General features: G+C 38.9%; 44 protein-coding genes and 1 tRNA gene (2 of these 45 running past the window's edge). 25 read left to right on the forward strand and 20 right to left on the reverse strand.

Annotation, left to right across the window (positions count from 1 at the left end):
* The 4 genes from BUA60_RS18425 to BUA60_RS18440 form a co-directional block, all read right to left on the reverse strand.
* Positions 1 to 1,084, reverse strand: the 5' portion of a protein-coding gene (locus BUA60_RS18425) for a RagB/SusD family nutrient uptake outer membrane protein (protein WP_072864294.1). Its footprint begins 350 nt before the window's first position; only the first 1,084 of its 1,434 coding nucleotides appear in the window; it begins with the start codon at positions 1,082 to 1,084; its stop codon lies beyond the left edge, outside the window.
* Positions 1,085 to 1,103: 19 nt separating this feature from the next.
* Positions 1,104 to 4,328, reverse strand: coding sequence for a SusC/RagA family TonB-linked outer membrane protein (locus tag BUA60_RS18430; RefSeq protein ID WP_178347030.1), 3,225 nt, complete (start codon positions 4,326 to 4,328; stop codon positions 1,104 to 1,106).
* Positions 4,329 to 4,365: 37 nt separating this feature from the next.
* Positions 4,366 to 5,817, reverse strand: a complete 1,452-nt coding sequence (locus BUA60_RS18435; protein WP_072864297.1) for an L-fucose/L-arabinose isomerase family protein — start codon at positions 5,815 to 5,817, stop codon at positions 4,366 to 4,368.
* Positions 5,818 to 5,880: 63 nt separating this feature from the next.
* Positions 5,881 to 7,116 (reverse strand): MFS transporter, encoded by a 1,236-nt coding sequence (locus BUA60_RS18440; RefSeq protein ID WP_072864298.1) that lies wholly within the window; start codon positions 7,114 to 7,116, stop codon positions 5,881 to 5,883.
* A 107-nt stretch (positions 7,117 to 7,223) separates the two neighbouring features.
* Between BUA60_RS18440 and BUA60_RS18445 the strand changes: the two genes are divergently transcribed.
* Positions 7,224 to 7,988: a GntR family transcriptional regulator gene (locus BUA60_RS18445; protein ID WP_072864300.1), complete on the forward strand. Its 765-nt coding sequence runs from the start codon at positions 7,224 to 7,226 to the stop codon at positions 7,986 to 7,988.
* A 536-nt stretch (positions 7,989 to 8,524) separates the two neighbouring features.
* On the opposite strand, the gene BUA60_RS18450 is transcribed toward BUA60_RS18445, so the two are convergent.
* Positions 8,525 to 8,601, reverse strand: a tRNA-Arg gene (locus BUA60_RS18450).
* Between the two features lie 334 nt (positions 8,602 to 8,935).
* Between BUA60_RS18450 and BUA60_RS18455 the strand changes: the two genes are divergently transcribed.
* The 13 genes from BUA60_RS18455 (at position 8,936) to BUA60_RS18515 (ending at position 22,706) form a co-directional block, all read left to right on the forward strand.
* Positions 8,936 to 12,886 carry a hybrid sensor histidine kinase/response regulator transcription factor gene (locus BUA60_RS18455; RefSeq protein ID WP_072864302.1) on the forward strand — a complete coding sequence of 1,317 codons (3,951 nt, stop codon included), beginning with the start codon at positions 8,936 to 8,938 and terminating at the stop codon, positions 12,884 to 12,886.
* A 141-nt stretch (positions 12,887 to 13,027) separates the two neighbouring features.
* The gene (locus tag BUA60_RS18460) at positions 13,028 to 14,377 is read left to right on the forward strand and encodes an OmpA family protein (protein WP_072864304.1); all 1,350 of its coding nucleotides are present in this window, start codon (positions 13,028 to 13,030) and stop codon (positions 14,375 to 14,377) included.
* A 21-nt stretch (positions 14,378 to 14,398) separates the two neighbouring features.
* On the forward strand, positions 14,399 to 14,746 hold the full coding sequence (locus tag BUA60_RS18465; protein ID WP_072864306.1) for a hypothetical protein: 348 nt from the start codon (positions 14,399 to 14,401) through the stop codon (positions 14,744 to 14,746).
* 17 nt (positions 14,747 to 14,763) lie between these two features.
* Positions 14,764 to 15,108, forward strand: coding sequence for a DUF4870 domain-containing protein (locus BUA60_RS18470; protein WP_072864308.1), 345 nt, complete (start codon positions 14,764 to 14,766; stop codon positions 15,106 to 15,108).
* Positions 15,109 to 15,117: 9 nt separating this feature from the next.
* Complete coding sequence (locus BUA60_RS18475) at positions 15,118 to 15,984, forward strand: hypothetical protein (protein ID WP_143153231.1); 867 nt, start codon at positions 15,118 to 15,120, stop codon at positions 15,982 to 15,984.
* Between the two features lie 13 nt (positions 15,985 to 15,997).
* Positions 15,998 to 18,064: a hypothetical protein gene (locus BUA60_RS18480; RefSeq protein ID WP_143153232.1), complete on the forward strand. Its 2,067-nt coding sequence runs from the start codon at positions 15,998 to 16,000 to the stop codon at positions 18,062 to 18,064.
* A gap of 130 nt (positions 18,065 to 18,194) precedes the next feature.
* Positions 18,195 to 18,587: a hypothetical protein gene (locus BUA60_RS18485; protein WP_143153233.1), complete on the forward strand. Its 393-nt coding sequence runs from the start codon at positions 18,195 to 18,197 to the stop codon at positions 18,585 to 18,587.
* Positions 18,588 to 18,599: 12 nt separating this feature from the next.
* Positions 18,600 to 19,205 (forward strand): hypothetical protein, encoded by a 606-nt coding sequence (locus BUA60_RS18490; RefSeq protein ID WP_143153234.1) that lies wholly within the window; start codon positions 18,600 to 18,602, stop codon positions 19,203 to 19,205.
* Positions 19,206 to 19,229: 24 nt separating this feature from the next.
* Positions 19,230 to 19,757 (forward strand): hypothetical protein, encoded by a 528-nt coding sequence (locus BUA60_RS18495; protein ID WP_072864316.1) that lies wholly within the window; start codon positions 19,230 to 19,232, stop codon positions 19,755 to 19,757.
* Between the two features lie 130 nt (positions 19,758 to 19,887).
* Complete coding sequence (locus BUA60_RS18500; protein WP_072864318.1) at positions 19,888 to 20,514, forward strand: hypothetical protein; 627 nt, start codon at positions 19,888 to 19,890, stop codon at positions 20,512 to 20,514.
* A 20-nt stretch (positions 20,515 to 20,534) separates the two neighbouring features.
* Positions 20,535 to 21,020: a DUF3592 domain-containing protein gene (locus BUA60_RS18505; protein WP_072864319.1), complete on the forward strand. Its 486-nt coding sequence runs from the start codon at positions 20,535 to 20,537 to the stop codon at positions 21,018 to 21,020.
* 12 nt (positions 21,021 to 21,032) lie between these two features.
* The gene (locus BUA60_RS18510) at positions 21,033 to 21,755 is read left to right on the forward strand and encodes a hypothetical protein (protein WP_072864321.1); all 723 of its coding nucleotides are present in this window, start codon (positions 21,033 to 21,035) and stop codon (positions 21,753 to 21,755) included.
* Positions 21,756 to 21,767: 12 nt separating this feature from the next.
* Positions 21,768 to 22,706: a hypothetical protein gene (locus BUA60_RS18515; protein WP_072864323.1), complete on the forward strand. Its 939-nt coding sequence runs from the start codon at positions 21,768 to 21,770 to the stop codon at positions 22,704 to 22,706.
* Between the two features lie 71 nt (positions 22,707 to 22,777).
* Here BUA60_RS18515 and BUA60_RS18520 read toward each other — a convergent pair whose 3' ends face one another.
* The 4 genes from BUA60_RS18520 to BUA60_RS18535 form a co-directional block, all read right to left on the reverse strand.
* Complete coding sequence (locus tag BUA60_RS18520) at positions 22,778 to 23,980, reverse strand: sensor histidine kinase (RefSeq protein ID WP_072864325.1); 1,203 nt, start codon at positions 23,978 to 23,980, stop codon at positions 22,778 to 22,780.
* 28 nt (positions 23,981 to 24,008) lie between these two features.
* Positions 24,009 to 25,781 (reverse strand): alpha-amylase family protein, encoded by a 1,773-nt coding sequence (locus tag BUA60_RS18525; protein WP_245802586.1) that lies wholly within the window; start codon positions 25,779 to 25,781, stop codon positions 24,009 to 24,011.
* 39 nt (positions 25,782 to 25,820) lie between these two features.
* Positions 25,821 to 26,747, reverse strand: a complete 927-nt coding sequence (locus tag BUA60_RS18530; protein ID WP_072864329.1) for a carbohydrate kinase family protein — start codon at positions 26,745 to 26,747, stop codon at positions 25,821 to 25,823.
* A 106-nt stretch (positions 26,748 to 26,853) separates the two neighbouring features.
* Entirely contained in the window at positions 26,854 to 28,146 is a 1,293-nt protein-coding gene (locus BUA60_RS18535) for an MFS transporter (protein WP_218587953.1), read from the reverse strand.
* 690 nt (positions 28,147 to 28,836) lie between these two features.
* Here BUA60_RS18535 and BUA60_RS18540 point away from each other — a divergent pair.
* Positions 28,837 to 29,886, forward strand: coding sequence for a LacI family DNA-binding transcriptional regulator (locus BUA60_RS18540; RefSeq protein WP_072864333.1), 1,050 nt, complete (start codon positions 28,837 to 28,839; stop codon positions 29,884 to 29,886).
* A 61-nt stretch (positions 29,887 to 29,947) separates the two neighbouring features.
* Here the strand turns inward: BUA60_RS18540 and BUA60_RS18545 are convergent, their stop codons facing one another.
* Genes BUA60_RS18545 through BUA60_RS18555 form a run of 3 tightly spaced genes read right to left on the reverse strand, consistent with a single transcriptional unit; the run spans position 29,948 to position 33,922 of the window.
* A complete protein-coding gene (locus tag BUA60_RS18545) occupies positions 29,948 to 30,679 on the reverse strand; it encodes an HAD family hydrolase (RefSeq protein ID WP_072864334.1) in 732 nt (243 codons plus the stop codon).
* A gap of 24 nt (positions 30,680 to 30,703) precedes the next feature.
* On the reverse strand, positions 30,704 to 31,549 hold the full coding sequence (locus BUA60_RS18550; protein WP_072864336.1) for a DUF4249 domain-containing protein: 846 nt from the start codon (positions 31,547 to 31,549) through the stop codon (positions 30,704 to 30,706).
* Between the two features lie 6 nt (positions 31,550 to 31,555).
* A complete protein-coding gene (locus tag BUA60_RS18555) occupies positions 31,556 to 33,922 on the reverse strand; it encodes a TonB-dependent receptor (RefSeq protein WP_072864338.1) in 2,367 nt (788 codons plus the stop codon).
* Positions 33,923 to 34,785: 863 nt separating this feature from the next.
* Between BUA60_RS18555 and BUA60_RS18560 the strand changes: the two genes are divergently transcribed.
* The 5 genes from BUA60_RS18560 to BUA60_RS18580 all read left to right on the forward strand — a co-directional run bounded on the left by BUA60_RS18560 (position 34,786) and on the right by BUA60_RS18580 (position 37,904).
* A complete protein-coding gene (locus BUA60_RS18560) occupies positions 34,786 to 35,325 on the forward strand; it encodes an RNA polymerase sigma factor (protein WP_072864340.1) in 540 nt (179 codons plus the stop codon).
* Positions 35,325 to 35,870 (forward strand): hypothetical protein, encoded by a 546-nt coding sequence (locus BUA60_RS18565; protein ID WP_072864342.1) that lies wholly within the window; start codon positions 35,325 to 35,327, stop codon positions 35,868 to 35,870. Before BUA60_RS18560 ends, BUA60_RS18565 begins: the two co-directional genes overlap by 1 nt.
* Positions 35,845 to 36,942, forward strand: coding sequence for a hypothetical protein (locus BUA60_RS18570; protein WP_178347031.1), 1,098 nt, complete (start codon positions 35,845 to 35,847; stop codon positions 36,940 to 36,942). Before BUA60_RS18565 ends, BUA60_RS18570 begins: the two co-directional genes overlap by 26 nt.
* 76 nt (positions 36,943 to 37,018) lie before the next feature.
* Positions 37,019 to 37,687, forward strand: a complete 669-nt coding sequence (locus tag BUA60_RS18575) for a hypothetical protein (RefSeq protein ID WP_143153236.1) — start codon at positions 37,019 to 37,021, stop codon at positions 37,685 to 37,687.
* A 1-nt stretch (position 37,688) separates the two neighbouring features.
* Positions 37,689 to 37,904: a hypothetical protein gene (locus BUA60_RS18580; RefSeq protein ID WP_072864348.1), complete on the forward strand. Its 216-nt coding sequence runs from the start codon at positions 37,689 to 37,691 to the stop codon at positions 37,902 to 37,904.
* Between the two features lie 48 nt (positions 37,905 to 37,952).
* On the opposite strand, the gene BUA60_RS18585 is transcribed toward BUA60_RS18580, so the two are convergent.
* Positions 37,953 to 38,849, reverse strand: coding sequence for a DUF808 domain-containing protein (locus BUA60_RS18585; protein WP_072864350.1), 897 nt, complete (start codon positions 38,847 to 38,849; stop codon positions 37,953 to 37,955).
* Positions 38,850 to 39,172: 323 nt separating this feature from the next.
* Between BUA60_RS18585 and BUA60_RS18595 the strand changes: the two genes are divergently transcribed.
* From BUA60_RS18595 to BUA60_RS18605, 3 genes are all read left to right on the forward strand, one after another.
* Positions 39,173 to 44,161 carry a translocation/assembly module TamB domain-containing protein gene (locus tag BUA60_RS18595; RefSeq protein ID WP_072864354.1) on the forward strand — a complete coding sequence of 1,663 codons (4,989 nt, stop codon included), beginning with the start codon at positions 39,173 to 39,175 and terminating at the stop codon, positions 44,159 to 44,161.
* Between the two features lie 4 nt (positions 44,162 to 44,165).
* Complete coding sequence (gene tamL, locus BUA60_RS18600) at positions 44,166 to 46,481, forward strand: translocation and assembly module lipoprotein TamL (protein WP_072864356.1); 2,316 nt, start codon at positions 44,166 to 44,168, stop codon at positions 46,479 to 46,481.
* A gap of 181 nt (positions 46,482 to 46,662) precedes the next feature.
* Entirely contained in the window at positions 46,663 to 46,848 is a 186-nt protein-coding gene (locus tag BUA60_RS18605) for a CsbD family protein (RefSeq protein ID WP_031443147.1), read from the forward strand.
* 286 nt (positions 46,849 to 47,134) lie between these two features.
* On the opposite strand, the gene BUA60_RS18610 is transcribed toward BUA60_RS18605, so the two are convergent.
* Both BUA60_RS18610 and BUA60_RS22900 read right to left on the reverse strand, forming a co-directional pair.
* A complete protein-coding gene (locus BUA60_RS18610; RefSeq protein WP_072864358.1) occupies positions 47,135 to 48,157 on the reverse strand; it encodes an AI-2E family transporter in 1,023 nt (340 codons plus the stop codon).
* Positions 48,158 to 48,439: 282 nt separating this feature from the next.
* On the reverse strand, positions 48,440 to 48,607 hold the full coding sequence (locus tag BUA60_RS22900; RefSeq protein WP_139827138.1) for a lmo0937 family membrane protein: 168 nt from the start codon (positions 48,605 to 48,607) through the stop codon (positions 48,440 to 48,442).
* Between the two features lie 504 nt (positions 48,608 to 49,111).
* On the opposite strand from BUA60_RS22900, the gene BUA60_RS18615 reads away from it, so the two are divergent.
* Positions 49,112 to 50,023 (forward strand): YihY/virulence factor BrkB family protein, encoded by a 912-nt coding sequence (locus tag BUA60_RS18615; protein ID WP_072864360.1) that lies wholly within the window; start codon positions 49,112 to 49,114, stop codon positions 50,021 to 50,023.
* Between the two features lie 77 nt (positions 50,024 to 50,100).
* Here the strand turns inward: BUA60_RS18615 and BUA60_RS18620 are convergent, their stop codons facing one another.
* From BUA60_RS18620 to BUA60_RS18635, 5 genes are all read right to left on the reverse strand, one after another.
* A complete protein-coding gene (locus BUA60_RS18620) occupies positions 50,101 to 50,556 on the reverse strand; it encodes an ester cyclase (RefSeq protein ID WP_084532685.1) in 456 nt (151 codons plus the stop codon).
* A 223-nt stretch (positions 50,557 to 50,779) separates the two neighbouring features.
* The gene (locus BUA60_RS18625) at positions 50,780 to 51,970 is read right to left on the reverse strand and encodes an amidohydrolase family protein (RefSeq protein WP_072864362.1); all 1,191 of its coding nucleotides are present in this window, start codon (positions 51,968 to 51,970) and stop codon (positions 50,780 to 50,782) included.
* 12 nt (positions 51,971 to 51,982) lie between these two features.
* Complete coding sequence (locus BUA60_RS23410; protein ID WP_262483047.1) at positions 51,983 to 52,117, reverse strand: hypothetical protein; 135 nt, start codon at positions 52,115 to 52,117, stop codon at positions 51,983 to 51,985.
* Positions 52,118 to 52,794: 677 nt separating this feature from the next.
* Positions 52,795 to 53,583: an SDR family oxidoreductase gene (locus BUA60_RS18630; RefSeq protein ID WP_072864364.1), complete on the reverse strand. Its 789-nt coding sequence runs from the start codon at positions 53,581 to 53,583 to the stop codon at positions 52,795 to 52,797.
* A 13-nt stretch (positions 53,584 to 53,596) separates the two neighbouring features.
* A complete protein-coding gene (locus BUA60_RS18635; RefSeq protein WP_072864366.1) occupies positions 53,597 to 54,721 on the reverse strand; it encodes an adenylate/guanylate cyclase domain-containing protein in 1,125 nt (374 codons plus the stop codon).
* An 819-nt stretch (positions 54,722 to 55,540) separates the two neighbouring features.
* On the opposite strand from BUA60_RS18635, the gene BUA60_RS18640 reads away from it, so the two are divergent.
* Positions 55,541 to 57,671, forward strand: the 5' portion of a protein-coding gene (locus BUA60_RS18640) for a ligand-binding sensor domain-containing protein (protein WP_072864368.1). It continues 941 nt past the right edge of the window; only the first 2,131 of its 3,072 coding nucleotides appear in the window; it begins with the start codon at positions 55,541 to 55,543; its stop codon lies beyond the right edge, outside the window.

A 57,671-nucleotide genomic window follows, 5' to 3' on the forward strand; every position in this document is an offset into this window, starting at 1 on the left:
ATCGTAAAGGAGTGAAGTTTACACCTCCATCTCCCTGTAGACCATTTGTAAAATCAACAAATTTTAGGCCATATTGAAGTTGTTCATAGGTACCATCCAACAAAAGAAGCGAATCTCTAATTGACAGTTCCCTTCTTAAATCTCCATTTTCATAACTGCCCCGTACATCCAAAGTAGGGACAATGCGCCCTGAGCCGTTCATATTATTAGGAAAAATAGCCGCATTAAAACTAGGTGGAGTAAACAGGCTCGAAAAACCGTTACCCTCACCAATATTTCCAGAAATATACTTTATCTCAAAAATTGATTCTGGCAATTCATCATTATTATTGGTAAACATAGTGCCATAATCATCTTGAAGAATATATTCCTGTGAATCAATAACTGATTTTAATGTTGTTAAAGCTTCAGGATAATTTTTCTGAGTGAGATAAACCTTACCTAATAGTGCTTTTGCGGCACTAGACGAGGCCCTTGATTTACTCATTTCTACACCTTGGAGCAATGAGATGGCCTGTTCTAAATCAGAAATTATAAAACTATAGATTTCTGATACTGGCCGTCTTGTCATATCAAACGTGGCAATTTCATCAGGACTATTGAACACCCCTTCAATCAACGGTAAATCTCCAAATAGTCTTACAAGGTTGAAATAATTATAGGCACGTAGAAAGTATGATTCACCTTGATATTGTCTTTTTACCCCCTCGCTCAGTTCTGCATCAGCAATCCTGTTCAAAACAGTATTACTACGTACAATCGTTTTAAAACTCAAGTTCCATACGGTGTTTACTTCAGTATTTGCAGCGCTAAGCCTCATTTCATCACACTCAAATTCAGAAGCCGTTGGAGAGGTCCATTGAATATATGCATTGTCAGTAGTAAGTTCCGTTAGCCGCAATAATGAGGCATTATATATATTTTGGAGTTCGGAGTAGTTACCGATCATGGCCGTCTCAAAATCTGCCTCGGTTTTGTAGAATGATGCTTCGTTGGTCAAATATTCAGGTTCTAATTCGAGAAAATCAGAGCAAGAGCTTAAAGCAATAAGCAGCGATAATAAAATGATTCTGTATATTTTCATGATTTCTATTTTTGAAGGATTAGAAAGAAAGTTTGAGTCCGATAGTGATAGTTCGAGCCAACGGATAAGTGAAGTAATCTATTCCGGAACTTGCAATATCACTTCCAGATGTACTGGACTCGGGATCATATCCCGGATAATCAGTAAAGGTATAAAGGTTAGCAACGTCCGCATATAAAGACAATGCACTAATGCCTAGATCTTTAACGGTGTCTGATGGAAAATTATAAGTCAGATTAACATTTTTGATACGGGTAAAAGAAGAATCGAACAAAAAATGTGAACTAGTACCGAACCCATTAGCATAGTTGCTTCTAATAGCCCTAGGTTGAAACCCTTCACCAGGCTGAGATTCAGAAACCCATCTACCCAATGATATATCAGCTATTTGGTTTTGTACACCGGCACTATTAAGAATTGCAGTACCCGCTTGAAAATACGTAGAGGCTCCCTCTGAACCTACCAATGAGATGCCAAGACTAAGATTTTTGTATGAAAATCTATTGTCAAAACCCCAAGTAAAATCAGGAAAAGGACTTCCTACAATTTTACGATCATCGTTGTCTATCACCCCGTCCTCGTTGACATCTTCAAAAATAAGGTCGCCTGCCTGTGTTCTAGGGTGCTGAACCGCTGCACCTGCTACTTCCGCTGCATTGGCAAAAACGCCTATAGCATTTAACATATAAAAACTTGAGATCGATTCTCCTACCTCGGTTATCTGAAAAGCATTATTTGAGATTCTCCCAGTTTCCGTTGCCAACTTGAGAACCTTATTCTGGTTAGTACTTAAGGTAGCGTTGCTGTTCCAAGTAAAATCGCCGGCCTGAATATTTATAGTTCTCAATCCGAACTCCAAACCTCTATTCTCTATATCTCCAATGTTTTGTGTTGCACTTTGAAAGCCGGTTGCTGATGGTAATTGCACGGCAAGAAGAAGGTCTGTCTTTAAATCTCTATAAGCATCTACAGTTAGTGAGATCCGGTCGTCGAATAAGCCCAGGTCAAGACCAACATTGGTCTGTTTGGATTTTTCCCAAGTCAGATTATCATTTGAAAGAGAGCTAGGAACTAACCCAGGAACCTGACTCCCATTCGCAACATAATTGGATTGGGATAAAAGACCTATATGGTTATAATTTCCAATCTGGTTGTTCCCTGAAATTCCATAACTAGCCCGCAGTTTCAAATTATTTATGAAATCAATCGAGTCCATAAAACCCTCTTCAGAAATATTATATCCCACGGAAGCAGAAGGAAAGGCACCCCACTTATTATTGCTTCCAAAACGAGAACTACCGTCTTTTCGTATTGTAGCAGTGAATAGGTATTTACTATCATAAGAATAATTAACTCTTCCCATAAAGGAGAGCAAGGACCATTCTGAGATAATTTGGTCGCCTGCATTAACGATACCCGCCGAAATGTAGGGTACATTTTCAGTTGGGAAATCCGATGCCCCCGCAGAAAGCCTATCGAATCTATCCTTTTGAACAGTAAACCCTCCCAAAACATCAAAAAAGTGGTTTTCGTTTATGGTTTTTTTATAGTTAAAAGTGTTCTCATTAAGCCAATTGATAACATTGGTTCTAGTTGCCCCAGCATTGGCAGGATAATTCAAATTTGTAAAATTAGGTATCTTAGAGGACCTCCAAATATCTATTTGTCCTGCCGTGTAGTTTAAACCTATAGTGGATTTAAAGGTAAGCCCATCAAGCAATTTATATTCCAAATAATTGTTCCACAATATATTAGCGGTTCTTCTATTATCGGAAAACCCACTAAGCAAATCAAGTGGATTTGCCAACCACCCTAAACCGCCGGAGACATCATCCTGATTGAAATAAGGCTCGCCATTTTCATCATAAACCGGTATAGTGGGCGCAGCGGAAAGAACTGCCATGATGAGCCCACCTGTTCCATAGTGGCCTTCACTATTCGGAAATCGACCATAACTGTACGAACCAGTCAAGGAAGTCCCTATTTTAAGTCTATCAGAAATATTAGAATCTATATTTGTGCGTAAATTAAAACGTTTGAAGCTTGACGTTTCGATAATACCGTCTTGGTCAAAATAACCTCCAGCTATAAAAAAACGAGTCTTTTCATTTCCATTATTAAAGGAAACTTGATAGTTCCGTACCGGGGCAACCCTATAGATTACATCTTGCCAATCTGTATCAACACTGATCGAAGAAGGATTCCTAAAGGCGGACGGTACCTGTGTTGCCCCAGAGCGTACACTGTTTGGGTCATCCGCATTGCCGCCAGCAAATACCCACGCATTATCCCTTCCTTGGGCTACAAATTCCGCATATTGGGGACTGTTCAACATATCAAGTTTATTCGCAACCGACTGCATTCCCAGTGACGCTTCAACACTGATTTCCGATTTCCCGACCTTTCCTCTCTTCGTTGTAATAATAATAACACCATTCGACCCCCTAGAACCATAGATCGCAGTAGCCGAAGCATCTTTTAGTATATCAATAGACTCTATATCAGAAGGATTAATTGACCCTAAGGGGTTTATACGTTGTTGGGTATTACCCGCAATTCCTGCAGCGGAGTACAGGTTCGTTCCATACGATCCAAAATCAGAATTGCCCCCACCTCCTATTGGAAAACCATCAACAACATATAATGGTTCGTTGCCTCCGGTTATAGAACTCATACCACGAACCAAAATATTTATATTACCCCCTGGGGCTCCAGAAGTCTGGGAAATTTGTACTCCTGCAACTTTACCTTGCAGCATCTGATCAAAACTTGCAATAGAAGGTTGGCTTACCTCGTCCATATCCACTCGTGTTATGGATCCCGTGAGATCCTTCTTCAGCTGTGTACCATAACCGACAACCACAACTTCGTCAAGATTACTAACATCTTCCTCAAGAATTACGCTTATATTACTCTGTCCGCCAACTGCAATCTCTTTTTTAACAAACCCTATATAAGAGAAAACCAAAATAGCATTAGAGGAATTGGCTGTAATTGAAAAATTTCCATCAAAATCAGTAACAACGCCATTAGACGTATTCATTTCCAATACATTCACACCTGGCAGGGGCGCACCATTGGCGTCCACCACATTTCCAGTAATTGTTGATTGGATCTCATTCTTATCGAAATCTGAAGGATTATCAAAATCAATGGCCATCACTCCGAAAGAATTAAACATGACAAGAACAAACGTTAGGAAGCGAGGGTGCTTAGCGCCCCACCATTTTTTAAAATTTTTCATAGGTTTCATAATTACTTGATATTAATTTATTATTGAGTTAATTCTCTGATATTATTACCGATTCAATGTTTAGGTAGTTTGCTATTTTAGCAATACTCTTTGCGTGATGCCCAATACCTAAAGCGAAATGATGGGTTGGGCCTTCTGCCATCCATTTATACAGAAATGAACGCACATCTGGCTTAAAATGTCCACGGGTATTTGTATTTCCCGTTGGGGGGATTGCCCCTTTAATAGATTGACCTTCTGCAATCACAAATTTGAACTTACCGTCGTAGGTAGAGTTAATTGAGAGCATTGTAATTGGTCCTTCCTTTATCTTAAATTCTACGCCAGCCCCATTACCAGGTTTCCCATGATATTTTTTTAGACTCCTAAGAATAGGTTTTCCATCCGCAATGGAAATGTTGTGAGGTCCGTCATGGCCTACAAGAACAAAATCATCATTAAAATCTACCGGGTGAAACTCAGCAAAACTTCCTCCAATCCCTAGTCGATCCATGATTAACATGGCAATAAGAGTCTTTAGATCAGATTCGCCACACATAGGGAATCCATTGGAAGTTAGAATTGAATTTCCTACAATTAAATTGGACATAACCCTTCTTAACTCGCTGTTTGGAGGGCCATCATAATAATAAGCCAGCCCATCTATATTTCTCTCCACAACAAACTTTTCCAAAGCAATACTCACTTTCGCCGCAATGCGCAGGTCCTCATCAATTAATTTTAGTGATATTGGATCCGAAACTGGATCTGGGGTATCGAAAAAATCCAGAATCTGTTGCTCCTTCATTTTTATTTCCTCTTCTGTCACCCTATCGTAGCAAGACATTATTTCATTCGCCTCACACTGCACCACATGCGACCCAAAAATTGAAGTCAACATTGTGGCATCCGTATGCATATCCAACATGGCATTCAGAGGGTGGCCAATGTGTCCCAAATGAACGTTCTTAAGATCATGAAGTACTTTTGCAATACGGCAATATTCATCAATTCGTTTATCGACATGATCATCATCATACAATGTTCCAATAATCATGTCGGGTACTTTCTTCCCCATGCGGGCAGCAACGCCTGCAAATTCTGGTAACGCACAGATATCGTCATTTACCAATTGCATGTAGGTAGAAGCTTTAGAATAATCCAAAGCTTTTCTAGGCTGCATTGCCACCATAACGATCGGGATAGAAAGAGATTTTACGATAATTCCAAATGTACCCGACGTGGCATAGGTTAACATATTGCAAAAGACAAGGTCCAGGTTGGCTGATTGAATATCCTTTAGTTTAACATAGGCCTTTTTTGGGTTATCTATCATACCGAAATCCACTATTTCCGCACCCTTATCGCTTAGTTTCTCCAATAAAACACTATGCTTTCCCATTAACTCATCCAAGAGTCCGTCAAATTGCCCCCAATAAACATCGTACCCTACTCCAAAAACACCGATACGCTGAGGTTCCTTTTTAATATTGAATTCCATATAAATATAATTAACGTTTAATATTATTTATTTAACGCACTAAGTAATTTTTTATATAAAAAATTAAATAGTGGGGATATGCCTTAACTGCCTGATTTTTGGCATCAACACCAAAAAAAGGATGAAAGCAACAGGGTACATCAGGCCCGAATAAATCCACATAGGATCATAAGAAAACTTCTCGATTATATTCCCCATTAAAGGATTTATCAATACTGAAGATAAAGCACCTGCACTCCCGGATAGTCCGATAACAGTTGATGTAATAGACTTTCCAAATGTATCGCTGATTGCCGTTATGTAATTGGTTATCCAAAGACCATGCGCAAAAAAGGCCACCACCATTATAACAATCACCCATTCTTCGGAGGGCATATACTTAACAAATAGAGCGGATAAGGTCAGAATTGCCGCAACGCCCATTACCCCTTTTCTGGCCCAGTCCAGACTCCCGGTACTTCTAAAAACTTTATCTGAAAAGAAACCTCCCAACATATTGGAAATCCCCAAGGCCAAAAATGGAATCCAAAAAAGTTCACCAATCTTTTCCAGGTCGACACCTCTTGAATCACTTAAGTATTTTGGAATCCAAAACATATAAAAATAAAAGATCGGATCCAAAATAAACCGGATAAGTATAAAAATCCAAACCTCTTTTATTTTCAATATCTTGCCAACAGAACGAAAAGTTTCCGCCCAAGACTTAACCTCCTTCAAATCACGCTTTGCTTTAGCCTTGTTCTTTGGGAGCAAGAACCACACCAGCACCCATAACAACCCAAAAATACCAGTAACCAAAAATACACCACGCCAACCAATAGTCCCGATAAGATATACGCATAAAGGTGGTGCAGCTACAGCCCCAAGGGCCGAACCCCCAATGGCGATTCCATTGGCTAGAGCCTGCTTTTTCTTTGGAACCCATTCCACTACCGCCTTAATAGCACCTGGAAAAGCACCGCCTTCTCCCAATCCCAGAAAAAAGCGATATATCCCAAAATGAAAAGCATTTGTAGCAACGCTATGAAGAGCTGTGGCCAAAGACCAAATACCAACGGAGTAACCAAGCCCTTTACGGCTTCCAAACCGATCTATTAAAATCCCCCCTAAGGTAAACATTATCGCATAGCTTACTAAAAATCCTGTATTGATGAAACCATAATCCGTATCCGAAATTGGAAAGTCTTCTCTGATTCTAATTATAGAAACAGACAAAACTTGTCTATCCAAGAAACTTAGCGCAGTTGCCAAGAATGCCATAAACACAACTATCCAATAAACATTTTTTTGCTTAAACATAACTTAACGCACTAAGATTTATTAACAACAAATATAACTATATTTTGCATATATCAAAATTTTATTGATAATTTTGTAAGTATATCCCAAATAAATGAAACTAGATTATGAAAAATGCAACCCCCAAGTATATTAGCATCAGTAAGGAACTAATCCAAAAAATAGAATCCGGCGAATATCAGCCTGGAGATAAAATTCCTTCTGAAAACGAATTGATTGAGATGTACTCTGTCAGCAACACTACCGCTAGAAAGAGCCTACTTGAAGTTGAACTTAGAGGGTGGGCCAATCGTATCAGAGGCAAGGGAACTTATGTTCTAAACCGTTTCGAAGATAAGCATATAACCAGAGTTTTAGGTGCCTTTGATGCCGTAAAGGAAAGTTTCAATACGAAACTGGTACAGGAAGGTTTTAAACCCAAAAATGTAATTATAGAAAAGGTAGTCATGGACGAGGGAATTTCTACAAATATCAATAACAAGCATTATATAATGAATGGTCCAATATTAAAAATTCACCGTCTACGATATGCCGATGAAATTTTACTTAAAGACGAAACTAGGTACATTTCTATGACCCTCTGCCCGAAAATAAACATTCGGGATTTTGAAGGAATCTCATTAATAACAGCCTATGAAAAGGAATATAATCTAAAATTGACCAATGTTGAACGTACTTTAGGAAATACCATTTTAACTCCAAATGAGGAAAAAAACAACTTCGAAAATGAAGTGCCTATGGCTGCTTTTGTTCTGGATGGTGCCGTTTTTTGTGAACCTGATCAAATTGTAGAAATAGAGCATTCTTACTATAGAGGAGATAAATATAAGTTTGCAGTTGTTGCCAAGCCGCAACTAACACTTGAAAAATAGAACTACCTATTATGATAATACATTGACTAATAGCAGCCTCTGCATAAAGTATAGTTGCATTGAGCAATTGGGCTTATAGTACTCGGGAAATGATAGCTGAAGTAATGATTTTTTAACACAACCATAAGACCCACAGAAGCAATATTATTAAATATACCTCTTATGTTATATGCAACCTGAAAACAATACAGGATGAATTCCAAACTGAATTTCAAATTGCGAACTATACACTCCTGGACAGGTATTTAGGGTCTCTATTGCGCCTAGAAATTGGCGTATTTCATTCCCCCGATTTATATCGTATCGGCAACCACGAACATTGTATGTCTAGAATTTATGACCCCCTGCTTTTTGAATTGTCAACCATTTATACATTGAAAAAAGAATATGTACAAATAACTAATTATCAGCAATTTACAAAGTACTCAATTATATATCTAAGCCGTATTATTCTATCGATTTAAAAAAAGTGAGCCTTTTCTGAGCGTTTTGTAAAACCAAAAAGGCTTCCAATCTCTCGGAAGCCTTGTATTTATTGGTGATGGCACTAGGATTCGAACCTAGGACCGCCTGCTTAGAAGGCAGGTGCTCTATCCAGCTGAGCTATGCCACCATTCACTAATTATGACAAGTTCTGTCTTTAGCGGCTGCAAATATACAATTATCATTAATTACTGCGCAACTTAATTCATAAAAAAAATCCCTTTCCGTTGCAACAACAAATTCGGCAGTTAGGTATCCCTAATAATGGTATGTCGGAAAACTTAGGCCGACACTTATTAATATTAACCCATATTTTAGTTGGACATTATTATTTTTCTAAAATACTTATTCATGTAATTACATATTTTAATATCAAATACAGATTTTAATAAATATTATTCATAAGTTAATACCTTCATTGCGATTGGACATAGAATTATCCCTAGAAATAACGTAATCATCATATGATTCCAAATTACATACGAGTTTTTATAAACTACGTCTTACTTATTTCTTGTTTCTCTGTTCAATCCCAAAAACAGGTCACCTTTCGTCCATTATCCGTAAAAGACGGATTGTCTCAAAACTCGGCCATTTCAATAACCCAAGACCGAACAGGGTTTTTATGGATCGCTACACAGGACGGTCTCAACAAATATGATAGCAGAAGTTTTGAAAAGTACAAACAGTACTTTAAGGACATTACCAACCCAACATATAGTAAATTGGGAAAGGTATTTGTAGATAGCAAAGATGAATTATGGATCATTCCCATATCGCAAATACCACACAAATTAAATAAGGACAACAACTCTTTTGAACCCCTTAACGGAATTGAAGATGCCAGTACCATCTTTGAAGACCAACAAAAAAACATTTGGTTCGGGAGTTATTCCACCGGATTATACAAACTATCGTTCCAAACCAAAAAAATAGAACATATAATTGATCCGGGTAAAGTAAGTGGCATAAACGCCATTACCCAAGACCGCTCCGGTAATCTTTGGCTTAGTTGCGAAAAATATATAATACAAATAGATCCTCAACAGCCAGAAAATATACATTATCATTATCCCGATGGCAATAAAAATTCCATTTCCAATTATAGCTTTATTCTTTTTGACCATGAAAACAATCAATGGGTAGGGACTTTTGGCGAAGGTGTTTGGTACAGGGAATCCAAGGACAACTCGTATAAGCGTCCGGATATTTTTATTGAAGATTTAAAAAATAGCCTTAATACGATTTATGTGCTCACCATGTTACTGGACTCCTTAAATCAGTTGTGGATAGGCACCTATGGCGACGGACTTTTTAAAATTGACATTGCCCAAAGTCAATTAAACCAATATTTACCTGAAAAACACAACCCCAGAACCATTCAGTACAAAGACATCCTAAGTATTTACGAGGATTATACAGGTACCATTTGGTTTGGCACCGATGGTGCAGGGCTAAACTATTATGACCCCTTCTTGGAAAAATTCAACTCCGTAATCAACTTTCAAACCCCGGAGAATATTAATATAGATGTGGTAAGATCCATAACCTTGGATGTGCAAAACAATGTTTGGATAGGGACTAGTGGCAAAGGCCTGTCCAGGTTCTCGCCCAAAAAAAATGAATGGTACACCTATCAGACCGATAATAAAAAGGGACTTAGATCCAATAGAATTATGAGCCTGCTCAGCGATAATGATGGGGATCTATGGATTGGCACCCAAGAGGGTGGACTACACATTATGGATATCAACGAGAATATCATGGAATATCCAAAGCTCAAAAATCTTGAAAATGTTACCGTTTGGTGCCTACAGAAAGACACCGATGACAATACCTGGGTAGGTACCAGGGAGAGTGGACTTTTTAAGGTAAATAAAAACAAGGGCATCCTAAAATCGTATAAAAAAAACGACACCGCTAACGGACTTCCTTCCAACAATATCAGGGCAATTGCCCAAGAAGCCGGTCAATGGATATGGGTAGGCACCCAGGACGATGGAATTTGCAAGATAAACCTTAAGACCAATGAAATTAAAGTGTATAGAAATGAGCCTGGAAATACGAATTCCTTGGCCAGTAATCAGATAAAATCCCTGTACTACGACAATAAGGGAATCCTGTGGATCGGCACCAACGGCAATGGCCTGTGTGCCTTTGATATTGTAAATGAGCAATTCTATAACTACACCGTAAAAGAAGGGCTGGCCAATGACGTGGTTTATGCCGTTTTGCCTGATGAACAAAATAATTTATGGTTAAGTTCCAATAGGGGCATTACCAAATTTTACGTACCGGAAAAACTGGATTCGACCCCTAAAATCGTCAATTACACCAATTATGACGGACTTGCCACGGAATTTAATACCGGGGCCTATTTTAAGGCGAGAAATGGCAACCTGTATTTTGGAGGATTGGAAGGCTATTACTGGTTTAACCCTTCGGACATCGAAATAAGTACCGTACTTCCAAAAACGGTCATCACCAAGTTTGAAGTTTTTAACACGGTAAATCCCCTAATTCCCAATGTAAAGCTCAACTATAAGGAAAACACCGTTGCTTTTTCATTTGCCAGTTTACAATACTCCCTTCCTATTAAAAATCAATATCAATTTAAACTTGAGGGTTACGATGCCGATTGGACCTTGTCCGGTAACGAGAATAGCGCAAGATATACCAATTTACCCCCCGGCAACTACACTTTTAAGGTTGTATCCAGTAATTATGATGGGGTCTGGAACAACAGGGAGGACTCCTATAGCTTTATTATCAATAAACCTTGGTACCTGACCAATAGTGCAATTCTAATTTACCTATTGCTATTTTTTGCTACTATCTATTTAATATACCGATATTTTAAATGGAGGTGGAATATGCAAATGCAATTAAAATTTGAACGCCAAGAAACCATAAGATTTAAGGAATTGAACGATTTTAAAGCAAAATTATACTCCAATATTTCCCATGAGTTTAGAACACCTTTGACCTTAATTAACGGGCCCATTAAAAAACAGCTGGAAAACAATCTAAAGCCCGATTTAAAAAAGGACTTGATGCTGGTAGATAAAAATACCAAAAGGCTTCTGAATTTAGTGAATCAAATGATGGAATTGAACAAATTGGATACCGGTTCCCTGAAGCTAAATCCAGAAAAAATCCATTTGGGAGGCTTTATCCTGTCTCTTCTGGAACCCTTTGAATATCTCGCCAAAAACCAGCATCTAATTTTCTCCCACACTGTGGGCCCTATGTCCATCACTTTATTTGACCCCGATATTATGGAAAAGATTGTAGGCAATCTTTTGGGTAATGCCATTAAGTACACTTCAGAGGGTGGCCATATCGACTTTAAGGCTGTGGTATCGGAAACCGATCGCTTAATAATAAATGTATCCAACGATATAGACAACATTATAGAAAAAGATACCAATAAACTATTTGAGAGATTCTTTCAGGCCAGTCCTACAAACGAAGGTACAGGAATTGGACTGTCCTTGGTCAAGGAATTGGTGGAACACCTTAAAGGAACCGTAAACGCTTCATACTCCCAGGATCATAAAAAAATATTCTTTAATCTAGAAATGCCTATACATCCAATCAAAGATGAGGAAATTCCCGAAGAAGAAGTTACACCAATAAGTGATGCAGAAACCATCACCAAGAAAACCAATGAGGCACAGCCCCTAATATTATTGGTAGAAGACAATGTATCCCTATTGAATTTTATGACTTCCCTTTTGGAGGACAAATACAAGGTCATTGCTTCCAAAGATGGTGTGGAAGGAGTACAATTGGCCCTCAAAAAGATTCCCGATCTTATAATCACAGATCTTATGATGCCCAAATTAAATGGAATAGAACTTTGCAGCCAATTAAAAAGCGATGAAAAAACATCCCATATCCCGATCATAATGCTAACCGGGAAAACCGATCCGGAAAACGAAATTGCCGGCTTGCAAAGTGGTGTAGATGAATACATGATAAAGCCATTTAACCCGAAGACCTTTCAAATAAGAATAGAGAACATTTTAACAACTAGAAAAAAACTCAGGGCACATTACAACAAAGAGAATGTGTTTAAGCCCAAGGACATTGCCTTTACCTCTACCGATGAAAAATTCCTAATTAAGGTTGAAGATATCCTGAATAAGTATTTACAGGATACTGATTTTTCCGCAGAAAAGTTCAGCCAACTTCTAGGAATGAGCAGAATGCAGTTACACAGAAAATTAATTGCCCTGACCGGACACAACACTACCGCATTTATACGTCTGGAAAGATTAAAACAAGCACAAAAACTTCTGGAAAAACCAGGATTAACCGTGGCTGAAGTTGCTTATGCCACCGGATTTAATAGTCCGTCATATTTTATAAAATGCTATAAAAAAACCTTCGGAAAAACTCCTACGTCCTAGATCCACAGGGTTGCAACATCAAAAAGAGTTACATCTGTACCATCTTATGTTACATTTAACTCACTGTTTTCCATACATATAATAGAAATTTGATTCAACGATCATTAGATCAAATTATAATCTTCTAATATATAGTATGAAATGAAAATAATAAACTTAGGTGCCAGCTTATCCATTTTTCTATTCCTTTTTTGCATAGGCACCCACAATTGCCATGGCCAATTCCTTAAAAAATTGGGGCAACGGGCAGAAAATGCAGCAGAAGAAGCTGTTCTTAGAAAATCTGAACAAAAAGTTACGCGTGAAACTGAAAAAGCCATGGACACCATTTTAGATGGTAATAAAGGTACAAAGCAGCAAAAGAAGTCCAAGTCCCAGGAGACACAAAATGATGCCAATGCCTCTGTTGAAGGCGATGATGGACAAACACCACAAAAATCAGAATCCAATACCAATGTTTTAAAACAAAGTGAATTCGGGGTGTATAGTAATTTCACCTTTATACCAGGCAACAAACTTCTGTTCTATGATGATTTTACGGCTGACGCCTTGGGAGATTTTCCTGCAAATTGGGAAACTGGAGGCTCTGGAGAAGTTGTTAATACAAATGTTTCCGAAAGCAAATGGCTCTCCCTTATTAGAAGGTCGGGATACATGCCAAGCATGGAGGACAAACTACCTGAAAACTATACCATTGAATTTGATTTATCCAATAATGGATATGGTTCCGGAAAGCCTATTAGTAAAATACACTTTGCGTTCTTAACCAAAAAGGCCTATTCCATGGATGCCGGAGGCACTTTGGCAGAGATAGAAATCCTTCTCTCCCCAAATGGTTTTAATGTAAGAAGCGTATCTAATTTTGGGGGCGAAGTGGACGTAAAAATTGGAAATGAAATTGACAGGGAAATACCTGAATATTTAAACAATACGGTCCATATTTCCATTGCCGTAAACAAAAAAAGGTTGCGGATGTGGGTGAACGAGGAAAAAATGGTGGATTCCCCTAATTTAATACAGGCCAATATTGGTAAATATTTTATAATCCAGGCGATGGACGTATTACCGGAAAAAGGCCATTTTGTAGGCATCTCCAACTTCAAAATTGCTGAATCCACGGAAGACCTGCGGTCTTTATTACTCAAAAATGGAAAATTCAGTACAACAGGAATCTATTTTGATACTGCCGCATCCACAGTAAAGAAGGAGTCTTACGGAATACTCTTGGACATCGCCAATATGCTTCGCGATAACAAGGATATCAACCTACAAATAATAGGACATACTGATAATCAAGGGGAAGAAAATTACAACCAGACACTATCCGAGAGTAGAGCTGCAGCTGTGAAGCAAATTCTAATTGAAGAGTTTGAAATAGATGAGGCCCGATTGCAATTTATGGGCAAGGGCGAAACAGAAGCTGTAGATGACAATACCACAGAAAAAGGCAGGGCCAATAATAGAAGAGTAGAATTTATAAAAATCAATTAAAAAAATCCAAAACAAAGAATCATGAAAAAAACATTGAAAAGTCAAGTTAGAATAATGTTCATCGCCAGCAGCTTAGTAGTACTATCCGGGTTTATAAGTTGCAGTAAAGATGATGGTTTAAGCCCTGTTGGTTGTAACAATTGGTCGGAAAAATACCTTTCCCAAGCCCAAGCGTATTCCGATGCTTCAGCGGCTTACAGCAATGACCCAAGTGTGTCCAATTGCAATAAATTAAAAACAGAAGGTTTGAACTATGTAAAATCCTTAGAGGGCATTTTAAGCTGTGTCCCGACCGTTAATAAATCGGAATTCAATAATGACATAAAAAACTTGAAAGCAGAGATCAACAGCACTGCTTGTGATGAATAATTGTAAAAACTACTAAAATGGAAACAACAGATAACAAAACAGTTGTGGCAAGCGAAGGTAAGAACATTGCCATTATATCCTATATCACCATCATTGGCCTTATTATAGCCTTTGTAATGAACAATGACAAAAAGGACGCCTTTGCTTCTTACCATATTAAACAATCCCTGGGCCTGGCCTGTACGGGTCTTGCCTTAGGGGCCATAGGAATGATTCCCATATTGGGATGGATCATAAATATCCTTGGCATTTTTGTTCTCCTCTATATGTGGATCATGGGATTAATCAACGCCTTTAATGGCAAAGAAAGTCCTGTACCCTTCTTAGGGGAGAAATTTATAGAATGGTTCAAGAATATATAAATGCATATCATGAAAAAATCAATAATGCCCTTTACAGTAATGGGAATTCTATTCCTATTATCATTTTCTACACAAGCCCAAAGCAATGATTGGACCGGAAAATGGAACACAACACTTTTAGGTAACTCTTTAGGAGAGTTGAATATTACAAAGTCGGGAGATATTTATACGGGGACTTTTCCGAATGGAAAACTGGACGGCAAATATGAGAATGGCAATTTAACCGGTACCTATAGAAGGACTGTAAATAGTTTTGACAGAACGGGGATGGGAAAAATGGGGCTATTTACATTCATTATGCATGCCGGGAAAAAATCATTTGAAGGCGAATATAAGCCTGAAGGTAAAGATGACTGGCAACCTGATAATTGGAACGGGTCAAGACCTAATTCTTTGTATGGAAATATAATTGAAGAACAAGTGGCAAAAGATGAATTAGACAAAAGAGAACAGGTCTTAAAGGATTTTGCAAACAAGGATAAACCTGCCCCAATTAAACCTTGGACCGGAACATGGGAAACAGATGTATTGGGCAAACTAAAGATTAATCAAAAAAATATTGCCAATGTACTAGGAAAATACCGCTTTCAGGTAAACAACAAATTTACGAATGGAGACATCACAGGTAAAGTAACAGATAGTAATCGTAAAGAATTTGAAGGTCATTTTAAAGATAGTGAGGGCAAATCAGGGCAAATTAAAATTTCGTATTCCTATCTAGTCAACGCAACACCTGGTTATGATTTCTCAGGCGTTTTAATCTACGATTTTACACCTGAACAGAAAAAAATGAATATTCCCTTAACCAAAAAAGTAGTGTCCATAAAAGGTCATAGAGTATCCTCATTATTACCAAATATGGTTAACTATAACTGAAAATCCAGAAGCTATGCGCCTCCTATACTTATTTTCTTTATTGCTGGTTTTGTTTTCATGCAATGAAAGCAAAAAAGATAAGGCCAGCGCAACTAATGAGGTTTTGGAAGATTTCTCCAAAATGCCGGATTCTGTTTTCCTAAAAGGCTTTGCCATTTTAGATACCGTACAACTAAAGCCGGTAACGGAAATGATAAATGAACTTAGGCAAATTCCAGAACTGCAAGAAATTGGTGTAGGGGACGAATTGTTGAGTTTTAGGCTTAAAAATGGGCCAACTATGTTGATTAGACTTAAAGAATTTTCATCATTAACCAAAGGTGGCACAGCCAGTGCTGCCATACCTTCAATGACGATACTCAACAATAAACAGATAGAGGAAAACGCAAGCAATGTTGTGGGCGCACAACGTGGGAAAAATAGGCAAAACAAAAAGGCATTTGTGTTAGCTCCTTATCTATGGTATTTTAAAAGTGATGATGATGTAAAAGTTCCATATTCAAAACTTAAAAATCATAGAAATTACAAAGGCAATGTTAATTACAAATCGAATGAAACTGAAGCTTCCCAAACCATAACCATAGATGATTACTTATCATTTAATGATTTTGACATGGTGTATTTAAGTTCTCATGGTTCTAAAACATGTCAGGTAGTAGAGAATTCAGAAAAAAGTAATACATGTTATACATTTATTTCAACAGGAATAAAATTTAAAAGCTCAGAATTAAAAAATCTTAAAAATCAGCTTAGCTCAAAAAACGTTACAGGGATTGGATTAGGTAAAGAAGACATATATTTAAGACCAGAATTTTTCTCGATTACTTACCCTGATATAAATAACAAACTTTTTATTTTTAGTGCCTGTGAATTAGGCCAACACGGAGATGTTGAGAATACATTTAACAACATAATACAAAACGGTCAGCTATTTTATTGGCAAAATATTATTTATTCAGATGACGCTTCAAGAGCTTTTAGTGCTTTCTATGATAGAATGTTATTGTATGGAGAAAATGCACCTACTGCTTTTAAAAACACTCCAGACTCACTTAAAAACAATTTACCTTCCTATTATTTAGAAGGTCCTATAGGTAAACAAGACACCATAAAGACTACAACCTATCTCCGTATGACTACCCAAGGCAATGCCATGCATATCATAGAACCTATAAGTTTTATGGACGAGAAAACAAAGAAAGAATTGCAGGAAGGTGTTGTCTACCCTTTTGAGGGTATCCTTGAAGACGATGAACCCGAGGAGGCCAGTTTTACTATGGAATTTTTGGGATACACCGTACAAGAAATGGAAGACAAAGGCATGACGTTCTCGTTAAAAGTAGATGGCAATACGGTATTGGACCATATTTCCTTTGTTCCCGATACCGACCCCAACGATGATATAGAAGTAAAAGGGGGCAAAAATGAAAAAACAACCTTGGTCACCTTTAAAGGCGTAAATCTAAAGAAAGACCTTAAAAAAAATAGTTCGGTAAAACTGGAAGCCCTTTTTCATTTTAGCGAGGAAAATTACGGCTATCAAATGATCAATGTATCAACGGGCAGTTCGGATATGCGAATTGTCATGAAGGGGCCGGACGGGACCATCAATATGTTTTTTGATGCAGATAACTACGCTCTTAAAATGACCCACCCTGCAGAAAACGCTACCCTTTATTCGGACGAGGAAGGATTTATTTACATGAATGTCCCAGGACAGGGCTGGATAAAAACCAAGATGGGCCAAATGGCAGCTATGATTGCCAATGTTGTACCAATGAATATGGATTTTCTGGCCTTGGAACCTACCAAAGGATCCGTAATGCATAAAATAGCGGCATTCGCTGGTGACATTACCATTGCCAAATTGGAAAATGAACCAAGGGCTAAAAAAATAAGTGGCGGTATTGGTTCTGAAAAAACTGTGTTCATTGCCGACGGGCGGGTTACCATAACGTTTGACGACAAAAAAAGATTGGAATCGTTGGTGGAGCTACCTTCCAGCATACGCTATTATTATGAAGAACAAGAGATAACAATCCCCAATGCACAAATATTCTCAATGCCTTCATTTCAATAATTGATACCTAATTAAATAATATACAACAGGCAGTACTGACACCCGTATTCACCCCAGAGCCGAAAGGTCTGCTGACTAAATGAAAAAGCAAAAAGTATTATTAAGAACCAATAAATACAAAATCATGCAAATGCAATTTATACTACTATTGGCGGTCTTACTTTTTTCAAGAAACATGAACGGGCAAATGAATTTTTCCAACCTTGACGCCAACGGGAGTTTTCCTAAAATCGAGATCAATACGGACAACACAACCCTATTTGCTAAAATAGGAGAAAACACCAAGCCTTGGTTACATTGGAACGAAGTACCTAAAAGCATTGAGAGTGGTAATGGCCGTTCTACATTTAAAATGACCGTTTACAACAACGACGGTATAGCCAATAGAACTTTCGAAATATCATATACCATTCCTTATGGCCAAAACAATGCCGACCCCTCGGCGCATATTAAGGCAACATACATATACAGGGACAAAAGGCCCAATAAGATATTGGAAGAACATTTCAAATTAATACAATAATCAACTATGCCCATGAAAACCAATGTAATTTATTTATTGATCGCGCTATTTTTAGGCGCTTGCCAAGATAGTCCTAAAACAGAAAATAAAGACGATGTTGGCCTACCCGCTACTTCTGTAGTAGAAATGGCCAAGGCTAAAGTGAATATAAAAGAAAAAGAACCTAGCAACAAAGATGTTTGGAAAGCCTTAAAGAGCACCACACCATTAAGTAGCGAGCAACTTCTACCCTATTTGCCAAAAATGATAAATGGCCACAAAATGGCAAATCAATATGCCTACCCAGGGGGCGGGCAAATGGCTACCGGGGGCTATGGCCCCGCAGACAATCAGTACAACTTTTCCATTGAAGATGGTGCCGGGTCCAAGGCCATAGTAAAAAACTTTTTCAATAGCTATAAACTTAGACTACAAGGACCTGTAGATACCGAATACATTTATTTGGAACGTGACGGTTACGAGACCATTGCCTTTTTACAGCCTAAAATCAGTAGGAACCAAATTTCTTTTATCTACAACAACAGGTTCAGGATAAGCTTGGAGGGTCCAGATAAAGCTATTGACCTTTGGTCCTATATCGACTTTGAAAACCTTAAACAATTAGATCAATACAAATAATTAAATCGAACCAAAATAAAAATCATGAAAAACTTCAAGAACACATTAAATTATGCCTTTCCAATACTAGTAATCATATTATTAATTTCATGTAGTGGAGAAGATGGGGCTGTAGGACCATCAGGAGCTGATGGGCAAAATGGCGAAAATGGTATTGACGGTAATGCCAATGTTAGTGCGGTGTTACTAGAAAATGCTTCCCTTATTATTGGTTCTAATTCATTAAGTGTTAATGCTATTACCCAAGAAATTTTGGACTACGGAGCCGTACTAGTATATGTTCGTGTTTCCAGTACTCCAAATATATGGTATCCATTGCCCTACTCTGAAGATGATGTTCAAATAAGTATTGGTGCCATAACGCAGAATGAGATTATTATAAACTCTAGTGTCATTACATTTGTTTTAGATATTAAATTGGTGATCATTGCTGGAAATAATACAGCTACTTCTAAAAATAGTAATAACGAAATCCTTGCTTCCCTAGAAAAAAACGGTATAGATGTAAACAACTACAACCAATTAGCAGAATTCTATAATCTAGAACAGTAGTTGTTATGTATAGTTGTTAAAAATATTGGATTGGATGTAATTTGATGCTAATCTGAATTACAAAAAACCATAGCCATGGCACGACTAATTATTGCATAACGAATAAAATAAATCTTAAAATCATATAAAAATGAAAAATATACTAAAACTAATACCAATCATCTTGCTTTTGGCTTCATGTAAAGAAACCCCAAAAACCTCAGACCCATCAGCATCCAAGATTTTGGATGGGGCTATAAATGAAGTTATTGGAAAGAATGACGATATCAATAAAAAATATGATAATCTACGCGAAGATTTAGGCACCAAAACACCTCTTACCAATGCCCAACTAATAGAGGCATTCCCAAAAAAATTGAGTAATCTAAGTTTAGATCCATCAGAACAGAACAAAATAGAACCTGAAATTACCGACACCCAACTTGTTTCCGGCAGCTTTGGAGATGATACTATTAGAATGGAAATTTTGGATGCCGCTGGGCAGAAGGCCGTTGGTGCCATAATACCCTTAAAAATGTTGCACCTCAACAAGATAACTTCAGAAAGCAACAATACCATAAGATATTCCAAAGTAGAGCGCAACGGAATTTTAACTTTTGGTACCGATCGGGATGCAGATACAAAAGCAGATTTTCAATCCGACCTTAGGTTTCTTTACGCCAATAGATTTTATGTAACCCTGGAAGGCAAGGGGATGGACACCGATGCACTTTGGAAAGCCATGGGCATTGATAATTTGGGTGGTTTTAAAAATTAAAATGAATAATACCTAAAGTTATGGAATACTTTGAATCCCTTAATCAGTTTCAAATAGCAGGCCTTGTTCTGCAATTGGGACTTCTGCCATTTTTATTTTTGGCCCTTCGCCGTTGGTGGTGGGCAAAACAATCCCTCCAATGGCCGAAAGTTAATGGAGTGGTTACAAAGGGACTCGATTTCCCCCTATCCAAAATAATCGATTTTCTATATACCTATGAACTCAATGGCGCCACCTATTCAGGAAAAGAGCCATTTTTTGCCAATTCCTTCAAGAAATTTTCACAAAAGAAAGCTTCAGGATTAATTGCCAAATATACTCTTGGGAAGCAGGTTACCGTTTTTTACAATCCGTCAAACCCTAGGATATCCACCCTGGAGCCAGGAAGAAAAGATGGCGTAATGGGTGCCTTGTTACTACTGTTCCTACTTTTTTTATTGGGAGCCGTGTCCTTCTACAACCCTTCTATATTAATAGAGATCATAGATTATTTTTCTAACCGGTAAAACACATTTATTATGAAAAAATCAGTTTTGTTTTTAGTAGCCTGTGCCTTTCAAGCTGGCATGGCCCAAACCAATCATATAGTGGATAATTATCCATTGAAAGCTATGGACCTGGTGTTGTTTTCCTTCGGCATGGACAACCCGCTTACCATAGGAACTATCTCAGATTCTGGAGAAATAGCTTTAAATTTCCCAACAGATCTAAATTTTATTACTGATGATGTAAAAGCCAATTTTATGACGGACACGGCCTTTACCTTGTTTTCCAAATGTGATAATAGTTATGATATACTCGCAGAGGATAAAAATATTAAAGCAGCTGGTGGAGGTTATATTTCCTTAAGCACAAAAGAAAATCCGTATTCCGGATTGTTGTTTATGGTTACCGATGAAAATTTGGTTCCATGGTTGGAATCCTATGGTGATATAGATGCTGTGCTGGGGTCCTATTTTGAATTGCTATATGTGGAATCCGATTTTGATTATCAAGGAGCATGTACTTCCACGGTTACTTACACAGAAAACAATCCGGTTGAAACGCAATATGCCTATGATCTGAAGTTAAAGGCTGGATTTAATTTTATTGAATACAAAATTGAAAGTGTTGCCGAACAGAAGATACCCAGCATGTACGAAGAAAATGTATTCGACAAAATTAAAAAACCAGGTAAAATAACGGTAACATCATCACAATCGGCCATTCCCAATACCAAGTTGATCGGAAAATATTTTTAAGAAAGGGAACCTATGAAAACACTATATCATATTTTGCCAATATTCCTTTTATTTATAGGGTTCCAGTCTTTCGCCCAAACACCTGAGCAACAAGACCTTATAGATAAGGCATTGAAAATGCGGGATAGCATTATGGAGAGCCTTAATCTTGAAGACGTACAAAAGCAGGTAGATCAACAACAAAAAAGGCTGGAATCGGATGAAAAAAGCAAACAAAAAACAAGCACTATACCAAAGGCCGTAGCAAGTGAAGATAAATATTGGAAAAACACCTGGGCCAGTGATAAGGACAAGAAATTGAAAAATTGGAACAAGGGGAAAGCCGAACTTGTCTTCAACTATGCCTATGACTCCAGAAAAGATAAAATAAATTATGTGCAAGTTGGGGCTATTAAGGTAGATGGGAGTATTGAATTGAATCCTACAGACAAAATTCCTGTGTTACAACCCTTGAACAACTTTAAAAACAGCAATAATTTTTTTGATATCCATAATCCGGATTCCTATCAATACAGTAATGAAAAAGCTGGCTTTAAGCTCAACCCTTATTTATTGGTGTACCAAGACGGGCAACAGATCGGGACCTTAACAATTGGTAATTCTGCAAAAGTAACCCTAAATCTATTAACCCCTGGCGATCTATATTTTGGGGATGAGGGATATATCCTGTCTTGGGTATATGTAGATGAAGCCTGCGCCATAAAGGCCAATGAAAATTGGAGTGGGGACTTAAGCAATACTGGAACTCCAATAATGTTGGAAACCAATGTTGTTTATGACCTTAAATTTAGTCCTGGCTGGAATATGGTAAAAACCGCAGTAATAGGTACCTACAAATTTCCAAATGCCCCGGATGAGGACAGGTCCAGATATAAAAAACATGAGCACACCTCTACTGCTTCCATACCAAATGATGCTACCTATTTCTTTAGATCATCGGTACAGTATTGACCGAATATCATGCGTCCACAAAAATCCATTACAATCCCCAAAGATCTAGTGGATTTATTGGCTATGGTTTTTTACTTTTCCAAGGCAAAAATAAACTTCGCCCCCCTTCCAAGTTCCGATTCCACCTTGATGTCCCCCCCTAATTTTTCCACTATTTTCTTCACCGTAGCCAATCCTATTCCATTTCCCGGTCTTCCAAATTTATCGGTGGCCATTAATCTTTCGAATATCTTAAATATCTTTTCTTGATTCTCGGCAGCAATTCCGGGTCCATTGTCACTAAGGTAAAAATGGTAATGGGTATCACTCTCCGATACCCCAAATTCAATTTCAACTACCTCCTTGTCATTGTATTTAATGGCATTGGTCAGCAGATTGATCAGAATCTGATGGATGGCGGTTTTATTGACCATTATATGGGTCAAGTCCGATTTTAGAACCAGATTCAAATTGTGGTCATAACTAAAAAGTCCCTCCAAATCCTTGATCAAACTGCTCAAGGCAATTTTCGATTTTTCTTCCCGCAATATACTCTCGGCCTTGCTATAATGCAGTAGACCATCAATGAGCTGGATAAGATTGTCGGAAGAACCAATAATCATTTCCAACATTTCCAAACCATCAGCATCCAAAATGCCCTTATATTGTTCCCGGAAAAGTTGTGCCAAACTGGAGATATTGATCAAGGGCGTTTTAAGGTCGTGGGCGGCAACTGAAGCAAATTTATCCAGGGCCTCATTTCTTTCTTCCAGTTCTGTTACCACTTGCTCCAACAAGAAATTACTCTTTCTAAGTTCCAGTAAATTCATTACCTGCTTGGAAAGTGCAGCTAAGGACCGTATCTGGCTTTGACTTAACAAATTGGGTTTATTGTCTATGACGCACAATGTTCCCAATGCTAGGCCTGCTTTACTGACCAAAGGAACACCGGCATAAAAAATAACGTGGGGGTCACCGGTAACCAAGGGGTTATCATGAAAACGTTCGTCCTTTCTAGCATCCTGGACAATAAATACATCGTTGGGTTCATTAATGGCATGTCCGCAAAAGGCGTACTCTTTAGGTGTTTCGCTAGCATCCACACCGTGATGGGACTTAAACCATTGCCGCTTATCGTCTATGAGACTAATTAAGGAAATTGGGGTTCCGCATATTTCCGCAGCAATTGTAGTTAGGTTATCATAATCGCTTTCTGGCAAAGTATCCAGGATGGAATAGGAATCCAAATCCTTAATTCTTTCCTTTTCATTTTGGGGGATTTTGGGTGCTTTCAAGGATATAAAATTTTAAGTATTGCCACTTTTAATACGCCATGCTTTTGGCAATGCCATTTTGAGTATAGTTTATGGTAAAGGTAAGGGTTTTAAGGTCGGCTTTTAATTGGGCACTTTCTACCTGGTTCTTCCAAACAATATCCAATTTGCCATCAGGGGCATCCTTAATCTCCACCTTGCCCAAGAAGGCCTGTGAGCTGTTACGTAAACGGATAATGGCTAGTTGATCAATAACTATATCCCGTTTAAGGGCTTGTTCCACATCATGTAGGGATAAAGTAGTTCTATTAATTTCCTTGTGGCCCCCACTACCCCCTTTGTCAGCGGCCCCATAATCATTCTTTCCTGCAAAAATATCCAAATACCATACCTGGGGGATTCCCGGCATAAACATTTGAATGGCCCTTGCCAATAACAGTTTTTTTTCTTCTTCGCCCAAGGCACTGAAAAAGGTGGCGTTTACCTGGTAATAGGAGATTTTTTTTCCTGAAGGATCATAGAGATTTTTAACCCTTCCTCCCCTATCCATAATTTTGTTCATAATGGCCTCTATCTCTTCATCCAATAGCAAGCCTTTATTATAAACTCCGTTGACCTCCTTTCCCTTTAGATCCAATACTGGTATTCCGTCATGGCAGCCCAACATGTTTACGGTTTTGTAGCCCTTATCAAGAATTTCCTTGGCCCAGCCTAAAAGGGCCTTGGTACTGCCTGTTTCCAGAGCGTGAATAGTGAGCCCCGGCAAGAAAAAATCATATATATGATACCCTTTCTGGGCCACCTCTTCATGTAAATGAAGTCCGTATTCCGCATGAATCTCGGGCAACAAGGTCAAGTCGTTCTTTTGGGCCATCTGCCTTATCCGTTCCAAATACTCCCAAGTGCCGGGTTTGTTAAAAAAATTGGATTTACCCACTTCCTTATGCAGGTAGGCGAAGGCATCCAGCCTTAAAATTTTACAGCCAAAACCCTTTAGCTTTTCCAAAGTTTCCCTATAAAACTCCCATACCAAGGGCGAACTGGCATTGACATCCATTTGTCCCAGATAGGTTTTTTTTCGATTTACAATTTGAAGGATTTCTTTTTTAAATGGATTACAGTCGCCGAAATCCAGATTCCCCAAGTCCTTTCCCTCGGTTATAGCGCTATTTATTTTTTCACAAATCGCAGATTTTTGGCCACTGCTTATTCCTTCAATTTTCAATATGTCGCTCGCAGCAATTTTATGGTAAGCCAACTGCTGATAAAAGGTATTCCAATAAGGCTTTTCGGTTCCGTCCGGGAAAGGCACCTTTAGAATGGGCAATCCGGATTTCCTCATAAAAAGCTTGGATAGGAACTCCTCCTTGGGAATTATCACTCCATCCTCTCCCATTTCCCCCTTGCCTTCCCAGAACTCGTTCCAGTTGATAAAAAAGTCCTTAAATTTTGAGTCTTCGCCCTGCTTCAACAAGTCTTGGAATTGTGGCGACGCCACCGATAAATGGTTCAAAACAATATCAAACTTTAAACCTATATTTAATTTATCCAAGCCCTTAAGATCTTCCCTAGAGACCAAATCTTTATTGAGATCGTAATCTATGATGGAAAATCCCCTATCCAAATCACTATTAAAAAAGGTGGGCAAGATGTAGAACAGGGAAAATACATCTTTAAACTCCGGCATTTCCAACATTGTGACGGTGTCGTTCAAATTGTGGCCAATACTATCGGGATAGGCATTTAGCATTACCCCGTTTACAATGCTGGAATTATTTGAATCATGGCCTCCGTACTTGTGCTCTAACATTTCTTTGGACACTTAAGTAATTGGTTTTATTTGGGTTAACAGCTATCCGCTTTACAATAGATCGGAAAGAATATTGATATTGTCCGGGAGCCTCCCTACATTTTGCAGTTTTAAGGCCGCCAATTGCAAGGCTACTTCCAAACATTTTTCTATGGGCTTTTCTTTAATATAGGCAAACAAAAATCCGGACCAGAAAGCGTCCCCGGCACCAGTGGCGTCCATTACATTATCTACCTTTATGGCCGGTAATTGTATTATGCCTTTTCCTTTTTGCGATAATTTGACCCCCTTACTTCCCAGTGTCAAACAGACAATTTCGACCCCATGGGAATGAAAAAAGTTAAAAATTTCGTCGTGTGACAATTCCTGTTCAAACAGCCTTTCCATATCATCCTCACTAATCTTGACCAAAGGATTAAACGCACAGTACGCCTTGATAACCTCTAGCGCCACGGCCTGGCTATCCCATAGTTTTTTGGCATAATTAACATCTATGCTCAATTTACAGCCATGGTCAAAGGCTTCTTTTGCCTTTTTTAATATGGTGGTCCTAGCCGGATCTTTACTCAGTGCAAAACAGGTGGTATGGAATATAGTGGTAGCGGCAAGGATATCATCGCTGATCTGATTTTCCGTAATGCGATAATCGGCTTTACGAAAAGGAATAAAATCTGGAGTTGTTTCGCTCCTAGACACAAAGATGACACTGGTAGGTTCGTCCATAATGGTACTCATATAATTGGTGTCCACACCAACCTCCCCCAATCTCTTAAAAATGTATTCTCCAAAGGCATCGTTACCCACAGTGGACACTAGGACCGACTTAAGCCCCAATCTGGCCAAATTCATAGCCACATTGGTGGGCGACCCCCCGAGATATCTGTGGTAATCCCTGGTATTGTTGATATCGACCCCTGCCTGATGACCTATAAAATCAACAAGTACTTCCCCAACACATAGAACATCTATGTTTCTCATATTATTTTTTAAGTAATTTATTTTCAGATTTTCTAGGCTATATGATCTAAATTCTCAACACTTCCGTGACCCAAAATCAAATGCATATACCCTCTTGTTTTTATGACTAATTGCTTTGTACAGAGGCATAATCCTTGGATATAAAAAAGCAGGAAATTGCTCCCAGAATAAAACATATCCCTACAAAAGCAAGTGCATTTCTTGGATCGCCCAAAAACAATGAATCATAAAAAAACGGTACTGTAGCCATACTTATAAATTGGGGAACTACGATAAACATGTTAAAAATGCCCATATAGACCCCCATGCGTTCCTTGGGTACCGAATACGATAGAATAACATAAGGCACCGCCATAATGGATGCCCAGGCAACCCCCACTAAAAACATGCATATATAAAACATGGTGGTAGTGGTGGCAATTTGCATGGCAATAAAACCAATAGCCCCTATTACCAAGAAAACAGCGTGGGTTAGCCTATGTCCCAATTTTTTACCTACCCATGGAATGGCGAAAGAAATGGTGAAACAAGCTACACTAAATATGGCAAGGCTTACACCTCCATAAAAGGCTCCCTTTTCAAAATCGGGATGTTCCGGAGAGGCGGCACCAAACACGTGCCGTGAAATGGCCAAGGACAGATATTGCCACATTAGGGGCAGGCCATACCATACAAAGAACATAACCCACCACAGCTGCTTCATTATTTTGGGCATGCTAACAATGGCCTCCTTCACTTCAATAAAAACCTTGGCAACACTGCCCTTATCCTTTTTAAATTCCTCCATATTCTCCGGAGGATATTCGTCCGTAGTAAAAATGGTCCACAACACCGTACCCAGCATAACCATGGCCCCCAAGACAAAGGAATATTTTATGAAATTGGGTATTCCGTTGGCGTTCTCCAACTCTGCGATTTCGCCATAGGCCCCAAGGGTAATGATCCCCAAAAAACCAAGTAACCAGGGCATAATGTTGGCAGAAAACTGGCCCAAACCAACAAAGAAACTTTGAACCGAAAACCCTAAAGTTCGTTGTTCAGCCGGTAGTTTATCCGCTATAAAAGCCCTAAAAGGCTCCATAGCAATGTTCATGGAGGCATCCAATATCCATAATAATCCGGCAGCCATCCAAAGTGTAGAGGAATAGGGCATAAAAATCAGGGCAATACTCGCAAAAATGGCGCCCACTAAGAAATACGGGCGACGCCGTCCCAATTTGGTCCATGTTTTATCGCTCATGGCACCAATAATAGGTTGTACCAACAACCCTGTTAATGGCCCTGCAAGCCACAACCATGGTATTTGCGCCTCATCTGCCCCCAAATATCTGTAAATAGGACTCATGTTGGCCTGTTGCAGACCGAATCCGAATTGAATACCCAGAAATCCGAAATTCATATTCCAGATTTGCCAGAAACTTAACTTAGGTTTATTTAACATAGGTATCTTGTTGGAGGTTAGAATGTTTTTTTATTAATATGTCAAAAGCCTATTGGAACTTTTATGCTGCTTATCCTTCCAATTCAATGAGCAGACACGGGACCTTAAATTAAATGCCCTATCTCCATAATGTGGTATCAAAAGAACTTATTAAAGCTATGCAATTCATTTGATAATATTCCCAGTTTTTTTTAAAGTCGCCCCCGTTAAAATGGGAAGCAGTTCTTTAATGACATGGATCGTTCTAAACAAAATAAGAAATGAAAAGTAAAAGAGCTGACCCTAGTCACCTAAACATCAACTCTATTTACACTTCAATCGAAAAAACAATCAACCAACCTAAAAAATCTATATTTCGTTAAAGGCCTTCCTGTCCATCAAGATGATGGAATTCCAACCTAGTTATTTACAACTATTCACCATCTGTCCCACACAACCAAAATTCGTTTCTCCATTGACTATTTGATAAAGGGATTTTGAATGATTTTGGAGCATCAATATTTAGTAAGCTTTGGAACAATCTTGGTGTAAGATATATCTAAAATTGGCTTTAAATATTAAATTGATTAACGAAAACGATTTCGAAATGAACGAAAACGTTTTAGATTTTCTATTTTTTAGTATATTTAATATAAATTCAAACCTAAGATGAAACCTGTTACCTTAAAAGAAATAGCAGATCAACTTAATATTTCTGTGACCACTGTTTCAAAAGCCCTAAAGGACTATCCGGACATTAGTAAAAAAACCAAGGCCTTGGTGAAGGAGTTGGCCCAGACCCTGAACTATAAGCCCAATGCCTTTGCCGTAAACCTAAGGACCAAAGAATCCAAGACCATTGGCCTGATAATTCCAGAAATTGTACACCATTTTTTTTCCAGTGTTATCAAGGGCATTGTTGCCCAGGCAGAAAAAAAAGGATATCTGGTCATAATTCTTCAGTCCAATGAATCCTATGAATTGGAAAAAAAACAGATTCAACTGTTATTGAGACAACGTGTTGATGGTATTTTAATTTCCTTGGCCAATGGTACTGCAGATTATAACCATCTTACCGATGTTCTGGCACAGGATAAACCCTTGGTAATGTTCGATAAGATTGCCAAATTGGTAAAATGCTCCAAGGTGATCATCGATGACAGAAAAGCGGCCTATGTGGCAACACAACATTTAATTGATACAGGCTGTAAGCGAATTGCACATTTTAGAGGTGCCCTTTTACCGCAAAATTCCATTGATAGGTTTCTAGGCTACAAAAAAGCTCTATTGGACAACAATATGCCCTACGACCCCTCTTTGGTGTACATCTGCCAGTGTGGGGATCAGAGTTTTGAAGAAGGAAAAATGAATGCACGCCAATTGTTAAAAGACCACAAGGATGTGGATGGCATCTTTATAAATACCGATATGGTAGCTATTGGGGCCATTACGGAATTCAATGAACAAGGAGTAAAAATACCAGAGGACATCTCCATTGTGGGATTCAGCAATTGGTTTATGTCATCCGTCATTTCCCCAAGCTTAACCACGATAGACCAACCGGGATACGAAATGGGCAAAGCTGCTTTTAAACAACTTTACAAGGAAATGCAACAGGTAAAAAATAAAGAGCCTATTGTTTATAAAGACATTGTACTAAAAACGGAGCTAGTTAAAAGACAATCATCCAAAGAGGTCCTACATAAAACAATACACTGACCACGCGAATTGACAGCTGGCCATGCACCCTTGACCCCATTCCAAACCTAGGGCCTCCCCGCTAACGACTTTCCTTTATAAATTGGTAAACCCTGTGGATAAGTTCCTTGGGGTCGTCTATTATAAAAGAAGGGGCAAGTACATTTGCGGCATGCACCTCACTTCTGGTAAGGGGGTTGGTTACCGCAAAGACGTTCATCCCTGCGGCAAGTCCCGCCTTAATACCATGTAACGAATCTTCAATAACCAAACATTCTTCAGGTTCCATTTTGAGCATTTCCTTTACTTTAAGATATATCTCCGGATGTGGCTTTCCTTGGAGAATATCAACGCTAGTAAGGATAATATCCAGTTTTCCCCGGATTCCCATAGCCTCTATTACCATGTCCGCCTCAAAGCGATGCGACATGGTAGCCACGACCGTTTTAAAATTATCTTTGTGAACGCTACGCAGCAGCTCCATATTGTACTTGCAAAAATGACTGGACAAGAGCGTTTTATCGTTCAGCATTTGATGGTATATGGCAATTCTGCTTGTGATAATCCTCTCTTGTACAGCTTCCGAATCCAGGCCATCCAAATGCTCGGATAAAGGCTTTTTGTATTCCTCAAAAAGTCCATTCACAACGCCGGCCCTGGAAAGTCCCACATACTTCCCAAAACTGTCCAACACCATTTTCTGGGATACCGACCCCTTGGTCAAAATCTGAATGGCCTGGGCATAAGATTCCGCTTTTAATATTTCGGTATGCACCAAGGTACCATCAAGATCAAAAATTATTGCTCTTATCATCTTGTAATTAAATTGGCAAAACGGTTATTGGAAGGTATAACTTTTTTTCACCATTTCCGTTAGTCTAAAGTATCCGTAGGCATAATTATCCGGATTGCTTTCATTGATGCAATTTCCCTTAAGGGGTACGGGCGTGGAACTAAAAAGACCAGTACCTCCCGACTGTTCTATAAGGATTCTTATGAAATTGTAATAATGTTCAGAGATGCCATAAAATTCAATGTCGATGATATCACCAGGAACAAATGCCTCTTTTTTATCGGTGCTTTCATCTTCCTCCTTCTCAAAATACCAACTAATTTCGTTCCCGTTTACGAATTCGTCATCCGCATCCTCCAAATAAGGCAAAAGATCGCCCCGTTCCTTAAACTTAAATAGATAAAAATTTTCCTCCTCCTCGGGGTCGCTAAAAATAACGTTAACCTCAAGGTCTTCATCGTTAAAACCTTTATTTCGCGATTGGGTTAGATCTGTAATATCCACTACCGGCACTAATCTCTCCGTGGCCGTATAGGTTTCATTATTATAAATCACCTCCAAGGTATAGGTCCCGTTTAGTACAGGTACAAATGAGGTAGTGGTATATTGCCCATTGTTTTGGTCCTCAAACACATATGTTTCCCCATTGGCCTTGTTGGTAACGGTAACGGAGGCCCCGGTTACACTGGAATTGCCATTGCTCCCAAAATAGGGTGTGGAAGTGCTAAGCTTAATAGTTTGCTCGTTCCCAGAAGTTCCTTTTTCCCAATCCAAGGAGGCTTCTATAGTTAATCTTGCCGGTGCCGATTGCACGTCTACATCTATCACATCTGTACAGGCACTAAAAGTGATCAGGATGGAAATAATTGCAAGTGTTATATATGTCTTCATTTTCTATTAAAATTTAAAGTTATAGGTTACTGATGGCACAATGCCGAAAATAGCCGTTCTGGTGGCTTCATTGGCCCCCGTATCCACATTCTGTCCGAAAGAGATGGAAGCTGCATTTTTATGATTATAAACATTGTACAAACCAAAGACCCACTCCCCTTTCCATCTCTTGTTGGGTTTTCTGTTGGGTCTATAATTAGCGGAAATATCCAATCTATGATAGGCTGGCAGGCGGTCGGAATTGCGATCCGAGTAACTGGCAATGGACAAATCCTCATAGATATACTGACCGTTGGGATAAGTGACCGGTCTTCCTGTTTGAAATACCAGATTGGTTCCAAACGACCATTTCTCATTTAATTCAAAGGCCCCTGTCAAAGAGAAATCATGGGTCCTGTCATAAGCGGTGTTGTACCACTTACCATCGCTGATTCCCAAACCTCCGGCATTGCCCCCTGGAGTTCGTTGTTCCGATTTTGACAAGGTATAGGCAAACCATCCTGTAAACCTACCTTCATTTTTTCTAGCCAAAAACTCAAGTCCATAAGCCCTGGATTCCCCGTTCAGAATTTCTGTTTCAATAGTATTGGTCCCAATAAGGTCGGAACCGTCTATATAATCTATTCTGTTATCCGTGGTCTTGTAATAGGCTTCCACCTCCAGGGAATACCGCTTGTCATCAAAATTTCTAAAATAGCCCAAGGCAAATTGATCCGACAATTGTGGTTTTACAAATTTGCCGCTGGGCGTCCAAACATCCAGAGGCGTTACCGAAGTGGTATTGGACAATAAATGGATATACTGTGCCACACGTGAATAGCCAGCTTTTAATGCCGAGTTGTCGCTTAACTGATAAGCCATTGAAACCCGTGGTTCCAAATTGCCAAAAGTTTTAATAGCTTCACTTTTTTCATAGTAGGTCTCACCTACGGCCGTACCCCTTTCGTAAATACCCAAAAGTTGGTTGTACACCACCGGTTTGTCGTCCTCATATTCCGTCATGGCCTGCCCTCCCATACGGCTAAAGAAACTATAACGCAGACCGTACTGTACTGTAAGCGCATTGGTCAGCATATGTTCTGCATTAATGTACAATGCCCCTTCAAAAGCTTTTTTACGGTCCAACGACAAAGGATTTATTTCGGATGTTTCTGATGTAGGCAGAATTTGTCCCGGATCAAAATCGTAATAAATGCCACTTGCCCCAAAATCCAGTTTAAATTTTTCACTGGTATAATACTTCAGATCATATTTTATATTGTAGTTGTTTATAGAGGAAATCCAATTGAATTCTTCAATTACAATACCCAGATCATAGTCGTATTTACTATATATTAAAGATAGGTTGGAGAAAAGCCTGTCGTTAAAAATATGGTTCCAGCGCAAATTTCCCGACAGGTTTCCATAACTGCTATTAAAACTTTCCCCAAGTTCAAAGGCATCCCTGCCAAAATATCCGGAAAGAAAGAGCTGGTTACTTCCATTTAGGTTGTAATTGGTCTTTAGATTTAGATCATAAAAATTGGCGCTATTATCTTGACCGGCAGCTTTCAAAAATAAATGGGCATATGATCCTCTTCCCGCAATTAAGAAAGAACCCTTTTCCTTGAACATTGGGCCTTCCAAGGCCAATCTGCTTGAAATAATTCCGATTCCCCCTGTCATGGCAAAATCTTTACTGTTCCCATCCTTCTGACGTACATCCAAAACCGAAGAAGTCCTTCCTCCAAATCGGGCAGGAATACCGCCCTTGTACAATTTAATATCCTTGATGGCATCTGCATTAAAGACCGAAAAGAAACCCAATAAATGCGATGTATTGTAAATAATGGCCTCGTCCAGCAGTACCAAATTTTGGTCTGCCGCGCCCCCTCTAACATGGAACCCACTGGAACCCTCGCCATTATTGGTAACTCCGGGCAGCATTTGTAAGGATTTTATAATGTCCAGCTCCCCCAACACCACCGGCATTTGTTTTACCGTTTTCATGTTCAGTTTGGCAACACTCATCTCCGGCTTTCTCAAAATAACTCGTTCCGGTTCCTCGGCCGTCACCACAATTTCGTCCAATTGGGTAGAAAACTCCATGATTTCAAAATCCATTTTTTGATCCCGATCTAGGGTTATCTCCTTTTTTAATTCTGTAAATCCGATATAGGAAACAATTATTTTGTGATTGCCTTTTGGCGCGGTAAGGGAGTAAAAACCGTATTCGTTGGTGGTGACGCCTATTGTGGTCCCCTCCAAAAAGACAGAGGCCCCAAAGAGGGTTTCCCCATTACTGCCATCCATAATGGTACCACTTACGGTATACCTTTCCTGAGCGGATGTTATCCCCGCGAATAGTATAAATGATAGAAAAATGTTTTTCATTCTTTGATTATTGAATATTTCATTATTGATTGTTAGTTTTTTTATGATTGCGTACCTAAAACAGCCCTATGCCGTTACTTTATAGTTTTGATTGATGAATAAACTTCCTAAGTAGCTGGGTACCGCTGCTGATTGATTGATAATTTTTGCTACATCTAATTCCCTTTATATTTTAAATGGTTAAAATTCTTCTTATGTCCCGGCCAAATCCATATTACCATACAGGCCAATCCATACAACACCTTTTGTTGCTATTGCCTACCCTATAAACCGATGGTTCCAAGGGGCATTGAATATTTCCATGACAAAATTGTGCATTCATTTCCTTTCAAACGTTCGGTAATGAAAATCCGAACCTTATTTTAAGGAAAGCACCCTTTTTTCAAAGTTTTAAAATTGACATACCGCTTTATGTATTTTTGGTGTTGTGGGGCCAGATCCTATAGGGATATATGCGTTACATGAATAAGTATACCTTGGGTATTTATTAGACCATCCTTTTTCCTTATTACCATCAATGCCCCTCGTTAAACATCCAACACTTAACAAACTGGATTCCGTCTTAAGGGACATTGGTTTTCTTTTTTGATTTCTTGATTTCAATTTTCGTGTTTCATGATTTTCATATGGCCTATTGACAACCGAAAAAAGTAAAGGTTGCATATTCCAGGAAAAATTATTTCGATTCTTCCCTTTATAGTGTACCCTGCCAAAATTTGGGTTATAAGGGCCTTACGCCGTTTTGGACCCCTCGCGAAATAAAAGAGTGAAAAATATTTTTCCCTCTAGATGCAACTTTTTCAACAATTGTTTGTCTATTATTTCAAATCCCCCTGATTGGACCGTTAAAACCATTTTTTTAGTTGAAAACCAATATCCGTTTTACACACCAAGAACTTGTTGAAAAGAGCAAGTTGGGCGACCGAAACTCACAATTTCAATTGTATGAACAGTATGTAGATGCTATGTACAATGTTAGTATGCGGATGTTGTGCAGCAAGGAAGATGCGGAAGATACCGTTCAGGACAGTTTTGTAGAGGCTTTTAAGAATTTGGGGAATTTTAGATACGAAAGCACATTTGGTTCTTGGCTAAAAAGAATTGTCATCAATAAAAGTATTAACCATTTAAAACTAAAACGGATTCCTTTGGTACCAATAATGGACCATGAGTATCATCTCACTGACGAACCTATTGAAAATGTAGCGGACGTAGATATTGAAAAAGTAAAACGAGGCATTAAAAAGCTGCCGCCAGGTTACCAACAGATCATACACCTATACTTGATAGAAGGATACGATCATGAAGAAATTGGGGAAGTATTGGGAATATCAAAATCCACCTCTAAATCCCAGTACCACAGGGCAAAGAAAAAGTTACTTGAAATTATAAAAGAAATGTAATGGATTATTTTGAAAAACATATAAGGGACAACAAGGCATTGTTCGACGAACACAGGGCGGACAGGGCTAAAATGTGGGCCAAAATAGAATTGGAACTGTCCAATACCGAACCTAAGGTAGTTCCGTTGTGGAAGTCTCCATTATTTAAGGTGGCAGCCAGTGTTGTATTGCTCTTGCTACTGTCTTTCCTAATTGGCATAACGGTCTATGGCAGCTTCCAGCAAGGCGGGCAAAGCAATGTGGTCTCCCAAGAGCTTATGGACATAGACATGCATTATAGCAACTTGGTGCAGCATCAGGTACAATTAGTAAAAGACCATCCGGACCTATCACAGGAGGACAAGAAGGAATTTCTATCGTTCATGGACGAATTGGATGAAGAATACGAAGTACTAAAATTGGAAATGCAAAAAAACCTTGGCAACGAAAGGGTCCTGGAAGCCATTATTGGCAATTATAAAAAAAGGATTGAACTCATAGAAAACTTATTGAGGCAAATAAACGATTCAAAAATGATAAATGACGATTATGGATACACCTTATAAAAACTCTCTATTATGCCTAGCTATGGTCCTTATGGCCAATTTAATGCTAGCACAGGAAAAAGTATCTAAAACCATATCGGAGACTTTTGAAATGACCAATGCAGGAGAACTCCAAGTGGACAACAAATATGGCAATATAACCATTCATGGGTGGTCCAAGAACAATATTTCCATTACCGTGGATATCGTTACCTCCCATAAAAAAATGGAAAATGCACAAAACCTATTGGATCGTATTGAGCCCAATATTAAGGCAATGACCGATTTTGTTACTATTAGCTCGGAAATTGCCGAAAAAAACAAAGGTTTTTTAGCGGAGTATTTCAACAAAGCAAATCCGTTCGACTTTGACCGAAGTAATGTACAGATTAATTATTCCATTTATTTACCGGCCAATGCGGTGGTGGATATCAACAATAAGTTTGGCGACGTAATTCTGGAGGATTGGACCGGCAAATTAAAAATAGATGTGCAACATGGAGATATTTGGATCAACAAAAACCTTAAAAACGCAGACATTGTCCTAAAATATGGCAAGCTGAAGGCCAAGAATATAAACTTTGGAAGTATCAATTTAAAAAATGGCAGTTTATCCCTTGGCAAATCCAAGGATTTAAGACTCACCAGTAGCGGTTCGGCTATAGATTTAGAGGAGATTTCCTCCTTGGAAATCTATTCCAGCAAAGATGAAATTACCATTGATGCCGTGGAAGACATACACGGGGCATTGGAATTCTCCAACCTAGCATTGGAGAATGTGGACGATGAAATTGATCTGGTCATGAAAATCGCGGAATTTAAAGTATCGAATATTCATAGTGCGGATGCCAAGATAAAAATTCAGCAACAATCCTCGGAAATAATTCTTAATGTTCAGGATTTCTCCTTCAGGTTTAATGCCACCTTGGAAGAAGGCCTGTTGCGCCTGCCAAAAACCTTCGAAAACGTAGAAACCCAAATGGTGGATAAGGGAAAAAGAATACGCGACATAAAGGCTACCTACGGCAATTCCAAACAGGGTTCCATTTCCATAACGGGTGAAAAAGGAGTAATTCTTTTAAAGGAACTTTAAAAAAAGTTATAAAAAAATGCAACTTTTTACAGCGTTTGTTGTCTACTATAACATCATCAATCAAAAATCAAACAGCATGAAATTAAACAAAGTAATTTTACTTCCCCTTTTATTGGGTTTTATAAACACAACATTTGCCCAGGACACTACTGGCGATTATGTAGAGTTTAATGATCGAAACAATGTAGTTCACGGGGTCTACTTAGGTCTAACAACCCACTATGGGGAAATTGAGGACAAGGATACCTTCTTTACCAGTTTACAGGTCGCCTATGTGGCCAACCAACAATTTGAAATAGGGTTTGTGGGCACCTTCTTCTATTCGGACCAAAATATTTATAGGGGTCTGTCCATGTACGATGAAGATCTTATTGGCGCTTATGGAGGGCTGCATTTAGAACCTATTTTTTTTAGCAAAAACCTCGTTAACCTCTCATTTCCAGTCTTGATAGGAGCGGGCGGCATGGGCTATATAGATGACAATTATAGCGACCATGATTTTGACGAGCAAGAATTTGAAGATAACGCACAGGCCTTTTTTATAGTTGAACCCGGGATAAACGCCTTGTTCAATATTTCCAGGTACTTACAATTGGAGGCTGGCGTAAAGTATCGATTTTCGAATAAATTCAACGATGCCAGAAGCTTTGCCCCCATTAAGGACATCAACGGCTTTTCTGCCGGAATAGGAGTCAAAGTAGGCATTTTTAATATGGGAAGGAATAGGTACAAAAAGAACATATAATATGAAAAATACAACCAAAAGCATTTGCTGCATCTGCCATGATGTTATTGAAACCCAGCATGTATTCTCAGAGGACAATCAGGTTTTCCTAAAAAGAAATACAGTCGATTCCTCAAATGGATCAATCCCCAGGGACCAGTGGTATCCAATTAATTTCCAATGGATATCGGACATGGAGCTAAGAAATAATTTAGCGCTGCAATCAAACTTGGACTAATTGGCTAAATGGCCTCTTCCTAGTTTTAAATCGAATATTTACCAGTATTTATTTGTGGTCGGTATTGCGGTTTGGCCATATCATGGGTAAAACCATCTTAAATACCATTATCACCAATAAACAAAGGAAACCTATTACCAGACCGGCCAAAAATTCCCCCACTATGGCCGGTAAGGCCTCTAGCCAATGATGGAGAAATTCCAGGTTATGTACAAAAATGCCTCCGGCCACCAGAACCAGGGCAATGGTTCCTATTACCGATAAACTTTTTATAACTACAGGCAGTGCACCCACTAAAAACCTTCCAATAGAATCGGATATACTGTGCTTCTTACCATTGAGCTCTATAAGCTTTAATCCAAAGTCGTCCATCCTAACGATCAGCGCCACTATGCCATAAACCCCTGCCGTTGCCACCAGGGCTATTATGGAAACTACCATTACTTGGGTCCAAATGGGTTCCTGAACTACCGTACCTAGGGCAATGATTACTATTTCTACGGAGAGAATAAAATCGGTTATAATGGCCGATTTGATTTTTTCCTTTTCCAAAAGCAAAATTTCTTTTTTGGTCAAATAGGTTTTTACTTGCTCCTCCTTTGGGTGTTTGTGGGGCACAAAAAATTCATAGATTTTCTCTGCCCCTTCATAGGCCAGATAAAGTCCGCCCAACACCAAGATTACCGTGACCGCAACCGGCACAAAAGCACTGAGCAGAAAAGCAATGGGAAGAATGATCAATTTGTTCAGTATGGACCCTTTTGTAATGGCCCATAGCACTGGAATTTCACGTGAGGAAACAAAACCTGAAGCCTTTTCGGCATTTACCGCCAGATCATCTCCCAAAATGCCGGCCGTTTTCTTACCGGCAATTTTGGTCATTGCCCCAACATCATCCATTAAACTGGCGATATCGTCCAGCAAAGCAAAAAATCCTGATGCCATATAATTACACGCTATTAATTAATATTATTTTTTTCGCTACTATTTTTTGTCCCCAAAACTAGGGCTCCATGCCGGCAAATATATTTTATAATTTCAATACCTACATTTTAATTACAAGAATAGGTCCTTTTCCCCAAAAATCCAGGCTCAAAAAAATCCAATCTTTCCCCAATATGCTTTTAGCCACCAACCAAACCTGCCAATTATTGCCTAATATATTTGGACTAATACCCTTTTACCGTATATTTTATTTAATAAGTTAGCATAAGTATCGTAAAAGCGCATTTTCTATTTCGCTAATGATGATCTTTGGGCTACGAACTATGACAACAACCAAGTCAAAATATCGATTTCTTAGAAGGGCCGCCAAAGTTGTTTTGGTACTTGCTTTGCTTTTTATTGCATTGGTACTTATCATTAGAAGCCCATGGGCCCAGAATTTCATAGTAAACAAGGCAACACATTACATATCCGGCAGGACCAACACCAAAGTTGAAATAGACCAACTATTTATAACTTTTTCAGGGAACGCTTTTTTAAAAGGATTATACCTGGAGGATCAAAAAGGGGATACCCTACTGTACTCCAAAACCATGGAGGCAAATGTGCCTCTTAGAGCCCTGTTGTTCCAAAATGAATTGAATTTAAAGTCACTTGAATGGGAAGGTTTGCGCGCTCAGATTGAACGAAATTCCGATTCGGAGAAATTTAATTACCAATTTCTCATAGATGCCTTGACATCGAAGGATACCATTTCCCAACAGTCCAATGCCGCAGCTATGAAGGTAAAAATAGGCACTCTTGATTTTTCCGACTTTAAACTATCCTATAATGATAGGGCTTCGGGTTTAGAGGCCAAACTGGACATGGGCACCCTATATATAAATGCCGATAAGACCGATCTTGAAACCATGAATTATGAGTTGGACGAAGTGGCATTAGCGGATACCAAAATCCAATACAAACAAAGCAAACCTTTTGCCCCACAGGACAATCCGGACACTAAATTCCCCTATTTGGTGATCAACGAACTAAATTTGAACAATATTCTAATGGAATACAATTCCATACCTGAAAATGTAGTGGCAAAGGTAAGATTGGGGGAATTTAAACTGGACCTTCCCAAAGCTGATCTTGCGAAAAACGAGGTGGAAATAGCATTGTTGTCCCTAAAAAACTCGGACATTTCCCTACAACTCCAAAAGGATAACCCCGTGGTAACGGATTCTACAGCGATTCCTACAAGAAAGTCAGCCTTTTCTTGGCCCGATTTCACATTGGCTGCAAATAAAATTTCCCTCGAAAACAATTCTTTACTTTACCAGTTAAACAATACTCCATCTTCCACAGGGCAATTTAACCCCAACCATATAGCCTTGTCCAATCTTACCTTAAACGCCACGGACCTCAACTACCAACCTAAAAATGCCAGTCTAAACTTGGACCGGTTTTCATTCTTGGAAAAAAGTGGCTTCGCATTAAACCAATTGGCCTTTTACGCCAGTCTCAACGATACCTCGGCCTCCGTTTCGGGCTTAAAAATGGAGACCGGCTCAAGTACTTTGGATGGAGAATTCTCATTGGATTATCCTTCAATTCAAAAACTAATAGATTCCCCAGGGAACACAAAGGTAGACCTGCAATTCAACCAAATAAAACTGGCACTTCAGGATGCCCTTTATTTTGAGCCTACCCTAACAGAAAATGAATATTTTACTATTGGCCAACAACATCCCATATATGGAAATTTAAATTTACAGGGGACACTTGCTGATCTGAACTTATCCAAATTAAACTTGAATTGGAGCAACACTGCCTTGACAGGTGAAGGCCAATTATTCCGGGTAACTGAACCCGATTCACTTGCCTTTGATATTTCAACCTTCAAAGCCACCTCCACCATTGCCGACCTAGAGTTATTTGTAACCGAAAAGGACCTGAATATTTCGCTGCCCCAGACTATTATGGTCGAAGCCAAGGCAAAGGGCAGTTTAAAAAACGTTTCCGGGGAAGCCCTTGTAAAAATTCCCGAAGGCACTGCCCAAATCACAGGAAACTATTCCAATCTAAATACGATTAACTTTAACGGTAACCTTCAAGTGAGCGATCTACAATTGGGCAAGTTGTTACAAAATGATCAACTGGGCACCGTGGCATTTACTATAAATGCATCCGGAAGCGGTAGCAGTATCACTACTTTGAATGCTGAAATGGATTCCAAATTCGACCAACTTTCCTTCAAAAATTACGATTTTGCCAATCTGGATCTCAATGGAAAAATCCGTAACGGAAAAGGCAACATAAACCTCAATTTCAAGGATGAGAATCTAAATTTTACTTCCAGGACAGGAGTAGATTTGAATTCCTCAAATTCAAAATATGGCCTACAACTAAATGTAATTGGTGCGGACCTTCAAGCCCTTGGAATTACTACGGAAAATATAAAGGCTGGGCTGGAAATGGAAGCCGATTTCACTGGCAACCCAAAAGACTTTATACTGGACGCTTCAATAAAAAATGGGGTGGCTGTTTATGATGGACAACAATACCAAATGGGTGAAGTGGAAATTAAATCCAAAATCGATACCCTTAATACGGAAGTTGCCATTATCAGTGATTTTCTTAGCGGGAATTTATATTCCAACGGCTCTCCACAAGGTATAAACACTTCCTTAAAACAATATTTTAAAAATTATTTTCAAGATTCAATAGTACATACCTCCGCTGCCGACACTTTAAAACTAAAAATGGAATTGAAATTGATTCCAAATTCCATACTAACCAAGGTATTTTTAAAGGATCTGGAACAATTGGACTCTATTGGTGCGCACGCCAATTTTGATGCGGCCAAAAGAACCTTGGTGTCGGACTTACAAATACCCTATACCAGATATAAGGGAATGGCACTTGACAGTCTAAGCTTTTCCATAAATGGGGATGCTACGAATCTCAATTTCAAGGCAGGTCTGGCCAACCTCCTGGCCGATCCGGTGGACCTTGGAAGAACCACATTGGAGGGTAGGTTGGACAATAGGCAATTATTGGTGGATTTCAGTTCTTATGATGGCAATGAAAAAATAACGCACATTGCTTCCGAAATAACGCTGGCCAGGGACACCACCCTACTCCATATCAATCCCTTGGAGTTAATATTTAATAAAAAGGAATGGACCATTCCTCAGGACAATCAAATATCCATAGCAGAGAACTTTTTGGAATTCCATAAGGTAACCTTAGAAAGAAATTCACAAAAATTAAGCCTTGTAAGCGTAGTTTCCGAAAAGGAGGAAAAACCTCTTAGGCTAACCTTTGAGCAATTTAGACTTCAGACATTTATAGGCATGCTAAACCCCGATAGGCCTTTGGCATCTGGGATTGTGAACGGGGATTTCACCCTTGAAAATCTATTCGGTGCCACTGGGATCGTGGCAGATTTTAATATAACCGATTTAGAAATTTTGGAACATGCCCTTGGCAATCTAAGTCTGAATGCCAATTCCAAAACTAATGGAACCTACGATTTTAATCTAGCTTTAAAAGGCGGCGGCGCAGATATTGACCTTAACGGGGATTATGCCGCATCCGAAACTGGTGCACAACTAAATTTGGATCTGGATCTAAATAGGATAGACCTCCAGTTTATAGAAAAATTCTCCCAGGGAAGTTTGAAAGATTCCCATGGTACGCTATCCGGAAATATTGATGTTTCCGGGACAACTTCTTCCCCTATATATTCCGGTTCCGTTAATTTTCACGACACTGATTTTAATGTGGCAACGTTAAATTCTGTATTTAGAATTTCCGATGAAACCCTTAAAATTGATAACAAGGGGATTTATATGGACAATTTTCAGATTACGGACGCCAATGGCAGCAACTTTAAAATGAACGGTTCCATTGGCACTGAAGAATTAACAAATCCCAAATTCAACATCAGCCTAAATGCCGAACAATTCCAAGCCCTAAACTCCACAAAAGAAGATAACGAATTGTTCTATGGCAAGTCCAGTTTTGATCTGGACCTAAGTGTCAAAGGCTATTTAAAGCTCCCGGTCATAGAAGGGAGAATCCGGGTCCGTAAAATAACCAATATTACCTACGTAGTCCCCAAAGAGCAGTTGGATGTACAGGAGCGTGAAGGAGTGGTCCTTTTTGTTAACCGTGACAATCCCGATGCCATCCTCACCAGAAATGACCAGGAAGAAACCCCCGCTTTTTTTTCCGGCATGGATGTTAATGTTATTTTGGAAATTGCGGACGATTCGGATTTTAACATCATCATTGATGAGCGTACCGGAGATAACCTTAAAGTATCTGGCAATGCAACCCTAAATCTGAATATAAAACCCAACGGCTCAACAAATCTCACTGGCCGGTACGAACTAAATGCTGGGCATTATGAGACTTCTTTGTACAATCTGGTAAAACGAAGGTTTGAAATCAACCCAGGTAGTACCATTGTTTGGCAGGGCGACCCAACGGACGCCAAACTGGACGTAACCGCTGTATACGAGGTGGAAACTTCGGCATCACCTCTGATGTCATCCGTTATTTCCGGTGAGGATATAAGTGTTGTCAACAAATACCGCCAAGTACTACCCTTTTTGGTATACCTTAATGTTGACGGGGAATTGTTGGAACCAAAGCTGTCCTTTAGACTGGATATGCCCGAAGACGAACAAGGCTCCCTTGGAGGGGCTGTTTACGGTAGGGTGCAACAGTTAAACCAACAAGAAGCAGAGTTGAACAAACAAGTATTTGCCTTATTGGCTCTTAATAGGTTTTACCCCGATTCTGGCAGTGATGGAAGTATGGGAGGTACGGCAGCCATTGCAAGGGACAATGTAAACAAGGTGCTTTCTGGACAGATCAACGCCTTTTCCGACAAGGTTTTTGGAAAATCGGGATTTGAGGTCGATTTTGACCTGGATAGTTTTACGGATTATCAAGGAGATAGTCCACAGGACCGCACCCAATTGAACATCAATGCCAAGAAAAAATTGTTCGATGATAGGTTGGTAGTAACGGCGGGCAGTGCTGTGGATGTGGAAGGGAGTGCGCAATCTGGCCAAGAAGAAACCCCGATTATTGGAAACGTAAGCCTAGAGTATTTACTTACCAAAGATGGGCGTTATAGACTAAGGGGCTTTAGAAAGAACGAGTACGAAAATATCATAGACGGTCAATTGATCGTCACAGGAATAGCCCTGATTTTCAACAGGGAATTCAATAAGTTTAGTCAGTTATTCAATCCCCTGAAAGAGACAAGTACCACTGAGGACAAGGAGAAGGGAGATAAAAAAAATAAATAGGATTTTGAAGGCAACCATAACATATTACTATGCCCTGATATTGCTAATAACAGTAAGTCTATATTCCTGCGGTGTAAATAAATTTATTCCAAATGGGGAATCCTTATATACGGGTAGCAAGATCAACATAGAAGCCAATAAAGAAATAGGGAAGACCAAAAAGGTCTCCCAAGAACTGCATACCTTATTGCAACCGGAACCTAATTCCAAAATTCTTGGGATTAGGCCCGGGCTGTACTTCCATTACAAAGCTCAAAAGAAAAATCCAGGTTTTCTAAACCGATGGCTCAATAAAAAGTTTGGGGAAGAACCAATATACCTATCCGATGTAAATCCACAACGTATAAAGCAACTAATGCTGAACCGCTTGGACAATCGTGGCTTTTTTTACAGCAAAGTATCTTCCAAATTGGACAGTACCAAGAAACATGCGGCCCTTAAATACCAAGTGGAACTCCAACAGCCCTATACCCTTGAACAATTTAAGTTGGATAAAGATTCTTTGCCAATTTATAACGATATATCCAAGGCGCTGACCCAAACAGAAATAAAGCTAGGAAAACGTTTCGACCTGGAACTGATGAAATATGAAAGGGAACGTATAGACCAAGAACTAAAGCAAAAGGGATATTACAATTTTAATCCCGATTTTTTAATTTTTGAAGTCGATACCAATCGCTATGACAACAAGAAGTTCGATCTTTTTCTAAGGCTTAAAAAAAACGTTCCCAAAAAGTCCCTTATTCCCTATACCATTGATTCCATTGCCGTATTTCCCAACTATTCGATCGATACGGATACCCTTACGCCCTCCAGAGTCTCAACGATCAACGGTATAAGTTTTTTTCAGAAAGAAGAATTTTTTAAACCAGAAAAACTGGAGCCGTATATTTTGTTTGGACTAGGTCAAAAATACAATTCACGAACGGCCAGTCTTACCAGTAATCGTCTGTCTTCCTTAGGCACCTATAAATTCGTGAATATTAGATTCAATGAAAAGGACACATCGGCTACGGATAGTGTAGGATCCCTGTCCGCGGATATATACCTTTCGCCCCTCACCAAAAGGTCGGTTCGTGCAGAATTTCAGGGAGTTACAAAATCCAACGGTTTTGCCGGTCCCGGAATAGCCGTTACCTACAACAACCGGAACCTGTTTAAAGGGGGCGAGACCTTTGGCATTACAGGAAACTTCGCCTATGAGACACAGCTTTCAGGAGGAAAAAATACCGGCCTAAGTAGTATTGCTGGGGGATTGAAAGCAGATTTAATAATACCTTCCCTCCTTCCGTTTTCACCAAAAAGTTTTAAATATGCCGTACCCAAAACCAAAATAAGTTTGGGAACCGATTTCTTAAAGCGCACCAAACTTTATACTTTAAATTCGTTTAACGCGTCCTTTGGATATACCTGGAACGCCAATAGATTTGTTTACCACGAACTCAACCCAATTAATGTCAACTATGTAAAACTTTCCAAAACCACTGAAGAATTTACGGCCATTTTGGACAATAATCCATTTCTGAGTCAAAGTTTTGAACAGCAGTTTATTGCCGGACTAAATTATACCTTCACCTACAACGAATTGGTAGACCGCAACAAAAACAATCCATTTTTCATCTCTACAAGTTTGGATATTGCAGGAAATACTTTAAATCTCCTTAGTGGTTCAAAGACCACCATTTTTGGACTTGAATATGCCCAGTATGCCAAGGCCGATATTGATATTCGATATTATTTAAAATGGAAAAAAGAACAAGCCTTGGTAGCCAGACTTTATGGCGGATGGGGTGTTCCTTTCGGTAACTCCACCACCCTACCCTTTGTAAAGCAATTTTTTTCCGGAGGGCCCTATAGTGTAAGGGCATTTAAAATTAGATCGCTGGGTCCAGGCACCTTCAATTCCGAAGAAAATGGCACCTCTTCCTTTTTTGACCAGTCCGGTAATCTAAAATTGGAAGCCAACCTGGAATACCGATTTCCAATATGGTCCTATTTTAAAGGAGCCATTTTTGCCGATGCCGGAAACGTCTGGTTGACCAATGAGTTCGAAATTTCAGAGGATGAACCATTAGAGAGTCGCGAGTTCAACGAAGAATTGATAGCCAATGGAAAATTTAGCTCCAATTGGGCCAAGGAATTAGGTATAGGTGTGGGCCTGGGCCTTAGGATAGACATACAGAGCTTTGTATTGAGGTTCGATTTTGCTTCTCCGTTACAGGTTCCCTACCTGCCCGAAGGTGAACGTGTCAGAATTCCCTTTTTTGATGGGGGCAGCAATAATCTCATCTTCAATTTCGCCATAGGATACCCATTTTAATGCTTCCTAGAATTTAGGTATCCATTCTATTAAAAAAATCATAAAATTTTCATTATCAAGCAAATGGATCAAAATTGGAATCTTTTGAACTATTGCCTATAGTCATTTAGGTCTAATTTTAGTGTAGATAAATTATTAACCCGTCTGCCTATTATTAGCAGACCTTAAATACAAAAATACTATGAACAGTGATCAATTGGAAGGAAAATGGAAACAGGTCAAAGGTAAGTTCAAACAAAAATACGGTGATCTTACGGACAATGACCTAACTTATTCAGAAGGTAAGTTCGAGGAATTCTTGGGCCGGTTGCAAGAAAAAACCGGAAAGAGAAAAGAGCAATTAAAAGAGGAGATCGATAATCTATAGCCTCGAACTCAAGAGTATAAATCTCTTTGAACAACCCCTACATTCTTGTGGGGGTTGTTTTTTTTTTGTAGATGAGTAGTATGGAAGCAAACTTAAACCTTGGTTGGAGCCTATATTAAAAATATAGTCAGTTATGTATTTCCTTAGAAGTTTAAATGGTATATCCGTGGAATCTTGCCTAATTATTTGGGCGGTCCCTGCCCACCGCAGACCGGCCTAGCGCAAGAAAAGGGTAGTAGAAAAGAAAGTTGTTAACTGTTAAAAAAAGACCTAATTAAAACAGCACTTATAGCTTATCCGTATTGTCCTTGGCGTATTCCTTTTTGTACATTCGCACAATAATCAGGAAAAGACTAATAAGCAGGGGACCAAATATAAGTCCTATAAATCCAAAAATGGGCACACCAACAATTACTCCGATCAATGTAATTAAGGGGTGTACATTATCCAACTTTTTAAGTACATAGAGCCTGAACAAATTATCGGTAGACCCAACAACGATGAGGCCATAAAGCAGAACTCCCCAAGCTTGAAAATTGTTGCCTTCGGCAAAAGAAAGAATAAATACAGGTAATATCCCTAACAACGCCCCAATGAAGGGCACCATTGAACCAATGGTAACTATAACAGCCCAGAAGAACGGAGCTTGAACCCCAAATATTAAAAACCCAATTAGCGCAATTATCCCTTGTGCCAGGGCCACCAAAGGGATTCCCAGAGCGTTGGAACGTACCATAGTCCCAATTTCATCGCTGATAATTTTTAGATTTTCCTGGCTAATTGGAATATACCTAAATAAGGACTCTTGTAATTCCCGACGATTGGTCAGCATATAAAAAAGCATAAAATACATGATACCAACAGCAATAAAAACATTAAAGGTTCCACCTGCCAGGCCTTGAAGGTTGTTGGAAAGCCATGTAGACACCCCACTGGGATCAATTTGGGAAGTAAAATCATAACCGAATTTATTTTCCAAGGCTGCCAGCTGGGATTCCACCGCAGAAATAACTTTTTCGGAATTTTGAATGGCACTCTCCACCTTATTACCCAACATAAGAACAATTCCGGAAACAGGTAACAAAATACAAACGAATGATCCTATAAGTAAAACAACCGCAGCCAGATTTGGAGGCCACCCTTTTTTTACAAGTTTTGACATGGGTGCACGCAAAAGCACATAAATGGTTATGGCTCCCAAAACACCAGAAAAATAAGGCAGTATCGCCTGAAATATTAGGCCTCCCAACATAATGATGAGCAATAAACTAAATATTTGTCGAATTATTTTAGGATGGATATGCGTCATAGTGGGAATGCCTAATTAATAGGGTCAATATCTATTTAAAAGTTATTTTATGTGTTAATTATCTTTTATATGATCATTACAGTGAATACCTTAAATTACAAAGAGCCTGGAATTCCATAGTATAGAACCTTCCAATAAAATCCCAAGATCACGATTCTGAAAAATACATAATCGGTCTGTTTCCAATAATAGTCTCCAGTTTAGCTTTTGCCGTATTGGATCTAAAATCGGGAACATACAATATAGGAAAAAAGAGCTCCAAGCTATTTTATTGACATAATATTAAAGAGGCTTACGTCCCGATATAATATTGTAAAGAACGGCAATAATAGCGATTACCAAAAGAATATGGATCAGATTACTGGTTCCCATTCCGGCCACTATGCCAAAGAAACCCAAGAGCCAAATAATAATACAAATAACAGCGACTAACCAAAGTATACTTCTCATAATTTAATGTTTTAGTTATTAAAATTTATATTCAGACCAATATTTTCAGCCAAGGCTGACTATATAATCCAAACAATTTAAAGTTATACCAATCCCATAACCAACTGTAATTCAATAACTAATTTTATTAATGCAATCAACACGTATTCAAAATCCAGACTGCACATTCACTTCCTGGAAAGCATTGTTCTTTAAGTTCCTTAAACGTTGGGCCTACCAAAGATTTCTACTTTTAAAATTAAGGACTCCGACAAATTGGATCAAAATTGAATGGATTAACGTCAAGAAATTCAAAGATTTTGGATTAAGTTACCCTTCAGGTTGATACAATAAAAGGTATTAAACCTCAGGGCAAGCCCTGCACCCAATATTAGGAATAGACCCAAGGGTCGGGGTATTGAACCTAGATCCCGCCGAAAAAGGCGGGATTAGTTCAACTTGCAATTTTAAGTGCGTCTTACTGACTTCTCAAAATTGAGTTTCACTAATAAAAAACAAAATAGTATGGACAACGATAATTCCGAACAATTCTCTTTCAAAGCCTTGCCCAGTTTGATCGTTGAAACCTATAAGTCATGGTTGTCCAACGACCCTTTTAGGTCCAGTGCGGTGGTAGCCTATTACGCCATACTCTCCCTACCCGCCCTATTGGTGATCATTGTAAATGTTGTTGGGGCAGTTTGGGGAACGGAAATAGTACAGGGAAAACTAACAGAGGAATTTTCCATGGCCCTGGGTAGTGACGCTGCAACATCTATCCAAGCTATGATAGAGGAAACTCAAAGCGTAGAAAAAAGTACCCTATCCTCCATTATTGGTATCGGTATTCTTCTTTTTGCCGCTACTGGGGTAGTATATCACTTAAAAATTTCATTGAACGCCATTTGGAGAATTAAATCGGACCCAGAGGTGAAAATAAAAAAAGTGATCATAGACCGTGTATTGAGTTTTGCCTTTATTCTGGCGATCGGTTTTCTATTGCTTATCAGTTTCATAGTTACGGCTGCCATATCGATCCTTAACGACTTTATACGCGAGGTTTTGCCCGATGTGCTACTCTATGCAGCTTATACCATTGATTTTCTAATTTCCATTGCCATTATATCGGTCCTTTTTGGGCTAATGTTCAAATATCTTCCCGATGCCAAGGTAAAATGGCCTACCGTAAAGGTAGGTGCAGTTTTAACCGCTCTCCTATTCGTATTGGGAAAATCGGCCTTGGGTTATTATTTCGGACTGGCAGAACCAGGGTCTACTTATGGTGCAGCGGGTACTATTGTATTAATTCTATTATGGGTATCCTACTCCTGTCTTATCCTATTCTTTGGGGCGGAGTTCACCTATAATTACGCGGAGAGGTTCGGACGTGGCATAAAGCCCAATAGCAGGGCTGTTAAGGAAAATGATCCCTGTTAGTGGTCCTGATGGGCGCAATAGACCTTGGGTGATATTTAAAAGTGAGGCCTAGCGTTTTCGCACTTTTTTTGATGTATTTAAACAAACTTGGCTTCTTTCGTTCCATCTATCAACATGCGATAGAGCTCATACGAACTTCTTTCTACCCAACATTCCGCGAGCCTATTGCCGTCTACCTTCCAAATAGCTATTCCGGTAAATGAAATAAATCTTTGATCAGGACTAAGGCCGAAAAGACCATTGTTCTTACCGGAACAGACCCACCTTGAAACGACCTTGTTTTTATGCTCATCAAAAAATATTTCCACATTTTCCGTTTTGGCATCTATAAGTGATTTTTGAAATACTCCTACCCAATCCTTAAACTTGTCCCTTCCTTTTATTTTGACTCCCCCGGTCGTAATGGTGTAATCTTCTGTCATTAGTTCATCAATTGCCTCCAGTTCATGTGGAGGATGCCAAACCCGGTCGAAAAATTCCAACACAAGTTGATCGGGTCTAATATTTGAATTTAGTCGTTCTTGTTTTTTCATGACCACAATTTTATGTTAAACCAATCTACTCTAATTTAATACAGATCATTTCAAAATGGCCGCCACCTTTTAATAACATGAGTGCTTCGGATAACTGTTCAAATTGAAAAATGGATAACCTTATGTAAATGCATAAGGGTAAACATTCTTCCATACATTTCAGTCGATCCGGTTTCAACGGCCTCTATTCTGGCTGCTCTGCTCATGATTATTCCAACTTCAATCATTTGTATGCAGATTCCACCTCTTTCAACATTACATCCAATTGAGCCCCGTTGAACCAATGGCCCTTCAACATGACCCCTTCTATGCTTTGGGTGTTCTCAATATTATCCAGCGGATTTTTGGCCAGTAGTACCAGGTTGGCATTCTTTCCTGCTGCAATGGTGCCCTCCGATGCATATTTACCCAAGTAACGTGCCGGATTAACGGTGCTTGCCAATAGGATGTTGTAAGGTGCAACGCCCGCCTCCTGTAAAAACTTAAACTCCTTGTGCAACGAAAAACCTGGGATTACCATACCATAGGTATCACTACCGCTTAGCAGATGTACACCATTATCAATTAAAATACGGGTAAATGCCTTTATCCATAGAAAGTAGTCAGCGAATAGGGTTTCTGCCTTTACCCCTTCAAATTCACTATTTTTCATTTTGCGGTAGTCATTTTTTTCAGTTAGAAAGTTTTCCCGTTCCTGTTTAGGCAGATATTTTACCAATTCATGATTTTGAAGCTCGGCAAATTTTTTATCGTCCAAACATTGATTTATAAAATCGAATATAACCAGGGTAGAACCTATGTAAATATCACTTTGTTTTAATTGAAGTGCTACTCTACTTAATTCGGCCAAATCTTCATTATAAAGCTTTTTCCCACTATCGTCCTTTGAGATGTAAAGAAACTCTTCCACATGCTCGATCGATTTCATGTGCAAGGAATATTCCAGCGGAAGGTTCCTTTGGGCATGGCCAATTATCGGAATTCCGTTCTTCTCACCTACTTCCAAAAGTTCTAAATAAATTTCCAGGGGAAGGTTATCCGCAATTTTTAAAAAGTCGTAACCTTTGTCTATGTGAGACTTGACCACGTCCATCACTTGCTCCAAATTATGAAGATCATCCGCTTGTAGATAAGGGCCGGTGGTATAATAATTGGGTCCAAGCAAATCACCCACTGAAATTTTATTCCTAATTGCGATATGGTCTTGTCCATCACGTTCGGCCATGTTCCTTGCAGTGGTTATTCCATTGGCAATAAGTAGTTTAAAATCAATGCTTGGATCATTGTTTCTTAGGTGATAGTGCATCTCCGACAATCCAGGAATTAAGTACTTTCCTGTTCCATCGATGGTTAGGCTTACATGATATTGAATTGGGTTAGAAGTTGGCTCGACCTTTACTATTTTTCCATCCATAATAATGACCCGTTACTTATCCAGTACTACTTCTTCGGTCATTGGAATAACGTTGACATTTTCAATTGAAAAAGTATCGAAATTCTGCCCAGCGATGTTTTGTATGCTAATCAACAGCATTACTATGATGAAAAGCCACTTTTCCATAATTTCCGAATTTGAAATGTTACATTCTTAGCCCACTTCTTTTTTCCCTGGCTTTAGAACTATTATCGCCATGTCACAAAAAAATCCATTCTCTTGGCATACCTAAAAGCAGTATACTTTCCGGATACTGTAGGCAACTAAAAATACTCTTTAATTGCCCTCAAGATGTTGATTTTTTAAACAATGTTAACCTCTTACTTTGTATACATAGGCAAAATTAGCGTTAAGCATTGGCCACGGAAAGTAATTGTGTATAAAGTGCTGCAAAGAGGTATTAAACTGTCCTAAAAATCGCATTAATTGAATATACGATTTATAATAAACGAAATTTCACAGGAAAAAAGAGTATTAAACGCCCCCCTTCCTTTGGACCAATTAAAGCAAAAGTGAGCTGCCAAACCTGAGCCTTTAGATCGGTTCAAGTAACAGCAAACAAGGTTGAGTTTCTACTAATTGGAGCCACATAAGTTTAGGGAACTCCACAACCCTTAGTTTGTTGCCCATAGCATTAATGATACCTATAAAAGCTATCTCAACCCCTAACTACCCTGTTGCTAGCCTAATTCTTAATATGACAATTCACAAACCAACTGAATGCTGTACTTCATATTAGAGCTCGTTCCATGATGGATTGCATCCCTAGCTATACATACCTTTTTATAAACAAGTCCACTTTATTATCCTTCAATTATTCTTTTTGATAAAAAGTCGGACCACCTAATACTTCCATACCTATTTTCAGGACATAAGTTACTACCAGATCTAAATATGGCATAGAACTCGCTATCCAATGTGGACTCGCTCACTTCTATTACCTTTTTGTCCCTATTTATCTGATTAAAATAAATTTGGGCCATTTCTTTAAGAGACATGACTTCGGGTCCTCCCAAAGTAACCGTTGTGTTAAGAGGTTCCTTCTCCACCAACTCAGCTATGTATTTGGAGGCATCTGTGATGTCTATGGATTGGAATTTCAACCCTTCGGGAATTTTGAATTCCGGAGATTCTTCATCTTGCAGATTATATATCATGCGTTGAACCACAAAGTCATGGAATTGGGTCAACCTAAGTATGGTATATGGAACTTTGGAATTTTCAATGATAACTTCGGCTTTCCTTTTATGGGTGTAATAGGAAAAAGTACTTTTATCAACACCTACAATGGAGATATAAATCAAGTGAGGGGAAGAATCCTTATTGATCGCCCCAATTAAATGTTCCGTACCCTTTACATCAACATTTTCTGAATCCATCGCATTACTCGCACAATGGATAATAACGTCAGTGTTGATATCTGGCAAGCTTCGTTTATCGGTTAAATCCCCCATAAGAATGGTGCTTCCTGTGGGGGAAATATAATTGGTTTTCTTGCTTAGAATAGAGGGATGGTATCCAAGGCGAACAAGTTCCCGAATAATAACTTTGCCTAAACTACCTGATCCCCCGGTTACCAGTACTCGTTTCATAATCGATATATCTTTAATTGACCAGTATAGTATTCAAATCAATTTTCTGTTCCTTACCCCTTAAACTAATTTCACCGATAGGAATAGCCATGTATTTAGCACTTAATTTCATTAGCTGTAGCAAAGCGGATGAAACAAGTATTTTTACGTCATATTGATTACACAAAGCTTGAATACGGGAAGTGGTGTTCAAAACATCCCCTGAATAGACGATATCCTTTTTGATTACGCCAATCTCCCCTGTGGTCGCTTTTCCTAAATGTAACCCTGCCTTAAAAGTTGGGACCACTCCATATTTTTCAAGATACTTTGATTTCTTTTCCTCGATAGTCCTTTCAATTCTATAAAAGCAATGAAGGGCGTTATTGTTTCTTATTCCCTTTTCCACAGGCCATGAAATTACCACCTCATCGCCCACGTATTGATAAATCTCCCCCAAACTCTCAACAATGGGTCTAGTAATGTCTTTATAGATTTCCTTGAGCATTTCAAAAAATTTGCCGCTCTCCATTTTCTCCGCTATGGACGTGGAACCTTTAAGATCTAGAAACATAAAGATTCTTTCTTCCTCCCTGGGTTGGATGTATTTGCCTGTCAAAAAACTCCAAAGCACACCTTGTCCCAATTTATCATTGATTTGAAGTACAAATTGTGTGGAAGAAAACAATAGCCCCCAGATTATCATAGTGGCAAAAAATGATGGGACGCTTAAATAAGCCATTAAATTATATACTGAATGCGCAAAGGCAAATTCACTTTCACCCAGAAGGTTATAAAAGACTAAACCTAATAGAAAAAGACCAATGAACGCCAGCAACAAATACCAAAGTACAAAAAGCAATCCTGAACCAATTGCACAGTGTTCAAAATATTTTTGTCCGAAAACTTCATATCTGCCGTACACTAATATAGTACCCCCTATTAGGCCTATAAAAATACTGAAGAACAAGTTGGCCATAAAGTTGGGCCAAAACTCAAAGCTTTCTGTCAGATTGTGCAAATGAACAAATTCCATGGTGGAAAAATATCTGTAAATATAGAATACCGATTGTACAAGCGCCCAGCACAATGTAATTATCAAGATCTTTTGTATTTCTTTTAAACCAAGTACCGATTTTCTAAATAATAATGTTCTCATGTGTTATAGCGTCTTATAAATTGTTGACTAGTTTTCAGGTTCCTTAAAAATAAGGCCCCGCGTATAATATTTCTGTTAGGTGGAAATTGGGCCAGTGAGATTAGCCACTGTCCCAATTTCCTAGATAGGCTTGTACAAGTTTATTGCACAAAGCTTAGAATCAGAATTTGAAACGTCTGGTTTCAAACCAGTTAACCCTATTTGAGTTCTTGAAAGTTGAATATTTTCTTGATTCTGATGGCAATAACAATTCTCTTTTAAATGCTCTCATGATGTTTGTTTTTTAATTGATTAAAAATTGTATTTTTCCAATTCTTTGGTAAAATTAAAGTCAAACTGAAGGTTTTAAAATTCAAATTGGATGAACTGGAAAGAAGTAGGTTTGAACTGATTTTATTCCTGATGTATATGTAAACTTCCTTCTACAAGCCACGGCATTTTTTTGCCAATTCGGCCTTATATCGTTGAGCCATTTTTTTTGGGAGCCCCCTATAATTTTCAAAATAATAGTATATCGAAGACATCTTCTTGACCAAGTTTCAAGGTTTTAAAAATGTACTAAAAAGTTCAAAGGGTAATTCCTATAATAAGCCTAAAGGATTGGACATTGTCCCGACACGCTGACAATTCCTTTAATTGGAGTAGGCCCATAAGGCATCGGAAATAAACTACCAATAACATTTCAACGCTGCCTTGAAAGGCCAAAAGTAGGATTATTTACATGTCTTGGCAAACAGCATCAATCACAGTATGAATTGGTTTAAATATGGTATGATTTGAGCAGAGTTTATTAAATTAGATATTCCTAAATAATGGCACTTGAAAAATATATTTTTATATATTTCGATTGCGATTTATACCTTGGCAGGCAGCGCCCAAAAGCCTGAACCAAAGCGCTATAATTTTGCCCATTATACCGAAGAATCCGGACTTCTTTCTTATCAGGTCAATTCTACCTTACAAGACGATGAGGGCTTCATTTGGATCGGCACCAATGAAGGCCTACAGCGATTTGATGGAATACGCTATAAGAATTTTGGGCAAGCCCAGAACGATTCATCTTCTATACTATCAAAAGCTATTTTACAGGTCCTTCTGGATGCCAACAGAAATTTTTGGATACTGACTCTAGATGGCAGTGTAGGGCTTTTTGACAATAAGTCCTTTACTGTGGAAATGGCCCAAGTAAAGGTAAAAAATGAAGTCCTGCTCGCTTCTTTGACGATGCCTAAAAAACTTATTGCCGCCGATGATGGAACAGTTTTTTTGTTGCTTCCCGGGGAAGAGTTGGTCACCTACAATAAGGAAAACCATGAATTTTCGGCCGACCATAATTTCTTCAACCCAAAACCAGAATGGAAAATTGTCGATTTCATACCACAACCCGGTACGAAAAAATTATGGATGTGCCTCTCCGAACAAGGATTTGCAGTTTACGACCAAAACACTGGTCAATTAAGCCATAACGACAATAATCTAGGGCAGGAAATAATAATAGAACACTATAAAAACACCACAAACCCAAATAAACTATTTTTTGATAGTCGGGGTCGTGCATGGCATGTGGGTATGGCTGATGGCTTGCCCTATATATATAGTTATGACCTTCAAAAAAAGGAAGTGGTTCTTTACAAATATGGCTTTCTTGATCAAGTTCCCCGACACCATGAAATACACCAATTTTTGGAACAGCATGATGGCAATATTTGGATTTCAGGCATCAATATTCTCGCTAAATACTTGGAAAAAGAAAAGCAATTTGAGCAAGTGCATAATGGTTATGTGGACGACCGCAGCATTGAGTTCATTGTTGTCACCAACCTAAACGAAGGGCGAGAACACAATATCTGGGTAGCAACTGGCAACAATGGCTTGTTCCGCTTTAATCCAGCCGAAGAATTTTTCACCAATATAGGGCATCCTTCCAAATTGGCAGGCAAAATTGGTACAGGTGCGCCTATCACCTTTATTCAAGATCTTGACGGTAGTGTTTTGGTGGGGGTCTGGAACGACCACTTATATCGCTATGACCACAATTTAAAACCGCTGCCGCTTGCCATTAAAGGATTTCCTCCCAATGAAATCACTACTGTAGTCAACATGTGTAGATCACGAGAGGATGGGTTTATTTGGATGGCAGTAAAGAACGGTATTTATAAATATGATCAACAAAAAAGACAGGTAAAGTTCTATCAACTCCCCAACTTGAAGAGTAGAATTCGTGAGATTGAAGAAGACAAAGAGGGAAATCTTTGGCTTGGTTTACAGGAACACGGTGTTTATAAATGGGATACCAAAAAGGGAAAAGTCAATTTTGAAAAAGGCATTTCACATTTTACGGCCATCCCCGAAGTACGGGTGAATAAAATAATGATCGATAGCAAGGGCTTGGTATGGGTAGGTACGCATACCAAAGGGCTATATGTATTGGACCCGAAAACCGATTCGGTGGTCCTACATTTTCATGATAGGGCCACAAATGGGTTAAAATTGCCTGATAAAATGGTTGCAACTATATTGGATTACAATGACAGTCTAACGGTGATAGGTACAAGTACCAATGTGCTTCTCTATAATAGGTTGCGCAAAAATCTATTGTCACTGGGAAGCAATAAGACCATATCGGGATTTATTCGATCCATGGAAAAAGACAGTACCGGTTATGTTTGGGTTTCATCTACTGCAGGACTGTACCGGGTAAATTTACAGAATAGGGTTTTTATAAGATTCAACAGGAATAATGGTATCAGAAACGATTTTTTTATAATGTCGGCCTCCTACGTTATGCCCGATGGAAGAATGATTTATGGTGCCTCGGAAAGTATGGTCGCTTTTGACCCTGCTTCCGTAAAAATCAATACGAGCTATCCGGTTGTGAATATAACGGATTTTAAAGTGATGAACCGGTCGTTGCCCCTTGATTCATTGTTAAGGTTAAAAACCATAGAAT

The sequence above is a fragment of the Arenibacter palladensis genome (genome assembly GCF_900129275.1).
GTDB lineage: Bacteria > Bacteroidota > Bacteroidia > Flavobacteriales > Flavobacteriaceae > Arenibacter > Arenibacter palladensis.

Coding starts and splice junctions, on each gene's coding strand:
- BUA60_RS18430 (WP_178347030.1), bottom strand. CDS start 4,328: ATGAAAAATTTTAAAAAATGGTGGGGCGCTAAGCACCCTCGCTTCCTA.
- BUA60_RS18435 (WP_072864297.1), bottom strand. CDS start 5,817: ATGGAATTCAATATTAAAAAGGAACCTCAGCGTATCGGTGTTTTTGGA.
- BUA60_RS18440 (WP_072864298.1), bottom strand. CDS start 7,116: ATGTTTAAGCAAAAAAATGTTTATTGGATAGTTGTGTTTATGGCATTC.
- BUA60_RS18445 (WP_072864300.1), top strand. CDS start 7,224: ATGAAAAATGCAACCCCCAAGTATATTAGCATCAGTAAGGAACTAATC.
- BUA60_RS18455 (WP_072864302.1), top strand. CDS start 8,936: ATGATTCCAAATTACATACGAGTTTTTATAAACTACGTCTTACTTATT.
- BUA60_RS18460 (WP_072864304.1), top strand. CDS start 13,028: ATGAAAATAATAAACTTAGGTGCCAGCTTATCCATTTTTCTATTCCTT.
- BUA60_RS18465 (WP_072864306.1), top strand. CDS start 14,399: ATGAAAAAAACATTGAAAAGTCAAGTTAGAATAATGTTCATCGCCAGC.
- BUA60_RS18470 (WP_072864308.1), top strand. CDS start 14,764: ATGGAAACAACAGATAACAAAACAGTTGTGGCAAGCGAAGGTAAGAAC.
- BUA60_RS18475 (WP_143153231.1), top strand. CDS start 15,118: ATGAAAAAATCAATAATGCCCTTTACAGTAATGGGAATTCTATTCCTA.
- BUA60_RS18480 (WP_143153232.1), top strand. CDS start 15,998: ATGCGCCTCCTATACTTATTTTCTTTATTGCTGGTTTTGTTTTCATGC.
- BUA60_RS18485 (WP_143153233.1), top strand. CDS start 18,195: ATGCAATTTATACTACTATTGGCGGTCTTACTTTTTTCAAGAAACATG.
- BUA60_RS18490 (WP_143153234.1), top strand. CDS start 18,600: ATGAAAACCAATGTAATTTATTTATTGATCGCGCTATTTTTAGGCGCT.
- BUA60_RS18495 (WP_072864316.1), top strand. CDS start 19,230: ATGAAAAACTTCAAGAACACATTAAATTATGCCTTTCCAATACTAGTA.
- BUA60_RS18500 (WP_072864318.1), top strand. CDS start 19,888: ATGAAAAATATACTAAAACTAATACCAATCATCTTGCTTTTGGCTTCA.
- BUA60_RS18505 (WP_072864319.1), top strand. CDS start 20,535: ATGGAATACTTTGAATCCCTTAATCAGTTTCAAATAGCAGGCCTTGTT.
- BUA60_RS18510 (WP_072864321.1), top strand. CDS start 21,033: ATGAAAAAATCAGTTTTGTTTTTAGTAGCCTGTGCCTTTCAAGCTGGC.
- BUA60_RS18515 (WP_072864323.1), top strand. CDS start 21,768: ATGAAAACACTATATCATATTTTGCCAATATTCCTTTTATTTATAGGG.
- BUA60_RS18530 (WP_072864329.1), bottom strand. CDS start 26,747: ATGAGAAACATAGATGTTCTATGTGTTGGGGAAGTACTTGTTGATTTT.
- BUA60_RS18535 (WP_218587953.1), bottom strand. CDS start 28,146: ATGAATTTCGGATTTCTGGGTATTCAATTCGGATTCGGTCTGCAACAG.
- BUA60_RS18540 (WP_072864333.1), top strand. CDS start 28,837: ATGAAACCTGTTACCTTAAAAGAAATAGCAGATCAACTTAATATTTCT.
- BUA60_RS18545 (WP_072864334.1), bottom strand. CDS start 30,679: ATGATAAGAGCAATAATTTTTGATCTTGATGGTACCTTGGTGCATACC.
- BUA60_RS18550 (WP_072864336.1), bottom strand. CDS start 31,549: ATGAAGACATATATAACACTTGCAATTATTTCCATCCTGATCACTTTT.
- BUA60_RS18555 (WP_072864338.1), bottom strand. CDS start 33,922: ATGAAAAACATTTTTCTATCATTTATACTATTCGCGGGGATAACATCC.
- BUA60_RS18565 (WP_072864342.1), top strand. CDS start 35,325: ATGGATTATTTTGAAAAACATATAAGGGACAACAAGGCATTGTTCGAC.
- BUA60_RS18570 (WP_178347031.1), top strand. CDS start 35,845: ATGACGATTATGGATACACCTTATAAAAACTCTCTATTATGCCTAGCT.
- BUA60_RS18575 (WP_143153236.1), top strand. CDS start 37,019: ATGAAATTAAACAAAGTAATTTTACTTCCCCTTTTATTGGGTTTTATA.
- BUA60_RS18580 (WP_072864348.1), top strand. CDS start 37,689: ATGAAAAATACAACCAAAAGCATTTGCTGCATCTGCCATGATGTTATT.
- BUA60_RS18585 (WP_072864350.1), bottom strand. CDS start 38,849: ATGGCATCAGGATTTTTTGCTTTGCTGGACGATATCGCCAGTTTAATG.
- BUA60_RS18595 (WP_072864354.1), top strand. CDS start 39,173: ATGACAACAACCAAGTCAAAATATCGATTTCTTAGAAGGGCCGCCAAA.
- BUA60_RS18605 (WP_031443147.1), top strand. CDS start 46,663: ATGAACAGTGATCAATTGGAAGGAAAATGGAAACAGGTCAAAGGTAAG.
- BUA60_RS18610 (WP_072864358.1), bottom strand. CDS start 48,157: ATGACGCATATCCATCCTAAAATAATTCGACAAATATTTAGTTTATTG.
- BUA60_RS22900 (WP_139827138.1), bottom strand. CDS start 48,607: ATGAGAAGTATACTTTGGTTAGTCGCTGTTATTTGTATTATTATTTGG.
- BUA60_RS18615 (WP_072864360.1), top strand. CDS start 49,112: ATGGACAACGATAATTCCGAACAATTCTCTTTCAAAGCCTTGCCCAGT.
- BUA60_RS18620 (WP_084532685.1), bottom strand. CDS start 50,556: ATGAAAAAACAAGAACGACTAAATTCAAATATTAGACCCGATCAACTT.
- BUA60_RS18625 (WP_072864362.1), bottom strand. CDS start 51,970: ATGGATGGAAAAATAGTAAAGGTCGAGCCAACTTCTAACCCAATTCAA.
- BUA60_RS23410 (WP_262483047.1), bottom strand. CDS start 52,117: ATGGAAAAGTGGCTTTTCATCATAGTAATGCTGTTGATTAGCATACAA.
- BUA60_RS18630 (WP_072864364.1), bottom strand. CDS start 53,583: ATGAAACGAGTACTGGTAACCGGGGGATCAGGTAGTTTAGGCAAAGTT.
- BUA60_RS18635 (WP_072864366.1), bottom strand. CDS start 54,721: ATGAGAACATTATTATTTAGAAAATCGGTACTTGGTTTAAAAGAAATA.